This is a genomic window from Acidobacteriota bacterium, assembly GCA_028874215.1.
Classification (GTDB): domain Bacteria; phylum Acidobacteriota; class UBA6911; order RPQK01; family JAJDTT01; genus JAJDTT01.
This window is the reverse complement of the sequence record JAPPLF010000034.1, coordinates 1-57,671: the sequence shown is the minus strand read 5'-3', so window position 1 is coordinate 57,671 and position 57,671 is coordinate 1. Positions and strand designations below refer to the sequence as shown.

Annotated in this window: 49 protein-coding genes and 1 pseudogene (1 of these 50 running past the window's edge); 15 read left to right on the top strand and 35 right to left on the bottom strand. The window is 64.1% G+C overall.

What is annotated here, in order from left to right; translation table 11 throughout:
* The 10 genes from ftsW to OXT71_06775 form a co-directional block, all read right to left on the bottom strand.
* Positions 1 to 92 carry the start of a putative lipid II flippase FtsW gene (ftsW, locus tag OXT71_06820; protein ID MDE2926094.1) on the bottom strand. The gene continues 1,039 nt to the left of window position 1, outside the view, so the window shows 92 of its 1,131 coding nt (coding positions 1–92); the start codon lies at positions 90 to 92; its stop codon lies beyond the left edge, outside the window.
* Complete coding sequence (gene murD, locus OXT71_06815; GenBank protein ID MDE2926093.1) at positions 89 to 1,447, bottom strand: UDP-N-acetylmuramoyl-L-alanine--D-glutamate ligase; 1,359 nt, start codon at positions 1,445 to 1,447, stop codon at positions 89 to 91. The genes ftsW and murD overlap by 4 nt, the downstream gene beginning before the upstream one ends.
* Before the next feature lie 21 nt (positions 1,448 to 1,468).
* Positions 1,469 to 2,581 (bottom strand): phospho-N-acetylmuramoyl-pentapeptide-transferase, encoded by a 1,113-nt coding sequence (mraY, locus tag OXT71_06810; GenBank protein ID MDE2926092.1) that lies wholly within the window; start codon positions 2,579 to 2,581, stop codon positions 1,469 to 1,471.
* Complete coding sequence (locus OXT71_06805; protein ID MDE2926091.1) at positions 2,578 to 4,002, bottom strand: UDP-N-acetylmuramoyl-tripeptide--D-alanyl-D-alanine ligase; 1,425 nt, start codon at positions 4,000 to 4,002, stop codon at positions 2,578 to 2,580. Before OXT71_06805 ends, mraY begins: the two co-directional genes overlap by 4 nt.
* Positions 3,990 to 5,408: a UDP-N-acetylmuramoyl-L-alanyl-D-glutamate--2,6-diaminopimelate ligase gene (locus OXT71_06800; protein MDE2926090.1), complete on the bottom strand. Its 1,419-nt coding sequence runs from the start codon at positions 5,406 to 5,408 to the stop codon at positions 3,990 to 3,992. The genes OXT71_06805 and OXT71_06800 overlap by 13 nt, the downstream gene beginning before the upstream one ends.
* Positions 5,392 to 7,521 (bottom strand): penicillin-binding protein, encoded by a 2,130-nt coding sequence (locus OXT71_06795; GenBank protein MDE2926089.1) that lies wholly within the window; start codon positions 7,519 to 7,521, stop codon positions 5,392 to 5,394. The genes OXT71_06800 and OXT71_06795 overlap by 17 nt, the downstream gene beginning before the upstream one ends.
* Entirely contained in the window at positions 7,518 to 7,916 is a 399-nt protein-coding gene (locus tag OXT71_06790; GenBank protein MDE2926088.1) for a hypothetical protein, read from the bottom strand. Before OXT71_06790 ends, OXT71_06795 begins: the two co-directional genes overlap by 4 nt.
* A gap of 5 nt (positions 7,917 to 7,921) precedes the next feature.
* Positions 7,922 to 8,965 (bottom strand): 16S rRNA (cytosine(1402)-N(4))-methyltransferase RsmH, encoded by a 1,044-nt coding sequence (gene rsmH / locus OXT71_06785; GenBank protein MDE2926087.1) that lies wholly within the window; start codon positions 8,963 to 8,965, stop codon positions 7,922 to 7,924.
* A gap of 2 nt (positions 8,966 to 8,967) precedes the next feature.
* Positions 8,968 to 9,408 carry a division/cell wall cluster transcriptional repressor MraZ gene (locus tag OXT71_06780; protein ID MDE2926086.1) on the bottom strand — a complete coding sequence of 147 codons (441 nt, stop codon included), beginning with the start codon at positions 9,406 to 9,408 and terminating at the stop codon, positions 8,968 to 8,970.
* Between the two features lie 386 nt (positions 9,409 to 9,794).
* Positions 9,795 to 11,498, bottom strand: a complete 1,704-nt coding sequence (locus OXT71_06775; protein ID MDE2926085.1) for a proline--tRNA ligase — start codon at positions 11,496 to 11,498, stop codon at positions 9,795 to 9,797.
* A 73-nt stretch (positions 11,499 to 11,571) separates the two neighbouring features.
* On the opposite strand from OXT71_06775, the gene rpiB reads away from it, so the two are divergent.
* The 4 genes from rpiB (at position 11,572) to OXT71_06755 (ending at position 16,511) form a co-directional block, all read left to right on the top strand.
* A complete protein-coding gene (rpiB, locus tag OXT71_06770) occupies positions 11,572 to 12,009 on the top strand; it encodes a ribose 5-phosphate isomerase B (protein ID MDE2926084.1) in 438 nt (145 codons plus the stop codon).
* Positions 12,010 to 12,165: 156 nt separating this feature from the next.
* A complete protein-coding gene (locus tag OXT71_06765) occupies positions 12,166 to 13,425 on the top strand; it encodes a serine hydroxymethyltransferase (protein ID MDE2926083.1) in 1,260 nt (419 codons plus the stop codon).
* 75 nt (positions 13,426 to 13,500) lie between these two features.
* Positions 13,501 to 15,471 carry an ATP-dependent DNA helicase gene (locus OXT71_06760; protein ID MDE2926082.1) on the top strand — a complete coding sequence of 657 codons (1,971 nt, stop codon included), beginning with the start codon at positions 13,501 to 13,503 and terminating at the stop codon, positions 15,469 to 15,471.
* Positions 15,472 to 15,488: 17 nt separating this feature from the next.
* A complete protein-coding gene (locus tag OXT71_06755) occupies positions 15,489 to 16,511 on the top strand; it encodes a tetratricopeptide repeat protein (protein MDE2926081.1) in 1,023 nt (340 codons plus the stop codon).
* A gap of 127 nt (positions 16,512 to 16,638) precedes the next feature.
* Here the strand turns inward: OXT71_06755 and OXT71_06750 are convergent, their stop codons facing one another.
* Positions 16,639 to 17,340 carry a HEAT repeat domain-containing protein gene (locus tag OXT71_06750; GenBank protein ID MDE2926080.1) on the bottom strand — a complete coding sequence of 234 codons (702 nt, stop codon included), beginning with the start codon at positions 17,338 to 17,340 and terminating at the stop codon, positions 16,639 to 16,641.
* Between the two features lie 101 nt (positions 17,341 to 17,441).
* Here OXT71_06750 and OXT71_06745 point away from each other — a divergent pair, with 101 nt between their 5' ends.
* The 5 genes from OXT71_06745 to OXT71_06725 are packed head-to-tail and all read left to right on the top strand — an operon-like array spanning position 17,442 to position 20,348.
* Positions 17,442 to 18,032 carry a tetratricopeptide repeat protein gene (locus OXT71_06745; GenBank protein MDE2926079.1) on the top strand — a complete coding sequence of 197 codons (591 nt, stop codon included), beginning with the start codon at positions 17,442 to 17,444 and terminating at the stop codon, positions 18,030 to 18,032.
* Between the two features lie 10 nt (positions 18,033 to 18,042).
* Positions 18,043 to 18,321 (top strand): YHS domain-containing protein, encoded by a 279-nt coding sequence (locus tag OXT71_06740; GenBank protein MDE2926078.1) that lies wholly within the window; start codon positions 18,043 to 18,045, stop codon positions 18,319 to 18,321.
* A 39-nt stretch (positions 18,322 to 18,360) separates the two neighbouring features.
* Positions 18,361 to 19,215, top strand: coding sequence for an NAD(+)/NADH kinase (locus OXT71_06735; protein ID MDE2926077.1), 855 nt, complete (start codon positions 18,361 to 18,363; stop codon positions 19,213 to 19,215).
* A gap of 6 nt (positions 19,216 to 19,221) precedes the next feature.
* Positions 19,222 to 19,557 carry a tetratricopeptide repeat protein gene (locus OXT71_06730; protein ID MDE2926076.1) on the top strand — a complete coding sequence of 112 codons (336 nt, stop codon included), beginning with the start codon at positions 19,222 to 19,224 and terminating at the stop codon, positions 19,555 to 19,557.
* On the top strand, positions 19,554 to 20,348 hold the full coding sequence (locus tag OXT71_06725) for a 3-hydroxybutyrate dehydrogenase (GenBank protein ID MDE2926075.1): 795 nt from the start codon (positions 19,554 to 19,556) through the stop codon (positions 20,346 to 20,348). The genes OXT71_06730 and OXT71_06725 overlap by 4 nt, the downstream gene beginning before the upstream one ends.
* 42 nt (positions 20,349 to 20,390) lie before the next feature.
* On the opposite strand, the gene OXT71_06720 is transcribed toward OXT71_06725, so the two are convergent.
* The 4 genes from OXT71_06720 to OXT71_06705 form a co-directional block, all read right to left on the bottom strand.
* Positions 20,391 to 21,437 (bottom strand): Gfo/Idh/MocA family oxidoreductase, encoded by a 1,047-nt coding sequence (locus OXT71_06720; protein ID MDE2926074.1) that lies wholly within the window; start codon positions 21,435 to 21,437, stop codon positions 20,391 to 20,393.
* Positions 21,438 to 21,446: 9 nt separating this feature from the next.
* Positions 21,447 to 22,445, bottom strand: coding sequence for a cyclase family protein (locus OXT71_06715; protein ID MDE2926073.1), 999 nt, complete (start codon positions 22,443 to 22,445; stop codon positions 21,447 to 21,449).
* Positions 22,424 to 23,293 (bottom strand): TIM barrel protein, encoded by an 870-nt coding sequence (locus OXT71_06710; protein MDE2926072.1) that lies wholly within the window; start codon positions 23,291 to 23,293, stop codon positions 22,424 to 22,426. The genes OXT71_06715 and OXT71_06710 overlap by 22 nt, the downstream gene beginning before the upstream one ends.
* An 83-nt stretch (positions 23,294 to 23,376) precedes the next feature.
* Positions 23,377 to 23,874, bottom strand: coding sequence for a hypothetical protein (locus tag OXT71_06705; GenBank protein MDE2926071.1), 498 nt, complete (start codon positions 23,872 to 23,874; stop codon positions 23,377 to 23,379).
* Between the two features lie 127 nt (positions 23,875 to 24,001).
* On the opposite strand from OXT71_06705, the gene OXT71_06700 reads away from it, so the two are divergent.
* A complete protein-coding gene (locus OXT71_06700) occupies positions 24,002 to 24,814 on the top strand; it encodes an SDR family NAD(P)-dependent oxidoreductase (protein ID MDE2926070.1) in 813 nt (270 codons plus the stop codon).
* 43 nt (positions 24,815 to 24,857) lie between these two features.
* On the opposite strand, the gene OXT71_06695 is transcribed toward OXT71_06700, so the two are convergent.
* The 6 genes from OXT71_06695 to OXT71_06670 form a co-directional block, all read right to left on the bottom strand.
* On the bottom strand, positions 24,858 to 26,051 hold the full coding sequence (locus tag OXT71_06695; GenBank protein MDE2926069.1) for a Gfo/Idh/MocA family oxidoreductase: 1,194 nt from the start codon (positions 26,049 to 26,051) through the stop codon (positions 24,858 to 24,860).
* Positions 26,048 to 27,124 carry a tetratricopeptide repeat protein gene (locus OXT71_06690; protein ID MDE2926068.1) on the bottom strand — a complete coding sequence of 359 codons (1,077 nt, stop codon included), beginning with the start codon at positions 27,122 to 27,124 and terminating at the stop codon, positions 26,048 to 26,050. Before OXT71_06690 ends, OXT71_06695 begins: the two co-directional genes overlap by 4 nt.
* Positions 27,125 to 27,132: 8 nt before the next feature.
* Complete coding sequence (locus tag OXT71_06685; GenBank protein ID MDE2926067.1) at positions 27,133 to 27,669, bottom strand: hypothetical protein; 537 nt, start codon at positions 27,667 to 27,669, stop codon at positions 27,133 to 27,135.
* A gap of 95 nt (positions 27,670 to 27,764) precedes the next feature.
* Positions 27,765 to 28,811, bottom strand: a complete 1,047-nt coding sequence (locus OXT71_06680; GenBank protein ID MDE2926066.1) for a Gfo/Idh/MocA family oxidoreductase — start codon at positions 28,809 to 28,811, stop codon at positions 27,765 to 27,767.
* Positions 28,812 to 28,835: 24 nt separating this feature from the next.
* Positions 28,836 to 29,849 (bottom strand): Gfo/Idh/MocA family oxidoreductase, encoded by a 1,014-nt coding sequence (locus OXT71_06675; protein ID MDE2926065.1) that lies wholly within the window; start codon positions 29,847 to 29,849, stop codon positions 28,836 to 28,838.
* 35 nt (positions 29,850 to 29,884) lie between these two features.
* Complete coding sequence (locus OXT71_06670; GenBank protein MDE2926064.1) at positions 29,885 to 31,042, bottom strand: Gfo/Idh/MocA family oxidoreductase; 1,158 nt, start codon at positions 31,040 to 31,042, stop codon at positions 29,885 to 29,887.
* Between the two features lie 222 nt (positions 31,043 to 31,264).
* Between OXT71_06670 and OXT71_06665 the strand changes: the two genes are divergently transcribed.
* Both OXT71_06665 and OXT71_06660 read left to right on the top strand, forming a co-directional pair.
* Positions 31,265 to 32,413 carry a zinc-binding dehydrogenase gene (locus OXT71_06665; GenBank protein ID MDE2926063.1) on the top strand — a complete coding sequence of 383 codons (1,149 nt, stop codon included), beginning with the start codon at positions 31,265 to 31,267 and terminating at the stop codon, positions 32,411 to 32,413.
* A gap of 113 nt (positions 32,414 to 32,526) precedes the next feature.
* Positions 32,527 to 33,714 carry a selenocysteine synthase gene (locus tag OXT71_06660; GenBank protein ID MDE2926062.1) on the top strand — a complete coding sequence of 396 codons (1,188 nt, stop codon included), beginning with the start codon at positions 32,527 to 32,529 and terminating at the stop codon, positions 33,712 to 33,714.
* Positions 33,715 to 33,807: 93 nt separating this feature from the next.
* Here OXT71_06660 and OXT71_06655 read toward each other — a convergent pair whose 3' ends face one another.
* Both OXT71_06655 and OXT71_06650 read right to left on the bottom strand, forming a co-directional pair.
* Positions 33,808 to 35,112: a DUF1552 domain-containing protein gene (locus OXT71_06655; protein MDE2926061.1), complete on the bottom strand. Its 1,305-nt coding sequence runs from the start codon at positions 35,110 to 35,112 to the stop codon at positions 33,808 to 33,810.
* A 142-nt stretch (positions 35,113 to 35,254) separates the two neighbouring features.
* On the bottom strand, positions 35,255 to 38,560 hold the full coding sequence (locus tag OXT71_06650; protein MDE2926060.1) for a DUF1592 domain-containing protein: 3,306 nt from the start codon (positions 38,558 to 38,560) through the stop codon (positions 35,255 to 35,257).
* Between the two features lie 242 nt (positions 38,561 to 38,802).
* Here OXT71_06650 and OXT71_06645 point away from each other — a divergent pair, with 242 nt between their 5' ends.
* Entirely contained in the window at positions 38,803 to 39,717 is a 915-nt protein-coding gene (locus OXT71_06645) for a class I SAM-dependent methyltransferase (GenBank protein MDE2926059.1), read from the top strand.
* A 28-nt stretch (positions 39,718 to 39,745) separates the two neighbouring features.
* Here the strand turns inward: OXT71_06645 and OXT71_06640 are convergent.
* The 12 genes and pseudogenes from OXT71_06640 to OXT71_06585 all read right to left on the bottom strand — a co-directional run bounded on the left by OXT71_06640 (position 39,746) and on the right by OXT71_06585 (position 54,790).
* Positions 39,746 to 40,183, bottom strand: a pseudogene (locus OXT71_06640) (DUF488 domain-containing protein).
* Positions 40,180 to 40,836, bottom strand: coding sequence for a DUF488 domain-containing protein (locus tag OXT71_06635; GenBank protein ID MDE2926058.1), 657 nt, complete (start codon positions 40,834 to 40,836; stop codon positions 40,180 to 40,182). Before OXT71_06635 ends, OXT71_06640 begins: the two are co-directional and overlap by 4 nt.
* The gene (locus OXT71_06630; GenBank protein MDE2926057.1) at positions 40,829 to 41,509 is read right to left on the bottom strand and encodes a hypothetical protein; all 681 of its coding nucleotides are present in this window, start codon (positions 41,507 to 41,509) and stop codon (positions 40,829 to 40,831) included. Before OXT71_06630 ends, OXT71_06635 begins: the two co-directional genes overlap by 8 nt.
* A gap of 20 nt (positions 41,510 to 41,529) precedes the next feature.
* Entirely contained in the window at positions 41,530 to 42,759 is a 1,230-nt protein-coding gene (locus OXT71_06625) for a putative DNA binding domain-containing protein (GenBank protein MDE2926056.1), read from the bottom strand.
* 62 nt (positions 42,760 to 42,821) lie between these two features.
* On the bottom strand, positions 42,822 to 43,214 hold the full coding sequence (locus OXT71_06620; protein MDE2926055.1) for a hypothetical protein: 393 nt from the start codon (positions 43,212 to 43,214) through the stop codon (positions 42,822 to 42,824).
* 268 nt (positions 43,215 to 43,482) lie between these two features.
* Positions 43,483 to 44,793 carry an SAF domain-containing protein gene (locus OXT71_06615; GenBank protein ID MDE2926054.1) on the bottom strand — a complete coding sequence of 437 codons (1,311 nt, stop codon included), beginning with the start codon at positions 44,791 to 44,793 and terminating at the stop codon, positions 43,483 to 43,485.
* A 50-nt stretch (positions 44,794 to 44,843) separates the two neighbouring features.
* On the bottom strand, positions 44,844 to 46,643 hold the full coding sequence (locus OXT71_06610; GenBank protein ID MDE2926053.1) for a hypothetical protein: 1,800 nt from the start codon (positions 46,641 to 46,643) through the stop codon (positions 44,844 to 44,846).
* Between the two features lie 11 nt (positions 46,644 to 46,654).
* Positions 46,655 to 48,724, bottom strand: coding sequence for a hypothetical protein (locus tag OXT71_06605; GenBank protein MDE2926052.1), 2,070 nt, complete (start codon positions 48,722 to 48,724; stop codon positions 46,655 to 46,657).
* Positions 48,725 to 48,815: 91 nt separating this feature from the next.
* Positions 48,816 to 50,036, bottom strand: a complete 1,221-nt coding sequence (locus OXT71_06600; protein ID MDE2926051.1) for an ATP-binding protein — start codon at positions 50,034 to 50,036, stop codon at positions 48,816 to 48,818.
* Positions 50,037 to 50,144: 108 nt separating this feature from the next.
* On the bottom strand, positions 50,145 to 51,389 hold the full coding sequence (locus OXT71_06595; protein ID MDE2926050.1) for a tetratricopeptide repeat protein: 1,245 nt from the start codon (positions 51,387 to 51,389) through the stop codon (positions 50,145 to 50,147).
* 1 nt (position 51,390) lies between these two features.
* The gene (locus OXT71_06590; GenBank protein ID MDE2926049.1) at positions 51,391 to 53,124 is read right to left on the bottom strand and encodes a CRTAC1 family protein; all 1,734 of its coding nucleotides are present in this window, start codon (positions 53,122 to 53,124) and stop codon (positions 51,391 to 51,393) included.
* Between the two features lie 10 nt (positions 53,125 to 53,134).
* On the bottom strand, positions 53,135 to 54,790 hold the full coding sequence (locus OXT71_06585) for a GWxTD domain-containing protein (protein ID MDE2926048.1): 1,656 nt from the start codon (positions 54,788 to 54,790) through the stop codon (positions 53,135 to 53,137).
* Positions 54,791 to 55,056: 266 nt separating this feature from the next.
* Between OXT71_06585 and OXT71_06580 the strand changes: the two genes are divergently transcribed.
* The gene (locus tag OXT71_06580; GenBank protein ID MDE2926047.1) at positions 55,057 to 56,241 is read left to right on the top strand and encodes a hypothetical protein; all 1,185 of its coding nucleotides are present in this window, start codon (positions 55,057 to 55,059) and stop codon (positions 56,239 to 56,241) included.
* Between the two features lie 5 nt (positions 56,242 to 56,246).
* Positions 56,247 to 57,515 (top strand): hypothetical protein, encoded by a 1,269-nt coding sequence (locus OXT71_06575; GenBank protein MDE2926046.1) that lies wholly within the window; start codon positions 56,247 to 56,249, stop codon positions 57,513 to 57,515.
* The last annotated feature ends 156 nt before the right edge of the window (positions 57,516 to 57,671 follow it).

The window sequence follows — 57,671 nt, the reverse complement described above, 5'->3', positions numbered from 1 at the left end:
CCGGAGGCGCTGAAGGCCATGACCAGGCCGAAGCCCACCAGAACCAGGAGGACCAACAGAATCACAGGGTCGTACGTCGTTCGTCGGGTCACTGCCACTCACCTCCGGTCAACCGTGAAACCAGATCCTTGAAGGTTCTGCCCCGTTCCTCATAGTTGCGGAACATGTCGAAACTGGCGCAGGCCGGGGCCAGCAGCACCGCGTCTCCGGGCACCGCCACGACGAATGCCCGGCGAACCGCTTCCTCAAACCCTCCTACCTCGCTCACCGGGGCGGTTCCGCGCAGCCCCTCCACGAGACTGTCCTTGGCCTCTCCCAAAAGGACCAGGTGCCGGACCTTCCTCTTGACCAGCGGCCTCAGCACCCGGAAGTCGGACCCTTTGTTGGTCCCCCCCATGATGGCGACCAGGGGCTGCTCCAGGGCTTCCATGGCTTTGGCGGCCGATTCCACGTTGGTGGCTTTGGAATCGTTGTAGAAGGAGACGCCCTCCAGGTCCCGGATCCATTCCAGGCGGTGCTCCACGCCGGCGAAGCGGCGGCAGGCACGGGCGATCGCTTCGGGTTCGACGCCCACCATGAAGCCGGCGGCCGCGCCGGCCAGAACGTTTTCCAGATTGTGTTCCCCTTTGAGCCGGACCTGGCTCCGGTCCATCACCTGGTGCGGCTCGCCGTCCACCTGAATCCAGATCTTTCCGTCCCGGGAAAAAGCGCCCGCGCACCGTTCCGACCGGCTGAAGAAGAGGGAACGTGCCTCGGCGCCGTCGGCCATGCGCCTGGAATTGGGTTCGTCCCGGTTGAACACGGCGAAATCCGACGCTTCCTGGTTGAGCAGAATGCGGCGCTTCGCCTGCCAGTAGTCTTCGAAGCTCGCGTGACGATCCAGATGGTCCGGAGTTACGTTGAGGACGACGGCCACCCGGCAGTGCAGCGTCCGGGTCGTCTCCAGTTGAAAGGATGAGAGCTCCACGACCCAGACCGTTTCGTCATTGGCGTCCTCCAGCTTCTCCAGCAGGGGGACTCCGATGTTGCCCGCCACGACATGGGGCCGCCGGCCCGCGGCCAGCATCTCGCCGATCAGTGTGGTCGTGGTGGTCTTGCCGTTGGTTCCCGTGACCCCGATGAGCGTGCCCTTCAGGAAACGGCAAGCCAGCTCGATCTCGCTCCAGACCGGTATTCCCCGCTCCCGGGCCCGCACCAGCGGAGGGATCCCGGACGGCACCCCGGGGCTCAATACGATCATGTCGGCTCCGGTGAAATCCGCTTCCCGGTGACGTCCCAGGACCAACCGAACCTTCCCCTGGAGCCTTGCGATCTGGTCATTCAGATCATTCCTCGTGCGAAGATCCGTGACGCTGACGCGGGCCCCCTTCGCAATCAGGAAGTTGGCCGCGGCCAGGCCGGTCCGGGCCAGTCCGACCACCAGGATGTTTCGACCCGACAACTTCATCGCCAAACCCTCGCCCCCCTTCTACCTGATCTTCAGCGTGGTCAGGCTGAAGAGTGCGAACAGCAGGCCCAGCACCCAGAAACGCACCACCACTTTGGGCTCGTCCCAGCCCAGCAGCTCGAAGTGGTGGTGCAGGGGGGCCATTCGCAGAATGCGCTTCCCGGTGGCCTTGAAGTAAAGGACCTGGAAGATGACCGACAGGGCCTCCAGGACGAAGATGCCCCCGATGGACAACAGCAGGAGTTCCTGCTTGATGAGCACCGCCACGGTGGCGATGGCGCCACCCAGAGACATGGACCCGACATCTCCCATGAAGATCTCGGCGGGGTGGGAGTTGTACCAGAGAAACCCCAGGCTGGCTCCCACCATGGCTCCGCAGAAGATGGAGAGCTCGCTGGCGTAGGTGTTCTTGATCAGCCCCAGATAAGTGGCGAAAGTGGCGTGGCTGGTCACGTAAGCCAGAACCGTCAGGGCCGAAGCCGCAATCACCATCAGGCCGCTGGCCAGTCCATCCAGGCCGTCCGTCAGGTTCACGGCGTTGCTGCTTCCCACGATGACCAGAGCCGTGAACACGATCAGGGGAATGAAGGTCGAGACCCCCAGCACCACCAGATCCAGTTCCGGCGTGAAACGCTTGAAGAAGGGGACGCTCAACTGAATGCTGTAGAGCCCCTGGTAGTGGAGCGCCACGAGAGTCAGCCCGATGCCCAGGGCGATCAGCACCTGGAACAGGATTTTGCGCCGCGGCCGCAGGCCGGTCGAGTTCTTCCTGGAGACCTTGAGGTAGTCGTCGGCCAGGCCCACAGCACCGAACAGGATCAGGGAAGCGACGGCGATCCAGACGTAAAGGTTTCCCAGATCAGCCCACAAAAGGGTGGGCAGTACGATGCTGACGACGATGAGCACTCCGCCCATGGTGGGGGTGCCGGCCTTTTGAAGGTGATGTTCGGGACCGTCTTCCCGGATGAACTGACCGATCTGATAGTCCCTGAGCTTGGCGATGAGCCAGGGACCCAGAATCAGGCTCAAGGCCAGAGCCGTGAGGGTGGCGTAGGCGGTGCGAAACGTAATATAGCGGAGTACGTTCAGGACCGAGAACTGGTCGTGAAGAGCGTACAACAGGTGATAGATCAAGAGCCCTTCCCCTTTTCCAGAAGTGCGGCGATGCGTTCCATTCCGACTCCGCGAGACCCCTTGATCAAGAGGAAGTCGCCGCTGCAAATGAAGCCGGCCAAGTACTCTGCCGCCTCTTCCGAAGTCCCGAAGTAGAGGGTCCTGCCGTCTGCCAAACCCGCCTCGCGAGCTCCATCCAGAACCGGCCGGGCTCCCGCGCCCACCGCCGCCAGGAGATGAGGCTCGATGCGGGCCGCCATCCTTCCGACCCGGCGATGCCAGACCGCGCTCTCGGGACCCAACTCCAGCATCTCTCCCAGAGCGACGATCCGGCGGCCGGCGCCGGCCGACTTTCCCACGGCCTCCAACACCATCCGTACGGCTTGCGGGTTCGAGTTGTAGGAGTCGTCCAAGATCCTGATCCGCCGGGAACCGGACATCTCCAACCCCCGGATCTTCCCTCGCATGGGCAGCGGCGACAGGCTGGGAATCGCCCCTTCGATCTGTTCACGGCTCAAACCCAGGGTCCGGGCCGCAGCCACGGCCGCAGCCAGGTTGTAGAGATGATGGCGGCCGACGAAGGACACCCGGCAGGAGGACTCTCCCCATCCGGCCCGGAGGATGAACCGGGTGCTGTTCGAGTCGACCACCCGGACGTCCGTGACCTGGACGTCCGCTTTCCTCTCCAGCGAGAAGGAGACGCTGCGCCCATGGAAGGCGGAAGCAAGGTCCGCCACCCGGCGGTCGTCGGCGTTGTAGACGAAGACCCCCGCCGGCGCCATGTCCTCCAGGATCTCGCCCTTGGCTCGAGCGATCTCGTCGACACTGGAGAAAAATTCGAGATGCACCGGCGCCACATTGGTGATGACGGCGAGATCGGGACGGCAGATCCGGGCCAGACGCCGGATCTCGCCGGCATGGTTCATGCCCAGTTCCAGCACCGCCAGGTCATGCCGTTCCTCCAACAGGAGAAGGGAAAGGGGCACTCCGAAGGCGTTGTTGAAGTTGGCGGGAGACTGAAGAACCTGGTGGCCGGATTCGAGCAGCCGGGTGGTGAAAGTGCGGGTCGTGGTCTTCCCCATGCTGCCGGTCACGCCCACCAGACTCCGGCCCCACCGTCTGCGGAGTTCGGCAGCCAGTTCCTGCAGCGCCAGTGTGGTGTCGGCGACGCGGAGGAAGATCCGGTCTTCATAGGCGCCGGCATCCAGGTTCGGCGTGCGGGAACAAACCCCCACCGCCGCTCCGCGCTCCATGGCGGCCTCCAGGAAATCGTGCCCGTCCAGGCGATCCCCCTTGATGGCGAAGAAGCAATCGCCCGGCTTCACCTGCCGGCTGTCGATGACGACCCGGGGCAGAGGCCGACGCGCCTGCCGACCCAGATCCCGGCCCCAGGTTCGGGCGCCCATGACCTGGGCCGCTTGCCGGAAATCTAGTCCAAACACACCGAATCCCTCACCACTTCCCGATCGTCGAAGGGGATTCGAGTCCCCTGGATTTCCTGATAGGTTTCCTGTCCCTTGCCCGCCACCAGGACCATGTCTCCGGTCCCGGCCAGCTTCACGACGCGGCCGATGGCCTCCCTTCGATCGGCGATGGTTTCGAAGTTGTCCCGTTCGGCAGGGATTCCTGCCCTGATCTGCTGGAGGATGGCCTCCGGATCCTCGCTCCGCGGGTTGTCCGTGGTCAAAATGGTCCAGTCGGACCGGCGGGTGGCGATTTCGCCCATCCGCGGCCGCTTGGACGCGTCCCGGTCTCCACCGCAGCCGAAAACGCAGAGCACCCGGTTCGAGGTCAAGCCCCGGGCCAGGCGCAACACGTTCTCCAGCGCGTCCGGCGTATGAGCGTAGTCCACGACCACCGTGTAGTCCCGGTCCACGTCGACCTTCTCGAAACGGCCGGGGACGCGGTCGAGTCCGGAGATGCCCGCGCAGATCTGCCGGTCTCCGATCCCCAATGCATGGCAGGCCGCCACCGCCGCCATGATGTTGTAGAGGTTGTGGTTTCCCACCAGGGGACTGCTCAAGGCCAGGCGGCGACCCCGGCACTCGAGCTCCACCCGCGTCCCGTCAACCGTGGTCTTCCGCGTGATCGGGCGGACCTGCGCTTCCGGTGTCATGCCGAAGGTCACGGCCTCGCCTTCCGGATCGAGCCGGCGGCTCGCCGGGTCGTCGTGATTGATCACCGACCAGGCCAGACCGGGGTTGTAATCGGACCGGAACAGGAGGCGCTTGCTCTGGAGGTAGTTCTCCCGAGTGTGATGAAAGTCCAGGTGGTCCCGGGTCAGATTCGTGAAGACGGCCACCGGAAAGCGGCAGCCGTAGACCCGGTCCAGGGCGAGGGAATGGGAGGAGACCTCCATCACGCCCCGGCCGCAGCCGGATTCGACTGCCTGGTTCAGAATGGATTGGATGTCCACGGATTCCGGCGTGGTTCGCTCCGAGGCCCAATTCCTGCCGTCGAGACGGGCTCCCAGGGTGCCCATAACGAGAGAAGGTTCCCCTTGGCTCATGATGGAGTGCACCAGGAACGCGGTCGTGGTCTTCCCGTTGGTCCCGGTAATGCCCACCAGCCTCAGCCTGGCCGAAGGCTGTCCGAAGAAACGATCGGAGACGCTGGCCATGAAGCGCCGGATACGGGACACCTGGATCCAGGCAAAGCCGCAATCGTCCGGAGCGGGCCGTTGGGAGGCTACGGCAACCGCGCCCCGTTTCACTGCCTGATCCAGGTAGAGATGTCCGTCGCTTTCGAACCCTTGGATGGCGAAAAAAAGGCTTCCGGTTTCCGCTTGCCGGGAGTCGTAAGCGAGGGACTCGATCTCCGGGTCGCCCGCCTCAGCGACGGCTCTCACGAACGCTCTGACTCCTTCGGCCGAGAGCAAGTTGCTGAGTCTCATAGGTGGAGCTTTCCGTGCCGTCCAAATGGACCTGACACATGGATTCGGGGAAAACCGGAGTCCCGGGTTTGGGATGCTGGGCCACGACCACGCCACTGCCGGTCACTCTCAACCTCAGAGAGAGACTGCCGGCCTTGCGGAGTGCTTCCCGGAGGCTGAGACCGCTCAGGTCCGGGAGCGGAAAGGTCCCGGTTGCCACCGTCACCGATTTACCTCCATCCGAGTCCGGATTCCCGTCTCCCATCAGGCTCGACAATTCCGCGGCCAGTCCATCCCGCGTCCACGGCTCCTCGGCCGGCGACGCCGCCAGGTCCACCCGCCGGTTCGGCCGCTTCTTCTGTTGGCGGGCCAGCCGCTTGTTCGGCTGCGGCAGCCGTCGATCCTGAGGGACATGGAGACTGACCAGAGCCCGTTCCATGATTCGGCGGAAGGCGGGAGCGGCCACCAGTCCGCCATAGTGGTGGACTCGAGGCTCGTCGATGACGACCAGCGCGGCCAGCACGGGATTGGAGAGGGGGGCGATTCCCGCAAACGAGGCTACGAAGCGGGTGCGCGAATAGCTGCCGTCAACGAACTTCTGAGCGGTGCCGGTCTTTCCGCCGGCCGAGTATCCGGTCGGCTGGGCCCTGCGTCCCGTCCCCCGCTCCACGACCATGCCCATGGCGTTCCTGATGGTCCGGACGGTCTCCTCCGACAGCACCCTCTCACGTTCCACCCGGCTCTCTTCCAGTATCCTCCCATCCTCGGAGAGGATGTGCCGGACCAGGCGAGGCTTCACCAGATAGCCTCCGTTTCCGAAAACCGCCAGAGCCCGCACCATCTGAATCGGCGTGACTCCAATCTCCTGTCCGATGGAGAGAGCCCCGATGGAGATTCGGGACCAGCGCTCGGGCGGAACCAGCAGTCCCACCTGTTCGCCCGGCAATTCGATTCCCGTCTTGCTTCCGAACCCGAAACGCCGGATGAAGGAATACAATTTTTCCTCACCCAGTCGAAGTCCCATCTTGATGGTGCCGACATTGCTCGACTTGGCCAGAATCTCCTCGAAGCTGAGGGTGCCGTAGCTCCTCTTGGCTTCCCGGTAGACCTTGCGGCCCAGACGCACCGTTCCGACTCGGCAGTCCACCAGTTCTCCCGACTGGACGAGCCCCTCCTCCAAGGCGGCCGAAAGCGTCACCAGCTTGAAGGTCGACCCTGGCTCATAGATGTCGAGGATGGCGCGGTTTCGTTTTTCCTCGGGGCCGTAACTGGTGTAGTCGTTGGGGTTGTAGGTGGGATGGGAGGCCAGGGCCAGGATTTCGCCGGTGTGAACGTCCATGACGATCGCCGATCCCGACGACGCTTTCCATTCGCGTATCGTATCCCCCAGGATCTGTTCCACCGAGTACTGGATGGACTCGTCCAGATTGAGGACCACGATGTTCCCTCCGGAACCGGTGCCCGAGGCTTCACGGTTGTAGACGTGCCGCCGGCCGTCCACCTTCAGATTGACGCGAGTCTTCTCGCCGCGCATCACTCCGTCGTAGAGGTACTCGACCCCGCCCAGACCTTCGTTTTCCACCCCGACGAAACCCAGGACGTGAGCCGCCAGTTCCCATTGGGGATAGGTTCGCTTCACGTCCCAGTCGACCTGGATGCCCTTGAGCTTCAGCGCGTTGATGGTCGTGACCTGGTGCGGAGGGATCTTTCTGGCCAGATAGGTGAAGCCGGTGTTGGAATCGAGCGTCTCCCGGATCTCCTCCTGGCTCAAAGGCAGGAACGGGGCCAGGGCCGTGGCAGCCTTTCCTGGCTCCGGAACCTGCCCGGGGTGACTCCCGACCGAGCCGCTCTCGACGCTTACGGCCAGCTCCCGGAGATTCCGGTCCAGAATTTCGCCACGTTTGACCCTGACGTAGACGTGACCCTCGCTCTGGGCCTGCGCCAGTTGGCGGAAATGGTCCCGCTTCAAGACCTGGAGGTCCACCAGGCGGACGACCAGGCCCACGACCGAGGCCAGGACGAGCATGTAGAACACAATTACCCGTCTTGGGACCAGGGCTCGGTTGCGGTCTTGGGAATCGGCACTCATTCCGGCGAAACCTCGAAACGGCCGCGGGCCGCGACGACCAGCTCGCGTCCCGGCTCGGAGAGGCGGGATTTTCCTTCGATGATCCTGACCGACCCGTTACTGGAAGCGATGAGACCCAGGCTCGAGGCCCGCCGGTCGATGGTCTCGGGATTGATGAGCGTGGCATGCTCGACGCGGAGCGCGTTGTTGAATTCGCGAAGCTCCGTGTTCTCCTTCCGCAGCCGCGCGGCTTCGTACTGGGATTCCAGGATCCCCATCCGCAGGCCCGCGTAAACGAGGACCAACCCCGCGACTACGCCCACCGCCAACAACCAGCCCAGCATCTGCCAACCATTCGCCCCGGACCTCTCCTGAACCGGACGGTTGCGAAATTGTTGAAAACAGCAATCCACCATCTGCCCTATCCTCTGTTCGCTTCCCTCACCCCGTCACCCCATCGGAATCCTTCCGCCTTCCGGCCGCGCTCCGTGCGGGAACCGGCGGCGCCGCAACCTTCGGACGAGGCGTTCAGCCGTTCAACGGCCCGGAGTTTGGCGCTTCTCGCGCGCGGGTTGGCTCGAATCTCCTGCCCCGATGGCCGGACCGGCCGCCGGGTCAGGACTCGCACGCGGCGGCGCCGGGGGCATCCGCACAGATCCCGGGGAGAAAAACAGATGCACTTCCCCGATTCCCGGGCAAAGGCCCGCTTCACCAATCGATCCTCAAGGCTGTGAAAGGCCAACACCACGAGCCGGCCTCCCGGCCGCAGAAAATCCACGACGCCGGAGAGGAACGCTTCCAGGTTCTTCAATTCCTGGTTGACCTCGATTCGAAGGGCCTGAAAGACCTGGGTTGCGGGGTGGAGACGAGTCCCCCGGGGCCAACCTTTGACTCGCTCCACCACCGCCGCCAACTCCGTGGTCGTTTCGAAACGCTTCCGGTGGCGCTCCTCGACCATCGCCGCCACCACTCTTGCCGCCCCCGTGACCTCGCCGTAGGCCCGCAGAATCTCCACCAGACGCTCGGGAGGCGAATCATTGACCAGGCTCGCCGCGGTAACCGTCTGGGCGCGGTCCATCCGCATGTCCAGGGGTCCCTCTTTCAGGAAGCTGAATCCCCTCTCGGCCACGTCCAACTGGAGTGAGGAAACCCCCACGTCGGCCAGACAGCCGTCGATCCGGCGGATCCGGAGTCTCCGGAGCAACCGGGGAAGATTCCTGAAGTTCTCCCGGTGCAGACTCAGCCTGGCCTTCGATGGCGCGAGGCGCCGGGCCGCCAGCCGGAGCGCATCTTCGTCCAGGTCCAGAACCACCAGGCGTCCCGCTCCCAACCTCTTCAGGATCTCTCGGGAATGACCGCCGAGACCCACCGTGCAATCGACGTAGACGCCTCGCGGCCGGACCTGGAGGTGGTCCAGAACCGTCTTGCACAACACCGGTATGTGGGCCGTATCCGTTCCCGTCATGGTCAAAGCCCCAACTCCGCCAGAGCGATCTCGTCCTCACGCGTATACGGATCAGCTTCGAGCAGACTCTCGAAGCGTTTCCGGTTCCAAAGCTGCAGATAAGTCAACGACCCCATGACCGCCACGCCGTTGGTGATTTCGGCCCGTTCCCGGAGGTGGGGAGGAATCAGGACTCTCCCCTGCCTGTCCATGGAGACCATCTGGCCGTAGTAGTTCGTGTTGCGCAGGAACTTGATCTTCTCGGGCAGCATCTTGGGCGGCTCCAGCAACTTGCTCTCGATCTGCTCCCATTCGCTGAGGGGATAGATCAGGACGGATTCGCCGTTGGTGCTGGTGACATAGAGTTCCGTGCCGTACTTCTCCTCGAAGATCCTGCGATACGCCGCGGGGATCTTGATGCGCCCCTGAGCGTCGATCTTGGTGGGGAAGTTTCCTCTGAACACAGTGACAATCCGGTGTTGTTTAGACCTATTTATCCCTTTTTGAACTGATTTTGGCCACAATATTCCTATCGCCGCCCAAGTGTCAAGAAAATTCCGAATAAAACGACGCCGATTGACCGTGGACCCGGGACTCGAGTGGCGAATTTGTAAGGAGCTTTCCCACCGGCCCGGTCCGGCGGACGCCCGGTAGAAACAAGGAAAGGAACGACGGTTTCCCAACCGCCGATTCTTGGACACCGGCGAACGAAGGGAAACCGGGCGATTGGAAATCGCCCCTCCCATAGGAGCGGCGGTTTCCTAACCGCCGAACTGGAGCGGCGATTTCCAATCGCCCTTCCTTTTTCTTGGACGGCGGGAAGATCGCGGGTCCGGGCTGGGACCGGGAATCAGACCGGGTAAGCCTGGAGCATCTCCACGACGGTGGTTACGGCATCGCCCAGCGGGACTTCCCTCTTGCTGGCGTCCTGGCGGGAAAAGATCTCGACCCGTCCCTGCCGGAGGGCCCGTCCCACGGTGATTCGGATCGGAACCCCGATGAGTTCGGCGTCCTTGAACTTGAAGCCGGGCCGCTCGTTCCGGTCATCCAGGAGACAGTCGACGCCGCGGTCCCAGAGGGTCCGGTAGATCTCGCGGGCGGCCGCGAATTGTTTCCGGTCGTCCGCCCGCACGACCGTGACCACGGCCTGGAACGGCGCCAACGCCCGGGGCCAGACGATACCGAATTCGTCGTGGTACAGCTCCACCGCGGCGGCCATGATCCGCTCGAGGCCGATTCCGTAGCTGCCCATGATCCAGGGCCGCTCCTTACCTTGCCGGTCCAGCACGCGGGCCTTCATGGACTCGCTGTACTTGTATCCCAGCTTGAAGATATGTCCGATTTCCAGCGTCTTCTCGACCTGCAAAGGCTGACCGCAATCCAGACAGGCGTCCCCCTGCTCGACCAAACGCAGATCCTGGAAGCTCGCCTGGAAATCCCGTCCCGGAGTGACATGCAGCAGATGGTAGTCGTCCTGATTGGCGCCGCAGACCAGGTTCCGCCGGCCCTCCAGGCCCCGGTCGGCCACCACCTTGACGAAGTCGGCGCCCACCGGTCCCAGGCTGCCCGCGCCGGCTCCGAACAGGTCCCTGATCTCCTCGGACCGGGCCATTCGGAAGTCGCCGCTGCCGGCCAGCCGGCTCAGCTTCAGATCATTGAGCTGGTGGTCGCCCCGCAGCAACAACAGCCATGGCGTCTCCCCCACCAGGTAGACCAGAGATTTGATCTGCCGGGACCGAGGGACATTCAGAAAGTCGCTCACCTCCTGAATCGTTTTGCGGCCCGGCGTATGCACCTTCCGGGGCGGAAGGTCCACCACCTCGTCTTCCTGCGCCTCCAATGCCGAGACAGCCCGGTCCAGGTTGGAGGCATACCCACAGGCACAGGTGACGACATGGTCCTCTCCGGCATCGGTCCGGACCATGAACTCGTGAGAGACGCTGCCCCCCATGGCTCCCGAGTCCGCCTCGACCACCAGGTACCGGAGGCCGCAGCGATCGAAAATCCTGCGGTAGGCCTGCTCGTGAAGCCGGTAGCTGCGGTCCAATCCTTCGGCGTCGAGGTCGAAGCTGTAGGAATCCTTCATGTGAAAGTGCCGCACCCGCAGCAGACCCGACTTGGGGCGGGGTTCATCCCGGAACTTGAGCTGAATCTGGTACCAGATCTGAGGCAGCGCGCGGTAGGACCTGATTTCGTCGCGAGCGATGGTGGTGAAGATCTCCTCATGAGTCATCCCGAGGCACATGTCCCGGCCGGAACGATCCTTGAGCCGGAACATCTCGTCGCCCATGGCCTCCCAACGGCCCGATTCCCTCCACGGCTCGGCCGGGTGGAGGGCCGGCAGGACGAACTCCTGAGCGCCGATGGCGTCCATCTCATGGCGGATGATGTCCTCGATTTTCCGCAAGGTCCGCCTCGCCAGGGGAAGGAAGGAATAGATGCCCGAACCCAACTGACGGATGAATCCGGCGCGCAGCAGGAGGCGATGGGAGGGCACCTCCGCCTCCGAAGGAGTCTCCTTCAAGGTGGGCGCATAGAACCGGGACCAGCGCATGGGAAGCGCTGTTTCTATCGGTTTGACCGGGTCAAGTCAAGTGAGCTACCATCCATCGGCAGGACCGTCGCGCATGCAGATTTGGATTGGTGCCGATCACGCCGGGGTGGAATTGAAGGAGCAGATCAAGGATCTGCTTGAAGCCGATAATCACGAGGTGACCGACCGGGGGCCCCACTCGAACGACAGCGTCGATTATCCCGACTTCGCGGCGTCCGTGGCCCAGGGGGTCTCTTCCGGCAGCGCCGAGCGCGGCATCCTCGTCTGCGGCACCGGCATCGGCATGGCCATCGCCGCCAACAAGATCTCCGGTGTGCGGGCGGCCGTCTGCCACGACCTGGAAACGGTTCGTCTCAGCCGTCAACACAATCAAGCCAACGTACTGGCTTTGGGCGCTCGGACTCTCGAGCCGAAGCTGGCTCTTTCCATGGTGCGGGAATGGCTCCGGGTCGGTTTTGAAGGTGGCCGCCATGACCGCCGGGTCCGCAAGATTTCCTCGCTGGAGCGCTGACTCCGCCGGCGCTCGACAGTCCGTGGCGAGAGACCCCGCAGATCACCCGCCCGCTGAAGAACCCGCTGGCCAAGGCGCGCCGGGCACGCAAAGCGTCATAATGGTACGACCGGCCAAGGGAACCGTTCCCGGGCCGCAATTGGAGAAATAGCCGCCATGCATCCATCCTTGCACGAGTCAGACCCGGAGGTGGCCGAGGCCATCTTCCAAGAGACCCGCAGGCAGAGCGAGACCCTGGAACTCATCGCCTCCGAGAACTACGTCAGCGAGGCCGTCCTGGAGGCCATGGGATCGGTCTTCACCAACAAGTACGCAGAAGGCTACCCGGGCCGCCGGTACTACGGGGGCTGCGAGCACGTGGACGTGGTGGAGTCGTTGGCCATCGAGAGGGCCAGGCAGCTCTTCGGCGCCGACCATGCCAACGTCCAACCTCACTCGGGGACCCAGGCCAACATCGCCGTCTATCTGGCCGCGCTCGAGCCGGGAGACAAGATTCTGGGCATGAACCTGTCCCACGGCGGCCACCTTTCCCATGGGCATCCCCTCAACTTCTCCGGAAAGTATTTTCGCGTCGCCGCCTACGGCGTCCGCCGCGATACGGAAGAGATCGACTACGACGAGTTGGAGGATCTGGCCAAACGGGAGAAACCCCGAATGATCGTCGCCGGGGCCAGCGCATACAGCCGCACCATCCACTTCGATCGCCTCTCCCGGATCGCTCGAGGCGTCGGAGCATATCTGCTGGCCGACATTGCCCACATTGCGGGTCCGGTGGCCGCCGGCCTGCATCCCAGCCCCGTTCCCTACGCCGATTTCGTCACGACGACGACCCACAAGACCCTGCGCGGCCCCCGAGGCGGGATCGTCCTCTGCCGCGAAGAGCACAAGAAGCGTCTCAACCGGCTGGTTTTTCCCGGCACCCAGGGCGGGCCTCTGGTGCACATCATCGCGGCCAAGGCAGTCTGTCTGAAGGAAGCCCTCAGCCCCGGATTCAAGAGCTACCAGGAACAGGTTCTTTCCAATGCCGGGGCCCTGGCCCGGAGTGTCGCCCAACAGGGGTTCCGGATCGTTTCGGGAGGCACCGACAACCACCTTTTCCTGGTGGACGTCCTGTCTCGAGGCCTGACCGGCAAGCAGGCGGAAGCGACGCTGGAGCGGGCCCGGATCACGGTCAACAAGAACACCATCCCCTTCGACGCCCACCCCCCCCTGGTCACCAGCGGGATCCGCGTCGGGACCCCCACGGTGACCACCTGCGGCATGAAGGAGGCCGAGATGGATCGAATCGGCCGTTGGATCGGCCAGGCTCTTGCGCATTGCGACGACGAGGGTGTCCTGGACGGAATCGGCCGCAAAGTCGTGTCTCTGACCCGGCGTCACGCCTTCTATGCCGGCCGCCTCCGGCAGTCCGCGTGAGCCAGGGCTCCAACCGGGCCCGGCGGGCGCATCCCCGGTTTCGGTGCCCCGTGATACCTTCACCGGGTACGGATCATGGCGTCGAAATTCACGCTTCAGGAGGTGTTCTCCCCGGGAGGGATGCTGGCCGGTGAGCTCCCGGGTTACGAGTTCCGGCCTTCCCAACTGGAACTGGCCCTCTCGGTCCTGGAAGCGATCCGGGAAGGCCATCACCTCTGTGCCGAAGCCGGCACCGGAACCGGCAAGACCCTGGCCTACCTGGTTCCGGCCCTCGCCAGCCGCCGCAAGACCATCATCTCCACGGCGACACGAAATCTTCAGGAACAGCTCTACCTGAAGGACATCCCTTTCATTCGCCGGCACCTGTTCCCCGACCTGAAGGTGACCACCATGAAGGGGCGCCAGAACTATCTCTGCCTTCGCAAGCTGGAACGGCAGACCAGGGCGCCTTCCCTGTCCCAAGATTGGCTCCAGTCCCGGCAGGCCGTATCGGAGTGGGCCCTGGAGACCGAAACCGGGGATCGTTCCGAATTGGAATGGATGTCCGATTCGGATCCCCTCTGGAGAGATCTGGATGCCCGCAGCGAAAACTGCACCGGCCAGAAATGCCCGCACTTCGATGGCTGCTTCATCACGCGAATGCGCCAGAAAGCCCTGGAATCGGACGTCATCATCGTCAACCACGCCCTCTTCTTCGCGCATCTGGCCCTGGAAGTCGATGAACTGGGGAGCATCCTCCCCGGCTTCTCCACGCTGATCCTGGATGAAGCCCACGCGGTCGAGGAGATCGCCTGCACCCACCTGGGAAAGCGAGTCAGCAGCTACCAGGTGGAGGAGCTGGCCCGGGACCTGGCCGCGTCCTACCCCGACACCGATTCAATGAGGACCGTCCGCGACCTGGAGTCCCGCGCCGGGATGTTGTTTTCCGCCCTGCCGGCCGCGGAAGGAACATGGGGTCTCGACTCGGCGAGAGGCGCCGACGGCACGCCGGCCGACTTGCGGGCGCCCGCCCTGCCCGCCTACCGCCAGTTGGCAAGGACCTTGTCGAACCTGCACGACGAATTGAGCCTGCGGGACCCGTCCCACCAGGAACGGGACATGCTGCTGCGCCGGGTGGAGTCGCTGGCGCTTCACCTGGATCGGTTTTTCGACCTGGAAGATCGGGAGAGCGTCCACTGGATGCGGCGGCGGGGCCGCGGCACGTTCCTCAACCTGACTCCCATCGAAGTGGCCTCAACCTTGGACGAGAGGCTCTTCTCCCAGGTCCCCACCGCCGTATTGGTCTCCGCGACTCTCACCGCCAACGGAGACTTCTCGTACGTTCGCACCCGCCTGGGGCTCGGCGACGCCCGCCAACTGGTCACGGAGGGCGAGTTCGACTACTCGAAACAGTCGCTCCTCTACATACCCGAGCGTTTCCCGGAGCCGGCTTCGCCCGGATACGTGATCCGGTTGGTCCGGCAACTGGAAGAAATCCTGGATCTGACCCGGGGACACGCGTTCCTGCTCTTCACCAGCTACCAGCAGCTCAACCGGGTCCACGATCTGCTCAAGGGGCGCCTTCCCTATCCCCTGCTTCGTCAAGGAGACCGTCCGAAATCGCAGTTGCTCCACGAGTTCCGGCATACGCCCCACGCGGTCCTCTGCGCCACCTCCAGCTTCTGGCAGGGAGTGGACGTTCCCGGAGACGCCCTCAGGGCGGTCCTGATCGACAAACTTCCCTTCCAGGTCCCCACCGAACCGGTGGTGGCCGCTCGGCTCAAACGGCTGGAGGAACAGGGGGACAACTCGTTTCTCCGCTACTCGGTTCCGGCGGCGATCATCGCCCTGAGGCAGGGTTTGGGCCGCCTGATCCGGTCCCGGAAAGACCGCGGAATCGTGGGGGTGTTCGACAGCCGAATTCGCACGCGGCGCTACGGTTCTCTCTTCCTCCGCAGCTTGCCAAGCTTTCCCGTCGTCGATAATATTGACCGCATCAGGATCTCAGCCAATGAGTGGTGGCCCGGGGGCCAGGATCGGCCCGATCCGGCGACCGGCCAGCCCTGAATGAGAAAGGCGGACTCATGAAATACTCCACGATCTCCATCGCCGTCGTGATGCTCCTTCTCACCGCACCGAGCCTGGAAGCTCAGGTCGGGCAATTGGAGGGAACCGTCACGGATACCGCAGGCAAACCCGTCGAAGGTGTCGAAATCTCGATTCAAAGCGAGAACACCAGCCGGAAATACAACCTCAAGACCAACAAAAAGGGCAAGTACTACCACGGCGCGGTGAACCTCCAGGCCACTTACACCGTAGTGGCTCGCAAGGCGGGCTTCCGCACCGAGTACGAGTCGGGCGTTCGCGCCAGTTTCGGCGTCGATGACGGCGGCTTCGACCCCAGGGGCGGCGGGAAACGCGGCACGGTCAACTTCACCCTCAAGGAGGGCAAGTCGGGCAAGCTGGCCTTTGAAATGACCAAGGAAGAGCGCGAGCAGTTCATGAAGCAGCAGACCGTGGTCAAGGAAGTTCGCGCCGCCTACAACCGGGGAATCATGGCGTTGAATCTGGGCCAGAATGAGGAAGCGGTCGTTGCGTTCCGGGAATGCGTCACCAAGGATCCCAGGAGGCCGGCCATCTGGGCCAACCTGGGAAATGCCTACCTGAATCTGAAGAAACACAAGGAAGCGATCGATGCGTACAACAAGGCCATCGAGATCGCTCCCGGCAACGCCACCTTCTACCAGAACCTGGGCAACATCTACGCCAACCTGGGCGATTCGTCCAATGCGGAGAAAGCCTTCAAGAAATCGGCCGAACTCAACGCCGCCGTCGATCCGGCCGCCGCAGCCATCAACTACTACAATATGGGTGTCACCTTCATCAACAAGGGGCAGAACAAGCAGGCTTCAGAGGCCCTTAAAAACGCGGTGGTATCCGATCCCACGCACGCCGAAGCCCACTATCAGCTCGGTATCGTCCTGCTGGGAATGAACCAGATCGACGGGGCCATCAACCATCTGGCCGAATACGCCAAGCTCAACCCCAACGGCGAGAACGCGCCGGTGGCCCGCGATCTGGTCAAGCAGTTGAAGGACGGCAACTAGGCGGCGAGGAGCGGAGCGGCGGTTTTCTAACCGGGAACGGCGGTTTCCTAACCGCCGAACTCCCCCGTCCCCCGTCGCCAAGCGACGACCGACGACCGAAGAGCGGACGGTTTCCAATCGCCCCTCCTCAACCCGGAGCGGAAAAATAGCCGGCGGCCCTGCGGCAACCCAGGTTCGCCAGCGTGGAGAGGGCGGCGACGGCCGCCTTTCTGACATCATCCGCGCCGGCCCCGGTCATCCTGTACATCATCTTAAGCACCGTATCCGGAACCTGATGGGCTCGATGCCAATAGGCGACCGACAATTCGGTGACGGCCTGCGCCTGCCGGTCTGAAACCTCCTGCGCGGCCAGGCTCAACAACTCGCCGACCGCACTCTCACTACCCTGCTGAGCCAGCAGGCCCAGCGCCGACAGCACGTTCACTTTACGGTTGTGGGCCGACGGCTCATCGAGATACCGCATGCCATAGACTTGAAGCAATAGAGCGACGGCTTTCTCGTGGCCGATCTCGCCCAGAGTGAGGATGACGGCGGCTTCCAAGGAGCGGTTCCGGCCCTTGCTGAATATGTAGGTGTCCTGCAAAACGGCGAACAACGGGCCAATTGCCGCCGGATCGCCCAACGCACCCAGAGCCAGCGCTGCAAACTCCTTGTCTTGCGCAGACCTGGACCGCAGCAACTCCAGCAACGGATCCAGGAAACGCTTGCAGCGGGTCACACTGACGTGGGGAAGGATCTTGTAGCGTTCGGCTTCGCTGCCGGACCTCAGGATCTCGATACAGGTCGCGACCAATTGATCGCGATCACCGATGTCCTGGCCCCGATACATGGATTAACGGTCCTTGGAGGGGAAGTGCGCCTCGCAAATTCATCGAATCCGTCGAAACTCCGACAGCCCACCGAGAAAATTATGATAACATACGCGCCCCAATGCAGAAAAAGCCGCGGGTGGCGGCCGCGACCGGCGTCGTGATAGGGTTCATCCTCGGTTTCTTCGCCGCTCGAACTCAGCAAGAGGCAACCGTCCCCGAGCCGGCGCCCCAGGCGCAGGCAGACTCCTCCGCTCTGCCATCCGATCATCCCCCGCCGGAAGTGCTGGAGCAGTTGGCCCGGCTCCAGGATCACGCCAGGGACCATCCCGAAGACACGGAAGTGCGAATTCGCCTGGGCAATTCGTACTACGACATGAAGCGCTGGGACGCGGCCGCCGCCTGGTATACGGAGGCCCTGGAATTGGACCCCGGCAACGTCAGCGTCCGCACCGACCTGGGAACGGCCCAGCTCTACCAGGGACAGGTGGAATCGGCCATCGAGTCCTATCGGAAGTCCCTGTCGCTGGATCCGAATCATCCCCAGACCCTGCAGAATCTGGGCATCGCGCACTACTTTTCCGGTGAGCTCGAAACGGCGATCCGGATCTGGCAGAGACTCTTGGCGGCCCATCCGGCGCATGCCGACAAAGAGAAGATCGAGGAATTTATCAACAACGCTCGCGAACGCCTGAATCAAGAGCAGTCCTGAGGATGGACGGTTGTTGTTCCGGATTCTGATCCTTCTGCTTCTCCTCCTGGTGGTGCGGGCACTCATCGCGCGCCTTTTCGGAGCGGGCCGAAACGCGTCGAGAAAACGTGCCCGGGACGGTTCCAGCAGAGTCCGCGCCACGGTCCGGGGCCGGATGGTGAAGGATCCGCAATGCGGAATCTACGTCGCTACCGACTTGGCGGTCCGAACCCGCAGGAAGAACATGGACCTCTACTTCTGCTCCGCGGAATGCCGGGACAAGTTCCTTCGGGGAGGCCGGGATCGGTAGACACCCGGACGAATCCGTTTCCTGGGGAGAACAACGACTTTGAGAGTAGGGGTCGTTTCCAAACCGCACCGCACCGAGTTCGCCCGCAACCTGGAGCAGATCCTGCTTTGGCTGCGGCGGCGAGGGTGCGAGACGCTGGTGGAGGAGAGTGTCCTGGAGAACTTCCAACTCTCGGGATACCCGGGTGTCAGCCGGGAAGAGATGCCATCGCGGGTCGACGCCATCATCGTCTTCGGAGGCGACGGCACCATCCTCTCGGTGGCCCGCGCCATCGGCGACAACACCGCGCCCATCCTGGCAGTGAACCTGGGTTCCCTGGGATTCCTCACCGAGGTCACTCTCGACGAGCTCTATGAAGCTCTGGAAAGGCTGCTGAAGGGCCAACACCGGATCGACGAGAGACGGCTTCTCGACGCCACCCTGAAGCGGGGCAACGGGTCCGGCGCCAGCTTTCACGCGCTGAACGACGTGGTCATCACCAAGGGCGCCCTGGCCCGAATCATCCAGCTCGATGCCTACATCGGCGAGGACTTCATGGCCACGTTTCTGGCCGACGGCCTCATCATCGCCACTCCGACCGGATCCACCGCGTATTCCCTCGCCGCCGGAGGCCCCATCGTGCTGCCTTCCCTGGCCTGCACCGTGGTGACTCCCATCTGTCCCCACACCCTGACCAACCGCCCCCTGGTCTTTCCTCCGGAGAGCGAGATCCGCATCATTCTGACTTCGGGCGAAGACGTCATGCTGACCGTCGATGGCCAGCAGGGAGTGGAACTCGCCGAAGGTGACCAGATCGTCTGCACCTGCTCCCGTCGTCGAATCGAATTGATCAAACCCCACAACAAGAGCTTTTTCGACGTCTTGAGAGAAAAGCTCAAATGGGCGCAGAGGTAGGAACTCATGTCTGCTCCATCCCGGTTGGAAAGGCTCCGGCAATTGGCGGCGCAGGGCTCCGGCGATCCATTCCCGCTCTATGGGCTGGCCATGGAGTACAAGCGGCTGGGCAGGATCGAGGAAGCCGTCCGGGCTTTCGGCCGGTTGTTGGAGCTCCACCCTCGGTACGTCCCGGCCTACTACCAGTTCGGAACGGCTCTCGTCCTGTCGGGAGGAATCGAGCAGGCTCGGGAGACCCTCGCGCGGGGCATCCGGATCGCCGAAACCCAGGGAAACCAGCATGCGCGGGAAGAACTGGTCCGGGCGCTGGAGGAACTGGAGCAAGAGGAAACCGGACCATGAATGACTCGACGGTGAATTTGGAGGGACGAGTTGCTCTGGTGACCGGCGCGGGCAACGGCATCGGACGCGAGGTGGCGTTCACCCTGGCTTCGGCAGGCGCCGCCGTCTGCTGCGTGGACCTGGAGCGAGACGCCGTGGAATCCGTGGCGGCTTCCATCCGGCAGCAGGGCGGCAGGGCGCTGGCACTGATCGCGGACGTGGCCGCGGAAGACGATGTGGAACGGGTCCACGAAGACTGCACAAGTGCGCTGGGGACGGTTCAGATTCTGGTCAACAACGCCGGCGTGCAATACCTCAGTCCGGTGGAGGAGTTCCCCATTCCGGAGTGGGACCGGCTCAACGGCATCCTGCTGCGGGGACCCTTTCTCTACATCCGGCGCTTCGTACCCGGGATGGCGTCCCAGGGGTGGGGACGGATCGTCAACCTCACCTCCATTCACGCCGTGGTGGCCTCGCCCTACAAAACGGCCTACGTGAGCGCCAAGCACGGCCTGCTGGGACTCACCCGCACCGTGGCCCTGGAAGTGGCCACCCGGGGCATCACGGTCAATGCCGTCTCACCCGGTTATACGAGGACGCGCCTGGTGGAGAACCAGATCGAGAAGCAGGCCGAGCTTCACGGGCTCTCGCGGCAACAGGTTCTGGAGAAGGTCATGTTCGGGCCCATCCCCCAAAAGGAGCTGGTGGAACCGGAAGAGCTGGCCCAGGCCATTCTTTTTCTCTGCTCCGAATCGGCTCGCCACATCACCGGGAACAACCTGATGGTGGACGCGGGCTGGACCGTGGCCTGAAAGCACGCCGCCAATTCCCGGCAGGATTCGGGTCAGACTGGATCAGGTCAGGAACCGGTCCCAGGTTTCCATTCGCGGTTCGGGCGGCAGCGAGACCGACCGGCCCGTCTTCAACGAAAGGGCAACGGCTTCCAGGAACTGCATGTAGAGCAGTCCTTCCTGGAAAGACGGCGCCACCGGCGTCCTTTGCAGGATGGCGCGGATGAACTGGGAGTCGGTGTCCTGCACCCGCTGTTCCTCACTGGGGACGGGAATCGTCTTGAACTCCGTGCCGGTTCCCGTGAGCCCCCGAATCTCCTCCGCAAAAAGCTGGTAGACGAGAGCGCCCCGGTCCCCGTAGATCTCGATCCGGCTTCCGGGCGATCCGGCGGCCCAATTGGAGAAGTGGTAAGTGGCGGTGGCGCCGCACTCGAGCCGGGCCGCCACCGCCACGGAGTCGGGCACTCCCATATCGGCGGAACCCCCATGGCGGTGCGACTGAGCCAGCGCCGCCACCTGGACCGTGGGCCCCAACCACCGATTGGCCACCTCGTTCCACATTCCCAGAGTCATGGTGTTGATTCCCGAGACCTGCGGGTCCCAACGGTAGCTCCGGTAACTGTTGGGATCGGTGTCCACGCTCATCCCGGTAATCCGGACCTCGCGGATGGTCCCCACGTATTCCTCTTCGTGGAGGAGACGGATCATGGCCCGGTCGCCCTTGAGACCGGGCAGCGGCGGGTACAGGGCCGTCACCAGGCGTGAGGACCGCGCCGCCTCCAACATTTTCTGCGCCTCATCCAGATTCCGGGCCATTCGGGCCTGGCAGAGGACATGCTTCCCGGCGTTCAGGGCCTCGACGGTGGCCGGCAGGTGCAGCACCGGCGGCGTGGCGATGATGACCGCATCCACCTCGGCCGAGTGGATCACATCCCGCCACCGGGAGACGGTGGCGCGGACGCCGAACCGGCCGGCCACCTCCCGGGCCTTTTCGGGATCGCGGGACCAGATCAGCTTCAGGTCCACGTCCGGGATCTTCTGAAGCGCAGGCAGGTGCCGATTCACCGCCACCCAGCCGGCTCCAATCAAGCCCACTCTCACTCTCTGCATGGCAGACTCCTAGAATGTCGCGATGGGATTCAACGGAGAGCCGGTCCCTCCCGGAACCGGAAGCGGAGCCGCCGTCAGCAGAAACTCCCAGCGCCCCTGTCTCTCGGCCTCGTTCCCCAGCGCCTCAAGGTCGCAATTGTCGAAGATGGGGACTCCCATGGAAACGAGCAGCAACTGATGGACCGGCTGGCCAGCGCCCTCGATCCGCGACGGGAGGACGTCCGACGCGGCGTCGCTGCCCACCAGGGCGACGTCCCGCTGCCGCAACCACTTGACGCAGGACGCGTGAAGCCCCGCGGAGCTGCTCCCCACGTCCCAGGGCCCCTTCTCGTCGCGCCGAGCCCAGCGGCCGGTCCGGATGAAGACCGCGTCGCCACTGGCCACTTCAACCCCGGCCTGCCGTTCCCAGGACTCCAGATCCTCGGGATAGATGGCCGTTTTCGGTTCCAGATAGGGCACCTTCTTGAGCCTCGGAATGTCCATCAGAATTCCACGGGTGAAGATGCCGTTCTTCAGCTCCAGGATCCCCAGCTTGCCGGCCCCCGCCTCGGTCACTTCCGACTCCGGAAAGCCGTTGTAGAGCTTTCCCCCATGCATCAGGTGACAGAGAGCATCGATGTGGGTGTGAGCGTATCCGTGATAGCGGACGGAGAAGACGTCGCTGGCAAAAGGAGGCGTCATCTTCATCTCTTGCACGAAGGGATAGGGGTTGTCGACGGCCTCGGCCATCTCCGCGTTCCGGGCCAGCGACACGGAGACCCCTTCCCGGACCAATTGGGCCGCTGCCCGCCGTTTGGCGGGGGTGATCAGGTTCACCGCACCCATCTCGTCCCCCTCGCCCCACCGGCCCCAGTTCGAGAGTTCCGTCATCCAGCGCTCGATGTCCGCGGCCGTCATTCGATGGCGGTCCGCCTCCTGCTCGCCCCCGCAGGCCAGATGCACTCCGGCGGAAAAAAGGCCAAGGCACAACAGAAGGATTCCTGAACTCACATTCGTCGATCTTCCCATTCCACTTCTCCTCCGGACCGGGTGTCCCTGAAACGCCCGCCGAGTGATTCCAGGTAGACCCGGCTCCGGTCGAGGTTCTCCCAGATTCGTTCGTCCGGCCGGACCTCGAAATGGGCCGGCCCCTTGTATCCATGCCGTGCCAAAACCGAAATCTGAGCCTCCCAGTCGATCTCTCCAGCCTCGATCGAGATCTGGAGCTCCCCTGCATGGAACTGCTTCAGGTGGACCATCGACAAATTGGCGGCGTCCAGGCTCCGGACGACCCCGGCCGGATCGGGCCGGTCGGAAGCGAACAACAGATTGACCGGATCGTAGCAGAGGCGGAGATGGTCCGAACGGCTTCCCAGCAGGCGGCGGGCCTCGCCCATCACCCGGGTGAAGCTGGTCCAAGGCTGCCGGGCATGCTCCAGCGAAAGCCAGCCTCCGGCGTCCGCCAGCGGTTCGGCGAGCCGGGCCACCTCATGGGCGGCCTGCGGTTCCCTGTCCCGCAACATTTCGCCGGTCGTCTCCAGGTCGACCAGCCGCAGGTGGGGACGAAAGCGGCCCGAGAGCGCCCGCGCGCCCTCCACTCCCGTTTGGAACAACGGGTCTTCAACGACTCCGCCGGGACCCAGGAACGGAAACGCGAGGGCCAGATCGAACTGGATTTCGGGGAAACGGTCCGCCAAGCGTCCGAGGGCGGGCACCTTGGGCACAAAGCCGTCCGGTTCCTCGAAAGAACCGAGGCAGGTCTGCCTCAATTCAACGGCGAGGTAACCTCGATCCAACGCCTGGCCCAGCAGGTCCTCCAGCCCGGATCCCTGTTCCAACTGCCATTGCCAGCAGTTGCTCACGATGCCGGGAATCATGCCCGGAGAACCCGCGGCCCTTCTCACGTCGACCCGGACCCCGCCTCGCTCTCCCCGTCACGCGGGATGATGACGAAGACCGCCTATTGCAAGGCTCCGGCAAGGTAGAGATTGCCAAAGTGCCAGATCAACGTGGTTTTGCCTTCCAGCTTGCCGTGGCCCGGCGCCAGGTCGAAGGAGACGTGGTGAGCGGTTCCCTCCGAATCGGAGAAGCTGGAATCCAGCGAGATCACCTTGGACTTGTCCGGAGCCATGCCGCGGGCCGGCTTGCCCGGATAGAGCGCCAGGGTCCAATCGCCGGCGTTCCTGATGGCGCCGATGGTGTAGTCGCCCGCCTGAATCATGGTGGAACCGGAAGCTGTGCCGCCGGAGAGGGAAAGGACGGCGCGGGTGGGGACGAAGTCCCCGACCTGGACCTTCTTTACATGCTCCATGTTGGCCGGCACGGTGTAGTAGGTGACGCTGGCCTCGACCTTGTTCGGAAGCGTGGCCTTCACCATCTTGTTGAGGTGGGGATGGGAAAGAAGCGTCGCGGACGCCCCCAGAAACAATGCGATTGCCGGCAAGTACCGAATCTTCACGGCGTCCCTCCTTTGTGGATTAATTTCGGATTCAGACCAGAATAGTACGTCCTTTCCGGGACTGCGGCAAGCTGGAGGCCTGGCGGACCGGGCGCCGTAGTAGACTGTGCGGCAGGGAGGCATGGAGATGGGCGAATTGAAGGGCAAGGTGGCCATCATCACCGGAGCCGGCCGTCTCAGGAGCATCGGTTTCGAAACCGCCATGGCCCTGGCCCGTTTGGGGGCCGACATCGCGGTCACCGGCACCGGCCGCGACCCGGAAACCTTTCCACCCGATGAGCGGAGACTGGGGTGGCGGGATGTGGAGAGCACCGCGGAGCGGGTACGCGGACTGGGCAGAAAAGCCCTCCCCGTCGTGACGGACGTGACCCGGGTGGCAGATGTGGACAGGATGGTCGCACGCACCCTGGAGGAGTTCGGCCGGGTGGACATCCTGATCAACAACGCGGCCATGCCGATCGGCCCCGACCGCGTCCCCACCGGCGAATTGGACCCGGACGTCTTCCAGAGGGTGCTGGACGTCAAGGTCCGGGGCACCTACCTTTGCGCCCGGGCGGTGATCCCCTCTTTGATCCGGCAGGGGGACGGGGGGAAGATCGTGAATGTGGCCTCTTCGGCCGGCAAGCGGGGAGCCGCCGAAGCCCTGGCCTACTGCGCCGCCAATTTCGCCCAGGTCGGCATGACCCAGTCCCTGGCGCAGGAACTGGGCCCCCACCGGGTCAACGTCAACTGCATCTGCCCCGCCGCCGTGGACACGTCACGCATGGACCGGTTCGGCCGGGGAGAAGAGTGGGAAAAGATGGGAGAGTCGCACCCCATCGGACGCACCGGGACCCGGGAGGAAGTGGGGGCGTTCATCGCCTATCTCTGCACCGGGGCGGCCTCCTGGATCCATGGCCAGTCCATCAACATCGACGGTGGAATGGTCATGGAGCACTGAGGGTTCGGAGAGAGAAGAGGAATGAGAGACGAGAGACGCCGGATCAAGTCTCTTCCCAGCGTTCCGTGATCCGGCCCGACTCGGGATCCTTCAAGATGAGCTTCAGGCGTCCATCCGGCATTCGCTCCCGCTTTACAACGAGACTCCCTCCCAGCGTCTCGGCCACCGCGCCGCCGGCCGGCGCCTCGCGAATTCCACGCCAGGGATCCGGATCAACGGGCTCCCACCGTTTGGACTCGGCGGAGCGATAGCAGGCGTCGATGACTGCATTGACCACGTAGCCGTCATAGAAGGTCTCCCGCGGGGAGCGTCCAGCCTCCATGGACCGGAACATGTCATCGAACATGCGGCCGAATCCCAGTTGCTCCACCTCATCGCCCACGGGAAATGTCCACCCGGCCTCGGCCTCCGCCTTCTCCGCCACGTAGCCGGCCCCTCCCTTCGAGGAGTAGACCTCGAACCCGGTCCTGAGGAAGTGGTTGAGCCAGATGGTGCCCTCGGTTCCCGAGACTTCGTCTCTCAGGTCCATGCCCCCGCGAAAGGTCCAGCTCACCTCGAACTGACCCAGCGCCCCGCCGTCGAAACGGATGAGCGTCACCGAGTTGTCCTCGCTCTCCACCGGATGGACCAGGGTATCGGCCCAACACAAGACCTCCCTGGGGTAGACCTCCTTGCCCACGAAACTGCGGATGATCTCGATGCAGTGGCAGCCCAGGTCGACGATGGCGCCCCCGCCGGTCCGGGAATGGTCCCAGAACCAGGCGCTGTGGGGCCCCGAGTGGGCCTCCCGGGAACGGACCCAGAGAATCCGGCCCAGGGCGCCCGACCGCACCGTTTCCACGGCCTTCAACGTCTTGGGGGTGTAGACCAGGTCTTCCAGATACCCGGCAAACACGCCCGCCGCCTCCACCGTCTCCAGTATGCGCCGGGCTTCGGCACCAGTCCGGGCCAGTGGCTTGGTGCACAGGACCGCCTTGCCCGCGCGGGCGGCCAGCTCCACCGCTTTCAGGTGCAGGTCATTGGGAAGCCCAACCACCACGACCTGGGTTTGGGAATCTCCCACGGCTTCCTCCAGGTCCGCCGTCCAACGGGGAATGCCCCACCGGCGCGCGAATTCCCGGGCCCGCTCCAGCCGCCGGGAATAGACCGTCAGAACCTGTTCCCGGCCCCTGCGTTGCAGCGCCTCCGTATAGAACCCGCCGATGAGGCCGGTCCCCAGCATGGTGATGCCGGTCATCGTCTCGATTCGCCTCCTTCGGCCTCCCGTTTTTCGCCGGCATGAGGTTGCACCGGTCTGGCGGCAAGAGCCCTGGCCCGCTGCAGCAGGCCGTTCAACCGGGCCGCATCCGGCCAATCCGGATGATAGTGGAGAAACTCGGCCAGCTCTCCAGCGGTCGCCGCATAGTCCTTCCGATACCAATAGATGTCGGCCAGGATCAACTGGGGTCCGGAATGGTGCCGGGGGGCGAGCTGCTTCGCCCGATTGAGGTGTTCGACCGCCTTTTCGTGACGCCCCAGTTGATAATAGGTCGTTCCCAACTGAGCGTGGGCCAGTGGGTCCTTTTCCTTCATCCGGACGGCCCGAAGGTTCATGCCCAGCGCCTTGTTCGTCTGGTTCAACTCCAGCAGGACCGCGCCCAGATTGACCACGGGCGGATAGGACTCTGGAGAGTGTTTGAGGGCCTGGCGGAAACAATGCTCGGCCCGGGGGAAATCCCGGGAGACGTAAGCGATGGTCCCCAGGCGGTTCCAGGCCTCCGCGTATCTGGAATCGATCGCGACCGCCTTCTCCAATTCCTTGACCGCTTCGGCCGACTCTCCTTTCTCCAGTTTCTTCAACGCCTTCCGGTACGCCTTCACGGCCTTCGAGTCCACCGACAAACGCGTCGCCGTGACCGTGGCCATGGGCTCGGCCAATGCGGTAGGTTCGAACACGAAAGTGGCCTCGATTCGTCCTTTTTTGTCGGCAAAGGTGGGCCCGACGTCCACGGTACGCTTCATCTCGCCCATCCCCGGAACCAGGATCGCCATCTTGTAGGAGGACTGGGGGAGCTTCTTGATCCGGAACCGACCATTCCAGCCGGCGAGGGCCCTTCGCCGTAATGGGAACCGCACCGCCTCCAGGATCACAACGGGGGCGCTTCCACGGAAAGATCCTCCGTCCGGCAGCACGATCCGGCCCCGGAGCTCGTACGGACCCTCGCGAGCGGTCTTCTTGGATGCAGCCTGTAACGTTGAAGGGACCAGACCGGAGAGAACCAGCAATGCGATGGCTGGGAGTCTGCGCCGTAGAAATGATCGTAGCGCCAAGGAACCCCCTACCTGATGATCCGGGCCATCACCAGAGCCGCCAGAAGTCCACCGGCGAGGAGGTCCGCAAAGACCAGGACGATATACCCGGTGGAGAAATGCCACCAGTTCCAGTTCGGGAGATGGCACAGGACTCCGGCAGTCAAGAGCAGGAGAACCACGAATCCCACCCGTCCCCAATAGCCGCCAATTCCGGCCCTGCCCAGCAGCAGGGAGATCAGGAACGCTCCCAGGACCTGGATGCCCATTTGGGTGAACAGGGGCCGGACCATGGATGTCATTCCTCCGGGATGAAAGACGACGAAGGCAAACGGACCCCGCGCCCTTTTCTCCGCGGCTTCTTCGTCCTGCCCGCCCGGATAGATGTAGATGCCGGACTGGGACGCATTCTGCGTGAGGACCGAAGCGACGGCGTCCTCGTCCCGGAATTCTCCGAAGACCCCCTGGTGAAAGGGGAGGATCGCCCAGTAGAGGACTCCCCAGACGAACAGCACGCCCCCGCCGGCCAGAGCAGCCTTGATCACCGCCCGATTGATTCGGCTCATGGTTCGTTTCTCCTTTCAGAAATGAACCGGCGAGAGTCTCTGGAGCCTGGGAGCCTGCGCGGCATTCCGGCCCTGCGAATCGGGGAATGCGCCGGCTACGACTCGAGAGTTTGCGTCCGTCCCGTCTCCGCCGCCCGGTAGAGGCCGAAGATGGTCCTGAGCACGCTCAGACTCTCTTCGGCGCTCTTTCCCGAGTCTCCCGAGCCCTGGGCACAGTCCACCGCGGCCTGGATGATCCCCAGATAAAAGTTCGTCCCCCGGCTGTACGAGAAGGTCTGGATCCCCTGAGGCATCCCCTCGAGGGTCAAGTACCATTCCAGCGGCTGCTGCGCCGTCAGGTCGAACCGGAGCCAGCCCTTCTCGCCCCAGATGGCGATGTGACTGTGGTATCCGCGGTCCAGGTAGTAACCCGAGTGCATGGTGCCCACCATGCCGCTTCTGTAGAGGAGGCTGAGCACGGCGGCATCCTCGATATCCACCGGCTGGCCCCCAACGTTGCTGGTGAAGCCCGCCACCTTGTGCACTCGATCTTCGGTGATGTACTGGACCAGGTCGAGCCAGTGGATTCCCAGCCAGATCAGGTGTCCCCCGCCGGAAAGGGCCTTCTTGGAGACCCAGGAATTTTGCGTCCTGGGCCGGGTCAAACGGGTCTGGTCCGCCACCATGTAGACATCGGCGCTGAAGAGCTTTCCCAGCTTTCCGGACTGAACCAGTTCCCGAGCCTTCTGGACCGGAGGAGTGAACCGATTGGCCATGGCCAGCATCAGGCACAGGTTCCTGGACGTCGCCAGATCCGCCAACTTCCGGAAGTCCTCGATTCGGACACAGGATGGCTTCTCGCACACCACGTGGGCGCCGGACTCCAGGGCGGCCTGGATCCGCTTGGGCGCCATGTGCGCCTCCGTGGTCACCAACACCAGTTGCGGCTTCTCGGCGGAGAGCATTCTCCGGTAGTTCCGGTAGGTCTTGAGCTCCGGATAGCGCTCCTTGAGGATCTCCCCGGCGTCTTTGAAATGGCGTCCGGTGGAGTCGGCGATGGCCACCTGCTTCACTCCCCGGCAGGTGGCGAACGACCTCATGTAGTGGCTCAGGTGGGGTCCCCTGTGCTTGGTGATGATGCCGACGCGGATGTCTTCGGACATGGCGAAATCTCCTCTGGGTGTCCTCTATTTCAGTTGGATGGCCCGGCCGCTCCGGGACGAGGCATAGACCGCCTCCACGACCCGCTGGGCGGCCACTCCGTCCTGGATGGTGATGGCCGGATCGCGGTCTTCGGCCAGGGCCTCCGCGAACTCGGTTAGAACCTGAACGTGGGTGCTCTCTTCGAACTCGAACCTCTCCTCACCCTGACGGGTGGACAACAACAATCGTCCCCGGGAAAACTTCTCATGCAGCGGCGAGGACTGGAGGATGCCCTCCGTTCCCACGATCTCGATCATGGAGTTGCGGTCCTCGTCCGGGTCCCCACTGCTCCAGTGGGCGGTGACGACGGCCTGGGCGCCGTTCGCCATGCGCAGCAGGGAACTGGCCGTATCTTCCACGGCATAGTCGCCCGACAGCACGTCGGTGAAGGCGGCGACCTCGATCACTTCGCCCAGGAAGAAGCGCAGCAGGTCGATGGCGTGAGACGCATTGTCCATGTAGGGACCGCCTCCGCTCAACGCCGGGTCCTGGCGCCACGCCTCCGGGTTGGCCAGGCTCCGGCCTGAGAAATTGACACGCGCCGAGGTGACCTGCCCGATGGCGTCCGCTTCCAGGAGCTCCTTCAGCTTGCGATGCCTGGCGTTGAAGCGCTGGTAGTAGCAGGTCATGAAGGTGATCGCCGCCCGCCGGCAGGCTTCCTCCATTGCCTCGCCTTCGGCAACGTTCAGCGCCAGCGGCTTCTCGCACAGGACGTGGCGTCCCGCGGAGGCGGCGGCCAGCGTATCCGGCAGATGACGGGCCACGGGAGTCGCCACGTAGACGGCCTCGACTTCGGAATCGGCCAGCAGATCCTCCAGCTTGTCGTAGCCGCGCCTGGCGCCGTGCAGGCGGGCGAATTCCCGGGCTCCCTGGAGGGTCGTCCGGGTCACCGCCGCCAGCTCGCTGTGGGGACATTCCCGCATGGCCGGCGCCATCACCCGGTGCGCGATATCTCCGGCGCCTATGATGCCCCACCCGACTTTGGGGATCTCCGGCATCGTCCTCTTCTCCTGGACCTCCTGAATCACGGCTATCAGGAATAGGCCACCGTCCGGCTGGCCTCTTCACGAGCCGCATCGTAGGCGGCGAAGACCACCCTCAGTGAATTCAAGCTCTCCCGGGTGGTGATGGGAAACGGGCCCAGCCCGCGAGCGGCATTCACCGCCTCTTCCATCATCAGCGTGTAGGTATTCGGTTCCTGGGGGTAGTAGTACGATCGGACCTTGCCCGGGGCGTCCGGGTGCGTGGAGTACCAGGTCATGGGGGGACCGGCGGCCAGGTCGAACTGGAGCCAGCCCAACGAGCCCCAGAACTTGACCAGGGTGCTGTATCCCTGGGGCAGATAGTAACCCGTGTTCAGGGTTCCCACCGTTCCCTGACCCATCCGGTAGGCCAGGACGGCCGAATCCTCCAGGTCGACCGGCTGGTCGCCGACCTTCTCGGCGAATCCGGCAACCTCGGTGATGGTGTCTCCGGCGATGTAATGGGCCAGGTCCAGGTAATGGATTCCGTGGTAGATGAGCTTGCCGCCGCCGGCCCGCTCGCGGGACGCCACCCATCGGGTCCAGTAGGAAGGCTTGGTCAGACGGGTGTGGTCCGCCACCAGGTGAATCGACGTCCCATAGAGCTTCCCCAGCAAGCCCGATTCCACCAGCTCCCTCGCCTTTCGGGCTGCGGGATTGGTCCGGTTCGTGAGGCCCAGCATCAGCTCCAGATTCTTGGATTCGGCCAGGCGGGCCACCTTTTCGAAATCGGACAGGCGCACGCAGCCCGGCTTGTCCGTCAGCACGTGGGCTCCCCCCTCAAGGACCGCCTCCACGACGGGGGGCGTGTGTACCGGCTCCAGGGCCATCAGCACCAATTGGGGACGAACCTCTCCGATCATCCGGCGGTAATCCTTGAAGGTCTGAAATTCGGAGGCCCGGGGTCCCAGGTACTCGCGGCCCTTCTCGAAGAATTCGCCCGACTCGTCGGCGGCGGCCACCATCTCGACACCGTCCAGGACGCCCAGGGTCCGGGTGAACCAGCTCAGGTGCTGGCCTCCCGGCTCCGTAATGATCCCGACGCGCACGGACTCCGCAGAGGACTCCGCCAGGGCTGTTCCGGACCGGAGGCTCCGGGCGGCCTCCAATCCCAGCAATCCTCCGCCGGTGGTGAAGGCGGTCTCCTTGAGAAACTGTCTGCGATCCATTCCTCGATTCCTTTCCGTTGACAGCCCGTGGCAAAAGTCGTCACGGACTGTTAAGCGCCTCACGCCGAATCCACGGATCCGAAAGTTCGCAGTAAAGCGTACCAGCCCCCGGCGAAAGTCGCCACGGCCGCAAACCGATCCCGGCCGGGCGTTCTTCCGCACGTCATTCGGGGAGACGGTCAATTGCCGGCCGTCTCCGGCGGCGACATAATGGCGCTTGAAATGACCCGGATTCAGGTGGCGACCTATGACGGTCCCGGGACTTCTCCGCGTATCCGCACCGTACCGAGGCCGGCGACGCCCCGCAAGGCGGCGCTCATCCGGATCGAGGCTTGCGGCGTCTGCGGCACCGACCTGCACATATTGAAGGGTCATTGGCCCAAACCTCTCCCCTGGCCCCTGACCCTGGGCCACGAATTGGCGGGCGTGATCGAGGAGATCGGTCCGGAACTCGATTCGGATTTCATGGGAGAGCCATTGGAAACGGGCGCCCGGGTCATGCTCCCGCCGCTGATGCCTTGCGGCGAGTGCTACTACTGCGTCCACTATCCGGCCCAGGCCAACAAGTGTCTCCAACCCACCTACTACGGCCGCTACATCCCCTTCGAGAAGCCCCCCCATCTCTGGGGCGGATGGGCCGAGATGGTCTACGTCGACCTGGAGATGTTTCCCGCCACCAAGATCTACCGCCTGCCCGAGGGGTTGTCGTCGTTGCGGGGCACTCTCTCGGAGCCTCTCGCGTGTTGCGTCCGGGCCCTGAACCGGGCCGTCTCGGCGGGCGGATTTCGCTCGGGCGACACGGTGGTCATCCAGGGATCGGGTCCCATCGGCCTGCTCTGCCTGGTGGCCGCTCAGGAGATGGGAGCCGGACGGGTGGTGGTGGTCGGCGCGCCCGAGAATCCGCGTCTGGCCCTCTGCCGCCGCTTCGGAGCCGCCGGCACCGTGTCGTTGGAAGAACACCCGGAGCCTCGATCCCGAATCGAAGCCGTTCGCCGGCTGGCGGGAAGATTCGGAGCCGATCTGGTGGTGGAGGCCAGCGGGCACCCGTCGGCGGGCCCGGAAGGGATCGAGATGCTCCGGGACGGGGGCACCTACGTCGAGATGGGTCAGTTCACCGACGCCGGCTCCATCGAGACCAACTGGCACCGCATCTGCTCCAAGGACATCACCATACTGGGGAGCTGGGCCTTCACGGCCAACGACATTCCGCTGGGCATCCGGATGTTGGAACGGTGCCTGGACCGCTATCCGTGGGACCGGATGCAGGTCCTCTTCCCGTTCAGCCGGGAGGGGATCATGGCGGCCACCGAAGCCGCGTCCGGGATGCGATGCGTCAAGGCCACCATCGTTCCCGGTTTGGCGGCGGCGTAGAGTCTTCGCCGGTTCCCCCTCCCCCTCCGATCCGGCTTGCCAGCATGCACGGCGGCGGCGTAATCTCAGGCTGACGTCATTCCCATGAACCCGCCTTTGGAGGAGACCGGCCCATGTTCAACCGGAGATGGTTCCTGACCCTATTGTCGACCTCGCCCTTCCTGGCCAATTTCCGCCCGTTGTTCGGCAGATTGAACAATCGAGACTATTTTGCAGAACTCGGCGTCCGTCCCATCATCAACGCGGCGGGAACCTCCACGGCCCTTTCGGGCAGCTTGATGCGGCCCGAAGTGATGCATGCCTGGGAATACGCCACCCGGAAATTCGTCAACCTGGACGAACTCCACGACGCCGTGGGCGAGCGGATCGCTTCCCTGGTCGGCTCGGAGGCCGCCCTGGTCAGCGCCGGGGCCGCCTCGGCCCTGACGCTGGGCACGGCCGCCTGCATGACCGGGAAAAACCAGGAGTTCATCCGCCGCCTCCCGGACACCTCCGGAATGCGCGACGAGGTCATCATCCAGAAGTCGCATCGATTCGTCTACGACCACGCCGTGCGAAACTGCGGGGTCCGGATGGTGGAGGTGGAGACGGCGGAAGAACTGGAGGCAGCAGCCGGTTCACAGACGGTCATGATGCTGTTTCTCAACCTGGCCGACGAGAAGGGCCAGATTCAGGCGGCCGAGTTCGCCGGGCTGGGCAGGAAGCTCGGAATTCCCACCTTCATCGATTGCGCGGCCGACGTCCCACCCGTGGAGAATCTCGGCAAGTTCATCCGCATGGGGTTCGACCTGGTCACCTTCTCCGGGGGCAAGGCGATGCGCGGTCCTCAGAGCACCGGGCTTTTGCTGGGGCGCAAGGACCTGATCGCAGCCGCCAGGCTCAACGGGTTGCCCCATGCCGACAGCATCGGCCGGGGCATGAAGGTCAACAAGGAAGAGATGCTGGCCATGATGGTGGCGGTGGAGACCTACCTCGAGCTCGATCACGAGAAGGACTGGAAAGAGTGGGACCGGCGGGTCGAAACCATCGCCAGGAGCGTCGAGAAGATACCGGGAACCCGGACCCGGAGGTTCGTCCCCCCCATCGCCAACCATTCGCCTCAACTGCACATCGGATGGGACCGGTCCCGGGTCCCGGTCCACCGGGACCAGGTCGTCGAACAGCTCCGCGACGGGGAGCCCTCCATCATTGCCCGTCCCTGGGAGAAAGAGGAACTGGAAGTCCTGGTGTGGACCCTGCAGCCGGGAGAGGCGAAGATCGTGGCCCGGCGAATCGCCGAGATCCTGAAAGCGGCGGTCTGAGAGGAGTGGGACCCGGAAGAGAGGTCCCTTTGCGGGTTTCCCTGGAACTTTCGGACATCCAGCCGGTGATGGATCGGGAGAGAACCCGACGGTTCAGATCTCCGTCAGACGCTGGTCCGAGTCGCCGAAGTGCTCCAGGTGGACGTCGAACTTGTCGAGCAACGACAAGTAGAGGCTGCACATCTTCCGGTTGGGCCGCTCCCGGTAGTCCAGGATCCGTCCCCCCTGAATCTGGCCGCCACCTCCGCCCAGGAGCACCACCGGCAACTGAGTGGCGTCGTGCCGGCCTGTGAGCATGCTGGAGCAGTACATGAGCACCGAGTTGTCCAGCGCCGTCCGCTCTCCCTCCTGGATCTGGTCCAGCTTCCGGGCGATGTAGCCGTACTGCTCCAGGAAGAATTGATTCACCCGCAGCCATTTTTCGTTGTTGCGGTGAGACAGCTCGTGGTGGCCCACGTCGACGCCAAGGTGGCGAAACAAGAGGTAGCTGTGGTCGTTGTTGAGCTTGAGGGTGCAGACGCGGGTGGCGTCGGTCTGAAATCCCAGCACCACGATGTCGCACATGAGCCGCATGTGCTCTTCCAGATCCTGAGGAATGCCGTCGGGAGGACGCGGCACGTTGGGCTTGTCCAGGGTCGGCCGCCAACCCTGCAACTCGCCCTTGTTGCCGGACCGCTCGATGCGCTGCTCCACCTCGCGCACCGAATTGAGGTACTCGTCCAACTTGTACTGGTCCCGCGAGCTGATGGACCGCCGGAAGGAGTGGGCCTCTTCCAGAACGGCATCCAGCACGCTCCGGTCTCCGCGCTCGACTTCGTCCTTGAACAAGCGGTCGAAGGCCAGGGCCGGATAGAGTTCCAGAGGCGTGGGCGCCGTGGGCGAGCTCCAGGAGATGTGGGAGCTGTAGAGCATGGAGTAGTTCTTGTGGATTCCCGGATTGGACCGCTCGCAACCCAGGACCAGGCTCGATACCTTCGTCGACCGTCCATAGCGCTGGGCGATGACCTGATCCACGCTGGTCCCGGAGCGGATTCCCCCTCCCGACTCCAATGGCGCTCCCGAAAGGAGGTTGCCGGTCTGGGAACTGTGGATGTTCCCCTTGAGGGCTTCTTCGTTGTAGAGGCCCTGGACGAAGGTCAGCTTCTCGCGGAAATCGTTCAGCGGCTCCAGCACCCGGCCCAGCCGCATTTCGGATCCTTCTCCCTCGGCCCACCAATGCTTGGTGTGAAAGCCGTTGCCGGAGAACAGGACGGCGAAGCGCAGCGGCGCCTGGTTTCCGCCGTTGACGGCCGCCTTGGTTGCGGCGCCCCAAACGGGCAGCGACTCCATCCAGGGCAACGCCATGGTGACGCCGACCCCACGCAGGAAAGTCCGACGAGAATGTTGCTGAATCTTCATGATGCGCCTCACTGGTCCAGGTCCAAGGGTCTTGGCCGCGATTTTAGCACAGGAACCCGCGAAAAATCGCCGCCGCGGAATACGACCGGCGACTCATCCCGCGGAGCGGAATTCACCTTCCGGCCGGGGCTCCAATCCCCCCTCATTCCAGGTTTCCCGCTCCCGCCGAGCGGGCCAGTTGCAGCTCCCGGCCCCGGATCTCCCGGAACTGCCGGCTCCGGACGATCATGTCGACGGCGACCGAGAAACGGTAATCGTTTTCCGCCATCCGGTCCCGTATTTCGTTCAGGAGCGGCTGATCCGAGAGTTGGACCTCGCGGCCCACGGCGTAACCCAGAAGCTTGCGGTAGAACTGGCCGAAAATGGCGTCCCGCCGTTTCCGGACCAGGTAGTCCCTGAGTCCGGACAAGCCGTCGATCTCGGTCCCGTCCGGCAGGGTGGTCCGAGTATCGATGACGCGCCCTCCCAGATCGTGCTGGCGGCGGCGCCCGATGGCGTCATACCCCTCCAGGGCGAAACCGAAGGGATCGATCTTCAGGTGACAGCCGGAACACTGGGGGTCGCTGCTGTGCCGCGCCACGAGCTCCCGCACGGTCAGACCGTCGGTGGCGATCTCATCCGGGGGCAACTGGGGCACGTCTTGGGGCGGCCGGGGAAGCTTCTCCCCCAAGAGGACCTCGCTGACCCAGTTGCCCCGCAGAATCGGGCTGGTCCGCGAGGCGCCGGACTGCCGGGCCAGGGTCGTGGCGAAGCCCAGGATTCCGCCGCGGCCCTGCGATCGGACCCCTTCCACCCGGCGCCAGTTCTCCCCCTCCACGCCCTCGACTCCGTAGAAGCGGGCCAGCCGCTGGTTCAGGAAGGTGTGATCCGAATCCAGCAGAGTCAGCAGCGAGGCGTCGCGCCGAAACAGGTCGGTGAAGAACCGGATCGACTCCTCGTACATGTCCGTCCTCAGATCGTCGAACTCGGGAAAGTGTTTCTCGCTCTTCTCGTCCAGGGTGTCGAATTCGTGGATGTGCAGCCACTGGCAGGCGAACTCGGTGGCCAGGCGCCGCACTCGCGGGTTTTTGAGCAGGCGCCGGGCCTGTTGGGACAGGACCTCGGGGTCTTGCAGGCGCCCGGCGGCAGCCAGAGATCGGAGTTCCCCATCCGGAAGCGACGACCAGAGGAAATAGCTCAGCCGGTTGGCCAACTCCCAATCGGAGACCGGACCGCCGGGACCGGCGGGCGCCTCTTCCAACCGGTACAGGAAGGGCGCCGAGACCAGCATGCGGGCCAGCGTCAACCGGAACGCCTCCTCGTGGTCCATCTCTTCGTGGCGAAGCCGGCGATAGAGGCCGCGCAACCGGTCCTTCTCATCGCCGCTCAGGGGACGCCGATAGGCCCGGGGGGCAAAATCGACCAGGGCGTCGAGCTGGACCGGCTCGTCCCGGAGGAGACGCTTACGGAAGTCGGCGGCATCCCGGTCGTAGAGACGGCGCAGCGGAAGCACGGCCTCGTACTGAGTCCGGTCCTCCAGACCGTTCCCCTGGAACGCCTCCTCCAGCAGGTCCAGGGCCAACACCCGCTGGAACGCGCTGTGGCTGACGTAGTGCAGCTCGTCCCAGAGCCGGTCGAGCCGCGCTTCCTCCTCCGGTTCCAGCATGAGCCGTGCCAGGTGGTCGTCCTCCCGGTAGAAGAGGTTGATGGTGAGAACCTCGTCCACGGGTACGATCTGGTTGTAGCAGAGGGTGGCCGGAAACAGTTTCCGGTGTTCGTCGAACGCCGCTTCCATGCTGGCCCGTATGGGACTCTCGGAAGCGATGAGGATGGGCTTCAAGAAGGAGACGGCCCGGCTCTCCGAGAAGACCTGCGTGACCCTCGAGAAGGTGACCATGACCTGGCTGGGAAGGAGACTGGTATCTGCCGCCGCGGCGCCGGGCGCCAGGTCGACCTGAACGCTGCCCATTTTTCCGGTCTGCTCCTCCAGCACGGCGGTGGTGACGAAGTCGTAGCCGGCAGCGAGACGGCCCGGAATGCGGATCTGAATCACCGAGGGCGCCTGGACACAGAGCGAGTCGGCGTCGACGGCCCGCCCGTCCGGATGCCTGCCGAAGAGTCCCGGGTCCAGCCCCCATTCGGAGGTGTCGTCCGCGGCCCCTCCATCCAAGGCTTGGGCGAGCCTTTTCACGTCCCGCAGCAGAATGTCGGGCCGCCCGTGCGCCGCCAGGCGCGGCCGTTGCCAAACCACGTAATCGTGATCGTTCCCGTCACCGGCATCCCCCACCACCAGCGAAAAGACCAAGTCCTCGGGCTTGCGGCCGTCGGCGAATTGCGGCACCGAAAAACAGACCCGTTTTTGAGTGACCAGAGGATCGACCGGCTCCATCCAGCGGGAGGGGCCCCCTTTCCGTCCGATGAGACCCACGGGGCCGAAGGTCCAGAGGCCTCGCTGCCAATCCCTGATCCGGCTCGCCAGCGACGGGACGTCCTCCAACCCGGCACTCTGCCAAGCCGCCCGGAGATGGTCCAGCAGGAGAGTGGTCTTACGGTCCGCGAGATGAGTCCAAAGCAGATTCAGATACTTGGCGCTCAGACCACGTTCGCGGGCTACGGTCCGGACGCTCTTCCGGCCGCTTCGCAGGGCGTCCCGTTCCGAGAGAGTGGCGGACAAGTATTTCTCCAGAGGCAACCGTCCGGCCGATCCGATGCGGGTGTCGCTGTGGACGGCGAGGTTGCCGACGGCCGAACCGACTCCGAAGTCGGCCGTCTCCACGTACTCTCCGTAGAGACCGCGGATCCGGCCCAGCACCTCGTCGGTCCAGTCGCGCCGTGTGCTATGGGGCGAGAAACGGAACCCGTCCGGCACCAGCACCGCGTGACCGGCGATCTCCTTCCCGGCGTCCAGGTACTTGCCCAGGAGCGCCGGCGACATGACCAGCGCATTCCCGGTGTTGGTGAACCCCTCGCCGGCCGCACTGTCGGTGGGGAACTCCCGGGCCGGGTCCAGATCGATGCCGGTCAGGTCGCGGACGGTGTAGGTGTACTCGGCGTTGTTGAGCCGTCGCAGGACGACGGGACCCGGATCACCGGCGTTGGCCAATGACTCGGCCTGGAGGTAACGGTCCACCCAGTCCCTGAGATGCTGCTTCTCTCCGGGCGCCGGCTGCTTGGCGAACCCGGGGGGCATCTCGCCGTTGTCCAGCATCTCGATGACCTTGAGCCAGGACTTGGTGCCGCCCCTCACGTCGGCCAGGTTCGCGAACTGCTCCAGGTCCAGCTCGCCCACCTGCTTCTCGGTGGAGTGGCACGACAGGCAGTACTGTTGCGTCAGAGGCCGGATACGGTCCCGGTATTCGACCGCCAGCTCCCGGAACACATCGCCGCCGGTCTCGGCGGCGGGGGTCGCCGCCGCAGAACTCCAGAGGACCAGCAAAGACACCCACGCAAAACGTCGAAAGAACGGCATAATTCCCTTGCCTTCCCGGAATCCGGGGACCCCCGGCGTCATGTTCGGACGGTCCGGCTCCGCGGCCACCGGACTGTGGTTTAGAAGTTTACTGCAACGACGGCTGGTTGTAACCCGTCCTTCGACGCCGCTTCACGCCGTGAGATTCCCGCCTGCCGCCCTGACCAACGATGTGCCGGCCCAGCTCAACCAGGATACAATGGCGCCGTAGCGATCCAGGCCGAGCCGGACGAAAGGAAGCCGTGGCCGCACCAACCGACGAACATGACAGCACCGGCGCCAGCCGCACCGCCGAACTCGCGGCGGTGAGCCGCGCCCGGCACCTGCTCCGGCACCGGAAACCCCATATCTTCGAAGATCCGTTCGCCATCCACCTGTTGGGAAAGCGGTGGCGAAGAATCGTAGCGTCGCGTCTCCTCGACTGGGTGCTGGCGACGATCGTCATGAACAAACTGGTGCCCATCAGCATCCAGCAGTTGACCCGCGCCCGGTTCGCCGAAGAAACGCTCGAGACGGCGGCCGAAAACGGCGCGACCCAGTACGTGATCCTGGGCTCCGGCTTCGATTCCTTCGCCTTCCGCCGGCCGGACCTGGATCTGACCGTATTCGAAGTCGACCGGGCGGAGATGATTCGCCTGAAGGTGGAACGGCTGGCCGCCGCGAATCTGGAGATTCCCGCTCGTTTGCGTCTGGTTCCCTTCGACTTCGAGAGAGGCGACCTCCGAAGCGCGCTGACTGCCGCCGGGTTCGATCTCGGCGCACGCTCCTTCTTCAACTGGATGGGAGTCACCTACTACCTCACCCGGGCGTCCATTCTCGAGAATCTGGATCGGCTGGCGGAGATCGCAAGTTCGGGATCGGAGATCGTCTTCGATTACCTGATCGCGGCCGAGTGCGTGCCGCCGGAAGACCGCGATCTCTTTTCCCGGCTGATGGCGTTCGTGGAGAAACGGGGCGAACCCATGATTTCGCGCTTCGACCCGGCCCGCGTGGGCGCCATCCTGAACCCGCGCGACCTTTGGGAGATCGTCGGCAACGACTCGCCGGCGGATCACCACCGCAAGTATCTGGAAGGACGAACCGATCTTCCGCCTCTGGCCCCCATCACCTGGTGCCTTCACCTGAGAAGGAGCGCCGCCGGCCCGAAGCCGGCGTGAGAAGGGGAAGAAATTCCTCGCCCTCCGGCTATCGCAAGTGGGCGATCTCGATTCCGCCCCAATGTTGGTTCAGGTACTCCGCCACCAGCCGGCGATGGCAATGGTGCGGTCGGTCCTCGCTGCACAGGAGGCAACCGTCGCTCAGCACATCCTTCGGCGTCGTCGCTTCGATTCGCCGCTGGCGCATCAGTGCGATGAAACGCCTCTCAAAAGTGCCCCAGCGAATGGTCTTTTTTCGATACGCACCCAACAGCTCCCTGGTGGGGGCGAGGCTGGGCAGATGGACTTAGTCCGTCCCGCAAATTTCGCCGAGGAAGTAGGTCAGGTCGTTTTTCTTGGCGAAGCCGGCGAGTTGGGAGGTATTGTGGATCCGCACGTCTACGATCCGCCGGGCACCCGACTTGCGCAACAGGTGAAAGAAACGCTTGGCGGGTTTTCTGGTGAATCCGATGGTGGACAACTTCATTGCATTGACTCCGCGAAAGTGGCGGCCAGACTCTTGTCCCTGAAGCCAATGCGCCTCACTTGGCGTTCAACGGCCTCGGCGATCATCACATCCCTGTGAGGTTCAGTCTGGCGAATCAGAGGGCCCTCACGCGGAAGTACGAGTTTGATCAGACGAGTCATCGCTTGGTCGTGCGACTCCAGGCTGCCGTCAGCATGAATGTGGTCGACCTCGACGCTCCGATTGTCGAGTTTGCAGGCGACGAGCAGCGTCCGGTGGCATTCGAGCGGCTCTTTCTCCGCGCACATAAGTGCTATGCGGTGTCTGGCGGCTCCGTCAACGACGCGTGCAAGTCCACGTTTGAACTTCCCGGTTGCGGCGACTCGATCGAAAACGATACGTCCCTCTTCGTCGTAACACTCGAAGTTGTCGGACCGGCCGCCCAATTCTCGTCCCAAATATACGTATCGGAACCCTTTTTCCTTGAGGGCGGCGGCGAACGGTTCCCGATTGAATTGCGGATTGAAGCGGCTGTACGGTGCCGAGCGGACGTCAGCCAAGGCATCTATCCGGTGTTGCCGCAATAGCTCGACGAAGCCCTCGATCTCGTGGTTGGAATGGCCGATGGTGAAGACCTTGCCGTGAATCTGGTGCATCGGGCTGCTGTCAATCAACCTCGAAAATGGTCGCGACCAGCTTGTAGCAGGAGTCCTGGTACGGCTCTTCCAGACTGATCGTGATGTAGCATTCTCCGAGTTCATAGGTGCCGTCCAATTTCGAAAGATACTTTCTCTCGTACCTGGGATCGGTGACCCAGAGCGCGTATTGCGTCTCCGCGTGCCGGAAACGACCCTGAACCCGCCGCTTGTTGTTTCCGAAGGCCTCGCCGGGCCGGCACACGACAAGCTGCAGACGGTCAATACGGATAAGTCGTAACGAATCGGTAACTGGAGCGATCGCCGAGACCGGGATCTTGTCGTTCCGGCCCTTGAACGTACTGTATCCGTCGACCCAGAGTGGGGCGGTAGTATCTACGAACGTTGGTAAATCGATCGGCGTAAGGCGGCCCGCTTTCTCCCAGTAGCACTTGGGATCGAGCAACCAGTTCTCAGTCTGATGGTCCTGCGGGCGATGTTCCAGCACCGGAATATCGATAATGTCCAAAACCTGCGGATCGCTGCCGTCAACGTACTGCCGCTCGTACTCGGACACCCCCTGACTCTCGCGATCGCTCACCGGTCGAACCCAGGCGCCGACTCTGCGGCCCCCGATCCACTCCCGGCCGGCGACGCACCGTTCCGCCAGCTTCCGAGAGTTCGCCAGGCACACGACCCGTTTCACAGGCATAGCGGATCCCGTCCAGCCGGTTACGGGGCTGCCCAGATCACGAGCTGCAGCTCACTGTCGTCTATCAGCCGGTACTCCGGGAGGCGACCGGACAGCTTCTCGCATTCTTGCATGATGATGGGCACGCCGTCTCCCCGCCGGTCCATTAGATTCACACGGCCAAGGCCGGTAGGCGCCGGACAGCGCGCCAGCAGTGAGACGATCAGCTCGTTCCGGCTGGCTTGGCGCAAATGCAGGCTGTCAGGAGTGAGAGTGTTCGCCAGAGCGCCCGGGACATGGAGTTCAAGGCGATCCCCGAAGAGGTGCAGCCGCACGCGCGCGCCCGCCACCGAGTAGTCCCGGTGCGCCACCGCGTTAACCAACGCCTCGAACACCGCCCGATCGCTGAACTGCGGGCGATCCACACGCGCGGTCGCTTTGCTTGCACGCACGAGCATGTTCCGGCGCACGAAATGCAGCGCCTCGGCGACCTGAACGTCGAGCGACCCGCCGATATCCCGGGCGTCAGTCTGATAGTCGATGTCGGTGCGCTCCCCGGCGTAGCTGACCGCTTGCACGTATGCGTGAGGCAACCACGTTCGTGGTTCGCGCGTGCACAGCAGGACACCGGCGAGCGTGATCCGCGCCCGCCCCTCATCGTCGTCGGCCACGAGGCGAAGCTTTCGCGCCGCGGTCTCTGTGACGCCGTCCTCATCGGGTTCTCCCCGAAGGAATCGGCGCGTCAGCGCATAGTCCAGATCGCCCGTCGCGGTCCCCGGCACAATGGACTCGTCGAACCGGATCATTCGAGTCTGGCTACGTTCCTGAAAGAGTCGAGCCAGAACCTCCGGAGCCATTTCCCGCTTCGAACTGCCGATCCGGCGGAAATATCCGCCCGGACTCTTGTGTACGAACAGGCTACGGGGAATGTCCAGGCGAACGACCGGAACCAACTGACCATTCCGGGCCGGCAACTCCAACTTTCGGATATCGGCATTGAGCGCCGGCTTCACGGAGTCCTTGCAGATTTCCTGCGCCCAGCCTTCGACGGCATCCAGATCCTGGAGCGGAATACCAAGAATCTCCTGGGTCTCGTCGTCTACACCCAGGACCACGGTGCCGCCTCTGGCGTTGGCCAGGGCGGCCAACTCGTCTGCCATGGGATTGCGCTTCGGTTCCGATACGCGGCCGACAGCCACTACTACACGCTTGAACTCCAGAGTCGAGTCCTCGCCGAGCCGGATTCGTCTGACAAGTTCGGCGTTGGTCATTCCATTTCCCAATCTATTAACTAATCGGTGGAGCGGGAGCCGGTGTGTCCAGCAACGGCCGGTCAATCCAGCGCTTCCGGCGGTGGCTCCTGTCGCGGCCCGATCTGTCGGCGCAACGCCTTGATGTCCTCGTGCGCAACAGCCAACTGGGCTTGCAATTCCTGCAACCCGGCCTGGAGCCGGGCCACCCAATGAGGTTCCCCGGCCGGCAATTCCGGGGTCCCGTCCACCTCCTGGATCGTCTCCTGGCGATGCCCTCTCGGCGGCCCGACGTAAAATTCAAGTTCCAGCGCCCGGCAGATTTCTGCCAGGCGTTCGCTTCCGGGTTCCCGGCCGCGGAGGACCGATCGGATGGCGTTCTGGGGCAGCCCCGCGTCCACGGCTGCCCGGTAGGCGTTGGTCCCGCGGCGTTCCAATTCCCGGCGAATGACGGCTGTGATCTCCGAAATCTGCATTCCGTGATGATACCGAGAGACGTTTTCACTATCAATAGTAAAATACTACTCCTATTTGTCCATTTATCGACAATCCCCAATATCGTGAATCTGTCGGAGGCGACCATGGTCATCCCATTGCCGGTGTTGTACCGGTACCCGGTAGGGAGGGGATTTCATACACACCGATATCGAGCCGGCGTGATCAAGCCGGGAATTTGCGTGTTGCCGATCAAGGGAAACGTTCCAATCCCGTAGCGACGACGACCAGGATCGGGTGTCGGTCCACTCAAGTCTCCGCCAGGGTCTGCTCCATGGCCCGGCGCAGCCGCACAGCCTCCAGATCCGGATCGATCTCCACGTCGGACCAGCTCAGGGAGCGGCCCGCCGGAACATCGCGGCGCAACCGGACGCCGTGGGTGAGGCCGATGGGCAGACCGTGCGACGCCACGCTGTCGGCGGCGGTCATGAGCCTTCCCCACACGGTGTAGCCGCCCTCGCCGTCCAGGACCTCCCCCTGCCGGAGGTCCCGCTTGGCCACCGCCACCACGTCCCCCGCGAAACGGGTCGGGCAGCCGGTGGGCTCGCCGCGCAACACGGCGGAGAGAATGGAGATGCCCAGCTCCAGCCCGATCAGGTGAAAGGGCTTGTAGTGGGCGGCATAACCACCCGACTCATTGGTACTCAGGCCGTATTGCGAGAAGCAAGCGGCGGTGTAATCGTTGGGCGCCTCGACCACGACGTAGACTCCCCAGCGCAAATCCCTTTCCACGGCGCTGCCGTCCCGGTTCAGAGATGAGACCACCTCCACCTGGCCCCGGTGGTGCAGTCGGCCGCCGGCTTCCCGGGGACAGAGCGCCTGGGCGAGCTCGTCCACTCCACAGGGCGGAAAGGTCAGCCCGCCGGGAGCCGGAGTCAGCCCCGTGGCATTGGCCACCGCCGCCATCTCGATGGCCGACTTGGTCCCGTCCAGGAACGAATTGAACATCCGGGGATTCATCCGGGCGGCCCGGGCCGCCTCGGCGGTGATTCCGTAATGGTCCCAGACCGTCTCCGGAGTCGACGCGTGGTAGGAGGGCAGATACCGGGTCCCTTTGCCGGCGGCGGCCACCCGGAAACCGCAGGCTCGAGCCCAGTCCACCATTTCGCAGATCAGAGCCGGCTGGTCGCCGTAAGCCATGGAATAGACCACTCCCGAGGCGGCCGCTTCCCGGGCCAGCTCCAGGCCGGCCAGCACGTCGGCCTCGACATTGACCATGACGACGTGCTTCCCCGCCCGAATGGCGCTGCGGGCGTGGGCGAGTCCGGCCAGAGGCTGTCCGGTGGCTTCCACCACCACATCGACGTCATCGGCGGCGGCCAGCTCCAGGCCGTCGCGGACGATGCGTGTGCGGTCCACCAACTCCCGGTCCCAGCCTGCGGCCAGACAGGTCCGGCGCGCCCGGTCCGGGTCGAGATCCGCAATGACCGGAACCACCAGACCGCGGGTCGACGGCACTTGGGACAGGAACATGGAACCGAACTTGCCGGCGCCGATGAGACCCGCACGCACCGGCCCCCGGCTTTCGAGCCGCCTTTGAAGCAGTTGGTGCAGATTCATGGCCGCTCCCTTGCCGTGCCGCCCGGCAGGAGCCGGGACGGGACCGCGAATTACGGAGAGCCGGACTCCGTGTGGAGGCTGCGGTCGCCGCCGTAGGAGACGCCCTCGTCGTTGGCCACCACCAGACGATAGTGGTAACCGGTCTCGGGTTTCAGGCCCCGGATCTCCTGAAAGACGGTGCGGGGGCTGACCTGCTGCCCGGCATACTGCTCGGGCGTCCTGGAGCCGTAACCCGGGTTGTTCCCGTATTCGAAGTAATACCGGGAACGGAGTCCCATGGCGTTGAGCCGGCCCTGGACCTTGACCTCGCGGGTTCCGACGCGAAGAGCCTGCCCGGTTCGCGCGCGGGGCTTGCGGCTTTCGGGAACGGTGAAGGCGCGGTCCTCGCCGTAGACGGTTCCTTCCGCGCTGGACGCCACCAGCCGGTAGTGGACCGTCGCGCCCGGCGTCAGACCCTCCAGGTCGGTGTTCACGTAATAGAGGCCGTCATCCGGAAGCATCCGGGCGCCGCTGCCAAAGACCTCGATCTCACCCAGTCCCCAGTGCTCGTCCCGGTAGCCGGAGAGCAGCCGGAACTTCAGATAGCGGGCCTTTGCCGCGAGGCCCGTTTCCAGAGTGAAGGCGAAGTTGGGTCCGTGTTCGGCTTCTTCCGGCAGGGTCAGGGTCGCTACCGTCTCATACTGCCGGTCGTCTTCGGACGCCAAAACCTCCAGTTCCTTACCCGGCCACTCCGGATTCTGATGGATCTGGATGGTCTTCACTGTGACCTCGCGGTCCAGTTCGAAGAGGAACTCCTGAGGCTGATCCGGCCGGCTCCCGCTGCGCCAGGTGCGGCCCGGTCCGTGCCGCCATCCGTCGGTGAGCTGGGCCGGAGCGTCGGGCGCCCCTTCCGGCCAGCGAATCAATTTGCCGCCGTTGGACGGATAGACCAGGGAATGATTCCGGTAGACGAGCCGAAAGTCGTCGAAGTCCAGAGAGCCCGTAGGGGGATTGTCGATGTCCACCGTGGCCGCCAGGTGAAAGAAGTCGCAATTAACGTGGGCCTGGGCCTGATCGATGGACCAGTAGGCGTAGCGGGCGGCGCTCTCTCCCTGGAGCGTGGGATTGTTCCCCCCATAGGTCCATTGCGCGGAATCGTTCAGCAACCGGTAATCGACCAGGTTCCAGCGTCCGTCGAGCAGTTGATCGGTGAGGGTATAACCCGTGTAGGCCCAGTTGGCGCGGCGCCATCCCGGCTGGTGCCCGAGCTCGATGTTGCTCTGGCTCTGCGTCCACCACAAGACTTCGGAGCCGTTGGGCCGCCAATCGTTTCCCCTGGCCCAGAGGCTCACGCGTGCCCCCCGGAGATCCGGATCGCCCCCACCCAGCCAGGCGCGGGACGTGTCCTCTCCCGCACCCAGGGATCCGGTCCAGAGGTACTTGGTCAGATGGAGGGTGCCGATCCCGTCGTCGTGATTGCGATCGTGGCGGCTCGGCTCCGAGAACCGGACGAATCCGCCCTCGGCGCCTCCCGCCTCGATGCTCTCGGCCGTCAGCCAACTGGCCCATCCTCCGAGGCCCTGGTCCCAGGTCTCGTGATAGTAGGCGCCGAGCCGCGGCGGCACCGGCGTCTCCCCGGTGCGCGATCCGTACTCGGTCGAAAGGCCGTACTCGAAGTAGTAGGTGGAGTAGCGTCCGTGCGGGTGGATGCTGCCGTTGACGGTCATCGCCGTCGTGCCCAGGGCGCTCGCGGACCCCGTGGCCACGTCGGGAAGCGGGGCCGGCGTGTCTCCCGGACCGCCGCTCTCCAGGGAGCATGCGCCGAGCATCAGTGACAGGAGCAGTAATTTGAAAAGGCCGATCGGATTCATGGTTCCAGACATCACTGCAGTTTAATGGCCCGGATGCGGTTGTTGTAGTGATCGCTCACCAGCAGGCATCCCTCTACCAGCGCCAAGCCGGTAGGATGGTTGAAACGGCAGCGGGAGGCCGGACCCCCGTCTCCCGATTCTCCGCCTTCACCGGTGCCGGCCAGCACGCGCACGCCCCGTTCCCGGGTCGAGACCAGCACCCGGTGGTTGCCCGTGTCCGCGATGTAGAGATTGCCCTCCCGGTCCACGGCCACTCCACGTGGAGAGTCGAGAGGAGCGCCATCCGCCCGGGCGCCGTCGGGAGCCCGCCCCCGCCGTCCCGTCCCGACCACGGTCCGCATTCGCCCGTCGACGTCGACGCGGCGGACGGCGTGGTTTCCGGTATCGGCGAAATAGAGGTTCCCCTGCCGGTCCAGGGCCAGGGCCGACGGTCCTGATATCGAAGCTTCGCGAGCCGGTCCCCCGTCTCCACCGAATCCCGGCCTCCCGGTGCCGGCCACGGTGGTGATGACCCCGGTGGCGGGATCGACCCGGCGAATTCGCCCCACCGAGTCTCCGAGGTAGACCTCGCCCCGGGGCGACGCGGCCACCGAGAGGGGGGCCGTCACCGCGGCGGAGACGGAGGGCCCTCCGTCTCCCGAGTCGTAGCTCATGCCGGTTCCCACATGGGTCGCAATCGAGCCCGAAGAATCGACCCTCCGGATTCGGTTGTAGCGGGTGTCGGCAATGTAGATCTCGCCTTCCGGCCCCCGGGCCACGTCGTGAGGGTTGCCCAGATAGGCGTCGACGGCTGCCCCGCCGTCCCCGCCGTAGAAGCGCACGCCGTTCCCGGCGACGGTCCGGATCCGCCAGGTCTCCAGGTCGATGGCCCGGATGCGCTGACCCCAGAGGTCGGCGAAATAAACGGTGCCTTCGGGTCCCGCCGCGATGCCGTTGGGACCCGTGATGAAGGCGCTCGTCGCCACACCGCCATCTCTCACCGACGAGCCCCCCAGCACCGTGGAGACGACGCCGGTCCTCCCGTCCACCCTTCTCAGCCGCCCGCTGCAATCGCCCCAGAAGGTGGTGCCGTCGGGATCGGCCCAGAGACCGGACTCGCAGGAATTGATCCGGCTGTCGGGACCGGCATCACCGTCCTCGCCGAACCCGGGAATCCCGGTACCCACCACGGTTTGGACGATGCCCGTGGCCGCGTCCACCCGGCGCACGCGGAAACCGTATTTCTCGGCCACATACAGATTGTCCCGGGCGTCGATGAAGATGGCGTCGGGCATGATGATGCAGGCGGCGGAGGCCGGGCCTCCGTCGCCGATGGAGGATCGGAGGGAGCCGCAGTCCACGCCCACGGGATAGGGGTTGCCCAGCACGGTGGTCAGAATGCCCCGGCGGTCCACCTTGCGGATCCGGTCGTTGCTGTTGTCGCAGATGTAGAGGTTGTCTCGGGAATCGACCGCCAGGTGCTCGCAGTGATAGAGCGCCGCCTCCAACGCCGGGATCCCGTCGCCGTTGTATCCCCCGACGCCGATGCCGGCGTAACGGCGGATGATGCCCTGGGTATCCACCTTCCGCACCGTGGACGAGGGTTCGTCGGCGATGTAGAGATTGCCCTGCGAGTCCTTGGCCATGCCGGAGGAGATGTCCAGTTGCGCCTCCGTCGCCGGGCCTCCGTCCCCTTCCCGGCCCCGGACCCCGCACCCGGCCACGGTAGTGATGACGCCGGTGGCGGCATCGATGCGGCGGATCCGGTAGTTCCCCAGATCGCTCAGGTAGAGATTCCCTTCCGGGTCCCTCCAGAGGTCATGGGGAGAATCGAAACGGGCGTGCCTGGCAGGTCCTCCATCTCCGGCAAACCCCTGGACTCCGTCGCCGGCGAAGGTGTGCAGCATTCCCTGGCCGTCGATCCTCCAGATCCGCTGGCCGTGGTAGTCCACCACCAGGAGATCTCCCCGGGGGTCGCGCACCACTCCCATGGGCCAACCCGCGTCGGTGGAGGCGGCCTCGGTTCCCGACTGCCAGCCCACCCCGGCGATGGTGGCCACGTGACCGCGGGGGAGGTTTCGGAGAAACGTTCTCAATGACATGGTATCGCCTCGTGAAACCCGGCCATTCTAACCGGCGCGGAAGCTCCTTTCTTCATTGTGCGATAACCACGACTTGATCATCGAAGAGTGGTTACAAGTCAGCGAAGGGGCATGTGGTTACGTCCGAGCCCAAAGGCAAACGAACGTCACCGGGATGAACGAGGTATCCCGACAGCGCCGCCTCCTTCAGGTCCTTCCGGAAAGTCTTGATGGAACCAGCCATTGCCCGGCGCGGCGTGGCGGACAGCTTTACCTCCAACGGCACCATCTGCCCCCCGGTCTCGACCACGAAGTCGATCTCCGTCCCGGCCATCGTCCTCCAAAAGTAGATCCGCGGCTCGATCCCTCGATGCGTCAGCGTTCGGACGATCTCGGACAACACCGCCGTCTCCAGGATAGCGCCGCCCATGGGACCCGAGGCGGCGTGTTCGGGGTCCCTGAGACCCACGAGGTGACAGAGTGTCCCCGTGTCGGTGAAATACACTTTCGGGCGCTTGACGAGGCGTTTCCCGACGTTGGCGAAGTAGGGGCGCAGCACCGTGACCTGGTAGCTGGCTTCAAGCACCGAGAGCCAGGCCTTGACGGTATTGACGGCGACGCCCAGGTCTCGTGCGACATCCGTCAGGTTCAAGAGTTGAGCGCTTCTGGCCGCCAGAACCCGGACAAAACTCTGATACCGGGTCAGGTCGCCTACCTGCCGGAGGGTGCGAACGTCCCGCTCGAGATAGGTCTGGATATAGCTGGAATGCCAGAGGGACACGTCCCTTTCAGGCTGGGACACGAGTTCCGGGTACCCGCCCCGAATAAAGTTTTTCCAGAGTCCTCCAAATGCGTAAGCCGGCATTGAAGCCGGGTGCCCGCTACGTTCCCAGGGAAGAAGCAGCCGCGGCCGTCCTTCGGCTTCACGTCTGGAGAGAGGCAACAACCGAAGCATGGCCGCGCGGCCCGCCAACGACTCGGTCACCTTCTCCATGAGCAACAGGTTCTGCGAGCCGGTGAGCAGGTACTGCCCCGTCCGATGCCTGTTCGCATCGATCTTCTCCTTGATGTATGGAAGCAGCCCGGGAACGTACTGCACCTCATCGAAAATCGCCGGCGGCCGGCAGGTTTCCAAGAAACTGCGCGGATCATGCAGCGCGGACGCCTGAACGTCCGGAGGCTCCAGGGAGACGTACCGGCAGCGGCCTCCGAAGAGCCTCTGCAGGATCGTTGTCTTGCCGGACTGGCGCGGTCCGGTCAGAACGACGGCGGGAAACTGGGAGAACGCCTTCCTGAGCACCGGTTCCAGAGAACGCTCAATGTAGTTTTGCATCCTGGGACTGGATCGTTGTCGATGGAAAAGCGGGAAATGACCGTCTTTATATCGACATTATGCATTTCAAATGCACAATGTCAACTCAACGTTAGAATCCGACGGGGTTCACGGACCGGCTGCGCCGCGGAGCTGGTTGGCCCGTTCGTCGTGGTGACGCGCTTTTTCGGCGGCGCCGCGGGCCTGGTAGACCGCCTTCATGAGGAGGTGGTGATTCGGATTCCTGTCGTCCAGTTCCAGGGTCCGCCGGCCCAGCTCCTCGGCCTCCTCCAGTCGCTGCTGGTAAATGCGGCAGAAGGCCAGAAAGAAGGGGCCGGCCGCGAAATCGGCATCGATCCGGATCATCTTCTGCGAGAATTCCTCGGCCCCGGCGACGTTTCCCCGCTGGAGCTCCAGCTCGGCCAGGCTGGCCAGAATCAGGAGGCGCCCGGGACAGAGCTCGAGCCCGCGATTCAAGTGCTGGCGGGCCAAGCCGTACTTCTTCTCCTGCTTTTCCATCAAGCCCAGCAAGAGGTACCCCTGGCAGTCTCCGCCCACTTTTTCCAGATATGTCAGGAGATGGGTCCTGGCCTCCGTCCAGTCTCCTTGTCCGTAGGCCAGCGTTCCCCGGCCGAGCCCGGTCAGGGCCGTTCCCGGCGTGAGCTCCTCCGCCTTCTCGTAGGCCTTGAGGGCGTCCTCCTTACGGCCCAGCTCCAGAAAGACGTCTCCCAGGTCGGCAAAGACCTCGGCCGAGGACTTGGGGGAATCGGCCATGAGACTCAGCGATTTCAGGCGCCCCTGCAGATGGCCGACCCGCCGATGGTGCTCCAGCACCTTCTTCCCTTCCCGTTCCTTCCCCTGGCGAATCAGGGCGGACCCCAGGCTGAAGAGGGCCCCCTGATGGTCCGGCTGGCGGGCCAACACCTGGCGGAATCGCTCCGAGGCCCGGGCCGCATCCCCGGCCTTGAAATCCAGCCGCCCCAGGTGGAAAAGCGCGTTCGGATCATCGGGCTTGAGGGAGAGAGTCCTCTCGAAGTGTCCGCGAGCCTTTTCGTCCTGATGCAAGTGGAAATAGGCGATCCCGAAGCCCAGCTCCAACTCCCACCCGTGGACTCCCAGCTCCCTGGCACTTCGAAAACTGTCGAGAGCCTTGGAATAGTCCCGCAGGATGGTGTGGCAGACGCCTGCCTGGTAATGGGCTTGCGGGTTGGGATCGGGTCCCCGGAGCGACGCTTCCAGGTCGGCCAGAGCCCCCACGTAGTCTTCGCTGACCGCAATCTTCCGGAGAGCCCGTTCCAGCAACGGATCAGGCCGAGGGGGAATCCCCTGGAGGAGAAAAAGCACCCCCCAGGCGGCCGGGAGGATGAAATTCACGTCAGCTCGACTCCTTGACCGGCAGGATACGGTCCACATTCACGGGGGCCGGCACCGTTTGCCGCCTGCCGCAGGGCCAGAGGACTTCGATGGAATCGATCTTGACCGCGGCGCCCAGTCCGAAATGGACCCGCAGATCGCTCTGGCTCAGGTAGCTGCTTCCGGCCCGGACTTCCTGGCTGAGCCGGCGGCCTCCCGCCTCAAGCCGCACCTTGGCGCCCACCCCGTCCCGATTGCAGTGAGTCCCCTCGAGCCGCAGTTGCAGCCAGTGGTGATTCCCCGCCGACCGATTCTCCAGCAGGTCCGCCTTCTGATTGTTGTTGGTCACCAGCAGGTCCAGACGGCCGTCGTTGTTGTAGTCGGCCACGGCCGAACCTCGAGACACGTTCCTGCGCGAGAAATAAGGCCCGGACCTCGCCGAGACGGCATCGAACCGGCCGTCGCCCCGGTTTCGAAAGAGCTGGTTGGGCTGGGCATATTCCAGGCTGGGATTGATGGTGTTGATGTTGTCGAACACGTGACCGTTGGCCACGAAGAGGTCGAGCAGCCCGTCGTTGTCGTAATCCAGGAAATTGGCGCCGAACCCCAGCGGCAGGAAGCTCTCCTGGGAGAGCCCGGCCTGGAGCGTATGGTCCGTGAGGATCCCCTGGCCGTTGTTCCAGTACAGGTCGTTGGTCTGGAGCGAGAAGTTGGTCACGAAGATGCTGTAGAGTCCGTTCCCGGCCAGATCGCCGGCGTCCACGCCCATCCCCGATTGCGCCATGCCCATCCCGTTGAAGGCGCCTCCGGACAGCAACGAGACGTCCTCGAAGACGCCGTTGCCCCCATTCCGGAAGACATAGTTGGCCGTGGTGTCGTTGGCCACGTAGAGATCCAGATCGCCGTCCCCCTCCAGATCCAGCCAGAGCACGCCCAGGCTCTTGGAATATTGAGCCTCCTCCGTCACGCCGGCCTTCTCGTTCGCTTGCTCAAAGGTTCCGTCGCCCCGGTTGCGGTAGAGCGTATTGGGAACACCGTCGTAGCTGTGGGGAAAACAGTAGATAAGGAGCTCTCCCGAATAGCAGCGGCGGTGAGTGTCGAAGGTGAACCTCAGATAGTTGCCGACGTAAAGATCCAGCCAGCCGTCCTGGTCGTAGTCTCCGAAGGCGGCGCTGGTGCTCCAGAGAGGGTCGGCCACGCCGGCGGCAGCCGAGACATCGGTAAAGGTGCCGTCCCCATTGTTGCGGTAAAGAACGTTGGGCCCCAGGTTGGTGACGTAGAGGTCCACGTCCCCGTCGTTGTCGTAGTCGGCGAAGACACAGCCCATGCCATAGGAGGGATCGCCGACCCGGGCCTGCTCCGTCACGTCGCTGAAGCTTCCGTCCCCGTTGTTGCGAAAGAGCCGGTTCGTTCCCGGCGGCGCCGAAGGAGACGAGGGAGTGGGGCCGCTGTTGACCAGGTAGACGTCCATCCAGCCGTCGCCATCGTAGTCCAGGAAGCCTCCCCCGGAACCCATGGTCTCGACCAGGTACTTTTCCGGAGACGCGCCGCTGCTGTGGATGAAGGAGAGGCCGGCCTCACCGCTCACGTCCCGAAAAGAGGGTGCGGAATCGGACGCGGCGCCGGCGTGCAGGCTGAGCGGGCGCGCCAGGGCGAAAACGAACAAAAAGAGCTTCAACCAACGCTGAAGGGGACCCTCGAACGTACTCGGGAACACCGGACGGAGCCCGGCACGGATGAGGGATTTGTGGAGCAAACCGGATCTCTCAATCGCCCCGGATCTCGAAGTTGGCGCGCTTGGAGGCCTCCTGGCCACTGATCCGGTCACGGAGCTGCATCATGACCTGGTAACGTCCCGGCTCCACCCCCTCCAGGGGCATGGTATGCATCAAGATCACCCGGTCTTCCATCTGCAGCAGCCTGGGTTCCTCCGACCGGATCTGTTCGCGTCCCTTCATGATCACGAACTCGGCGTCCAGCGCCGGTTGGCGCGTCGCCTGATCCAGAGCCACTTCATAGGCCTCCGAGTAGAGGCTGAGGAAGGCCCCGGGAGAGAATTCCTGGGAGACGTTGGGATAGACCTTGATTCCGCTGGGCGTCACGAAGGGGTCGGAGAGGGTCTGCTCCGGAGCAGAAGAGGCGAATCCGTCGGCCACCACCAGGGTGCTGCTGGTGAGGGATCCCATCTGGGTCTTGGACAGGTGGACCGACGACACTTCGATGGCGACCCGCTTGCTCGATTCTTCCTGCAGGATCACCGTCAGCTTGTACCGGCCCGGCCTGAGGGGCAACTGTTTCTGGTAGAGGAAGTTGGTGCCCGCCTTCAATCCCTTCGATTTGGAAGTGTCGGCAGCGATCAGATCCTCGAACTCGTAGACCACATTGCCGGTGAGGGTCTGGGCCTTCCCATAAACCTGGATGGTCGCCCGGGTGACATTCTTAAGATCGGCGTCGTAAGTCAGTTCGTGGGCCGGCACCCGGACGGTGAGGGGGACCAGGAAGGCGTCCTCACCCACCCGATAGTTCCCGATGACCATCTCCAGGGGAATGGGGTCGTACAGGAGGCGCGTTTCCACGTCGCCCCGGAGATGCTCGAATTCGACCTTGGGAGGCTTGTTGAGAAGGAAGTAGTTGCGCACCCGGTCGAACGGCTGGGCCCCCCGCATGAAGGTCCCGTCGTTGAGCCCGATGTTGCGCATGGCCAGATCCGCAAGCATCGTACCGTCGCGGGTGACGCCTCCGAACATCTCCTCGACGGTCGGGCTGGATCCGACCTGCCACAAGGCGTCCTTCTCGGAAGGCCTGAGCGCGATCTTGTACTCGCCCGTCTTGCTGGCGTCGACGAACTCGATCTCGATGCCGCTGCCCACCCCCGGGATGTAGTTGTAGAACCAGCGTTCGAAGGCATAGACGTTGGTCCAGCCGCCCCCTTCCTCCAGAACTCTCCGCTGGTAGAGGCCTCCGTGGTGACTCTCTTTCTGGCTGGGCGGACCGTAGGTGATGTAGATGCGGCCGCGATCCGTATACCAGCCTTCGACGCCCGAGTAGAAGTGGTCGTTGGCGTAGGCGATCCGCCGGTAGTGCTCCTCTTTGAATTCGTTGAGGGCGGATCGCGGATCCGGGTCCCGGCGGCGCCAGAACTGCTCGATGAAGGCGTCCCGTTCGGCGTCGGTGCTCAGGTTGTTGAAGACCTTTTTCTCTTCATCCGTGATGATGTAGACGACGTCCTCCGTCAACCACTTCTTGAAGTAGTCCTGCTGCTCCTCCACCCGCTGGCGCTGGTCGCGCTTCTTGGCCTCCTTCTCCCGTTTCCTTTCCTCCTTGGTCTTCCTGTCCTTGGATCCCAGTACGGGAGCGGGAGAAATCGCCACCAAAAGGAAAGCGACACCCAGAGTCTTGAGTAGAGAGTAAAGGATTCGCATAGTCCCCTGTCCTGTTCCTGGAATAAGCAAATTATATCACAGCAATCCGCCGGGATTTCCAAGGTCGGGCCGGCGAAGAGCAGATCCGTTCGTCCCCTCCCGATCTCACTCCCCGCGCCTCGTTTCTCACTTCTCCTCCAGGCTGTTACAATTCGGCCTCCCGCTTGTTCTTGGAACAATTCAGGACATCCGAAGGAGTAGATCCGATTATGGCTGGTCGGGTGAGGCGACGGTTGCACGGCGCTCTTCAACCAATTGCCGGATCCGTGCGAGCCGTCCCCTGGTTGCTGTGCCTGTGGCTTCCGGTTCAAGCCGCGGGCGCCGGAATCCGCGACATCACCTGGACCCCCGGGAAACCGCTGCCCTGGCCGACCAAGGGACAGGCGCAGGCCGTGTTGGGCGACGTTATCGTGGCGGCGGGAGCTCCGGGTTATCCGGGATGGAACCCAACCAGGAACTCGCGAGATCGGGGCAGGCACAACAGCGTATGGCTTTTCGACACCCGTACCAACAACTATGGGACTCTGCCTGACGCGCCGGTGGGCCTGAGCTGGCCTCAGGGCGTGGCGGTGGGAAACGACTTCTACCTCCTGACGGGAACCGTTCGCTGGCCCCAGGACCGCGTGGACATCACGACGGATCGCATGTTCCGGCTGTCCAGCAGGTCCGGAGAATGGCGGTGGCGTGAGATGCCGTCGCTGATCACCGGGCGCTTTCTCGCGGCCGCAGTCTCCTCCGGAACATCCATCGTCGTGCTGGGCGGGCAGGCCTCCTTCGGAGCGTCCCCCTTCACCGGAGACCATCCGGGCGTCTACATCAACTCGGTGGAGATCTTCGATACGGCCGAACCCGGGCGCGGATGGAGGGAAATCCCCCCCATTCCCGGCTTCGGCCGCGAGTCTTTGGCCGCCGTGGCCATCGGCGAGAAGGTGTACGTGTTCGGAGGCTTCTACGTCAACTACGCCGAGGGGGGAGACGATTTCCACCCGCATCGCCGGCACGGCGGAGATGCGTACGTCCTGAACCTTCGCTCCCTGCGCTGGCGGAGGCTTCCCGACCTGCCCTTTCCCGCCGGAGGCTGGGAAGCGGCCGTGCACCGGGACCGGTACGTCATCATCGCCGGGGGGATGAGAGACTATCCCGTGGACCATCCCTACGCCCACGCGGACCGGATCCCCGACCGGCCCGCTCCCAACTTCGAGGTGATGGTCTTCGACACTGAAGAGGAGGTCTACCGGATCCTTCCCACCAAGCTGCCTCCCTACCGGCCCCCTCCCGAGATGAGGCACAAGGCTCTGGACGTCGACTGGATCGATTTCTCCCGGGGAGTCTATCGGCTGGCCGCCGAGCTGAGCCTGGTGCGGGGCAAGCTGTACCTGGCGGGAGGCGAAGTGATCAGTCCGGCCAACGTCACCGACGAGGTCCTGGTGGGGACCATCATCGAGGAATGAGCGCCATGGCCCACCGTAGACGGCTACCGGCAGCCGACCACAGGCACCGGACGGTCCTGCCCCTGCCTCTGCTCCTGCTGGCACTCTGCGCGGGCTGCAGTGAGGGCGGCGAAGAGGTGCCGGAGATCCTCGACATCAGCTGGGAAATGGGCCCCTCCATTCCCTGGCCCACCAAGGGTCAGGCCCAGGCGTCCATCGGCGACCTGATCCTGGCCGCCGGGTCACCCGGTTTTCCAGGCTGGGAGCCGACGAGCCAGCGCTCCACGGGCAAGGGATGGCAGATCCGGGACCGGGGAAGGCACGTCTCGGGCTGGATCCTGGACACCCGGACCGAGGAGTACGGCTTGTTGCCCGAGTTGCCCGTGGGCATCAAGTGGCCTCAGGGCGCTGCCGTGGGGGAGGACTTCTATGTCTTTACCGGGTGGGTGATCTGGCCCGAGGAGCAGAACGAAAACACCAGCAATCGAATGTTCCGCCTCTCCGGCGCCGGGGACCGGAAACAGTGGGAGGAACTTCCGTCCCTCCGGGTGGGACGGTTTCTGCCGGGCGCCGCCGTCAGCGGCACCACCATCGTGGTGATCGGGGGACAGGCCACTTTCGGCGCCGTACCTTTCATGGGTGATCACCCCGGCGCCTACGTCAACTCGGTGGAGGCCTTCGACACGGCCGATCCCGGCGCCGGATGGCGGGACCTGCCGCCGCTGCCGGGCATGGCCCGCGAGTCACCCGCCACGACCGCCGTCGGCGACAACATCTACGTCTTCGGCGGGGACTACGTCAACTACGCGGAATCCAGGAACGGCCGGTTCGAGGGACACCTGCGCCATTGCGCGGACGGATACGTCCTCAATCTCAAAACCTTGCGTTGGCAGAGACTTCCGGATCTTCCCTTTCCGGTGCACGGCATGGAAGCCGTCGCCTACCGGGACCGGTTCATCATCATGGCCGGCGGCATCAAGGACTATCCGGTGGACCATCCGTATCGGTACAAGGACCGGATCCCCACGGTGCGCTCCCCCAACTTCGATGTCCTGGTGTTCGACACCGTGGAGAAGACCTACCGGACCCTTCCTTCCAAGATTCCTCCATTCCCGGTCCACCCGGAGCGGGAGCAACAGATCAGAGAGGCCACCGGCATCGACCTCTCGAAGGGAGTCTACCGGCTGGCGGCGGAACTGAGCCGGGTCGACAAGACCCTCTACCTCTGCGGCGGTGAGGTCATCAGCCCCCACAACGTCACCGAAGAAGTGGTCATCGGCACCATCATCGAGTGAGCGGAGCGGCGGTTTCCTAACCGCCGATTCTTGAGCGCCGGGAGACGCGAACAGGACCGGGCGATTAGGGAAAGGCACCAAAGGAGCGGCGGTTTCCTAACCGGAACTTCACTGCCCCTCAAGCCCTAGCAAATCATTGAAATAGCGCCGGTTACG

Coding starts and splice junctions, on each gene's coding strand:
- murD (MDE2926093.1), bottom strand. CDS start 1,447: ATGAAGTTGTCGGGTCGAAACATCCTGGTGGTCGGACTGGCCCGGACC.
- OXT71_06795 (MDE2926089.1), bottom strand. CDS start 7,521: ATGAGTGCCGATTCCCAAGACCGCAACCGAGCCCTGGTCCCAAGACGG.
- OXT71_06790 (MDE2926088.1), bottom strand. CDS start 7,916: ATGGTGGATTGCTGTTTTCAACAATTTCGCAACCGTCCGGTTCAGGAG.
- rsmH (MDE2926087.1), bottom strand. CDS start 8,965: ATGACGGGAACGGATACGGCCCACATACCGGTGTTGTGCAAGACGGTT.
- OXT71_06775 (MDE2926085.1), bottom strand. CDS start 11,498: ATGCGCTGGTCCCGGTTCTATGCGCCCACCTTGAAGGAGACTCCTTCG.
- rpiB (MDE2926084.1), top strand. CDS start 11,572: ATGCAGATTTGGATTGGTGCCGATCACGCCGGGGTGGAATTGAAGGAG.
- OXT71_06765 (MDE2926083.1), top strand. CDS start 12,166: ATGCATCCATCCTTGCACGAGTCAGACCCGGAGGTGGCCGAGGCCATC.
- OXT71_06760 (MDE2926082.1), top strand. CDS start 13,501: ATGGCGTCGAAATTCACGCTTCAGGAGGTGTTCTCCCCGGGAGGGATG.
- OXT71_06755 (MDE2926081.1), top strand. CDS start 15,489: ATGAAATACTCCACGATCTCCATCGCCGTCGTGATGCTCCTTCTCACC.
- OXT71_06750 (MDE2926080.1), bottom strand. CDS start 17,340: ATGTATCGGGGCCAGGACATCGGTGATCGCGATCAATTGGTCGCGACC.
- OXT71_06745 (MDE2926079.1), top strand. CDS start 17,442: ATGCAGAAAAAGCCGCGGGTGGCGGCCGCGACCGGCGTCGTGATAGGG.
- OXT71_06730 (MDE2926076.1), top strand. CDS start 19,222: ATGTCTGCTCCATCCCGGTTGGAAAGGCTCCGGCAATTGGCGGCGCAG.
- OXT71_06725 (MDE2926075.1), top strand. CDS start 19,554: ATGAATGACTCGACGGTGAATTTGGAGGGACGAGTTGCTCTGGTGACC.
- OXT71_06720 (MDE2926074.1), bottom strand. CDS start 21,437: ATGCAGAGAGTGAGAGTGGGCTTGATTGGAGCCGGCTGGGTGGCGGTG.
- OXT71_06715 (MDE2926073.1), bottom strand. CDS start 22,445: ATGGGAAGATCGACGAATGTGAGTTCAGGAATCCTTCTGTTGTGCCTT.
- OXT71_06710 (MDE2926072.1), bottom strand. CDS start 23,293: ATGATTCCCGGCATCGTGAGCAACTGCTGGCAATGGCAGTTGGAACAG.
- OXT71_06700 (MDE2926070.1), top strand. CDS start 24,002: ATGGGCGAATTGAAGGGCAAGGTGGCCATCATCACCGGAGCCGGCCGT.
- OXT71_06695 (MDE2926069.1), bottom strand. CDS start 26,051: ATGACCGGCATCACCATGCTGGGGACCGGCCTCATCGGCGGGTTCTAT.
- OXT71_06685 (MDE2926067.1), bottom strand. CDS start 27,669: ATGAGCCGAATCAATCGGGCGGTGATCAAGGCTGCTCTGGCCGGCGGG.
- OXT71_06680 (MDE2926066.1), bottom strand. CDS start 28,811: ATGTCCGAAGACATCCGCGTCGGCATCATCACCAAGCACAGGGGACCC.
- OXT71_06675 (MDE2926065.1), bottom strand. CDS start 29,849: ATGCCGGAGATCCCCAAAGTCGGGTGGGGCATCATAGGCGCCGGAGAT.
- OXT71_06670 (MDE2926064.1), bottom strand. CDS start 31,042: ATGGATCGCAGACAGTTTCTCAAGGAGACCGCCTTCACCACCGGCGGA.
- OXT71_06665 (MDE2926063.1), top strand. CDS start 31,265: ATGACCCGGATTCAGGTGGCGACCTATGACGGTCCCGGGACTTCTCCG.
- OXT71_06660 (MDE2926062.1), top strand. CDS start 32,527: ATGTTCAACCGGAGATGGTTCCTGACCCTATTGTCGACCTCGCCCTTC.
- OXT71_06655 (MDE2926061.1), bottom strand. CDS start 35,112: ATGAAGATTCAGCAACATTCTCGTCGGACTTTCCTGCGTGGGGTCGGC.
- OXT71_06650 (MDE2926060.1), bottom strand. CDS start 38,560: ATGCCGTTCTTTCGACGTTTTGCGTGGGTGTCTTTGCTGGTCCTCTGG.
- OXT71_06630 (MDE2926057.1), bottom strand. CDS start 41,509: ATGCCTGTGAAACGGGTCGTGTGCCTGGCGAACTCTCGGAAGCTGGCG.
- OXT71_06625 (MDE2926056.1), bottom strand. CDS start 42,759: ATGACCAACGCCGAACTTGTCAGACGAATCCGGCTCGGCGAGGACTCG.
- OXT71_06620 (MDE2926055.1), bottom strand. CDS start 43,214: ATGCAGATTTCGGAGATCACAGCCGTCATTCGCCGGGAATTGGAACGC.
- OXT71_06615 (MDE2926054.1), bottom strand. CDS start 44,793: ATGAATCTGCACCAACTGCTTCAAAGGCGGCTCGAAAGCCGGGGGCCG.
- OXT71_06610 (MDE2926053.1), bottom strand. CDS start 46,643: ATGAATCCGATCGGCCTTTTCAAATTACTGCTCCTGTCACTGATGCTC.
- OXT71_06605 (MDE2926052.1), bottom strand. CDS start 48,724: ATGTCATTGAGAACGTTTCTCCGAAACCTCCCCCGCGGTCACGTGGCC.
- OXT71_06600 (MDE2926051.1), bottom strand. CDS start 50,036: ATGCAAAACTACATTGAGCGTTCTCTGGAACCGGTGCTCAGGAAGGCG.
- OXT71_06585 (MDE2926048.1), bottom strand. CDS start 54,790: ATGCGAATCCTTTACTCTCTACTCAAGACTCTGGGTGTCGCTTTCCTT.
- OXT71_06575 (MDE2926046.1), top strand. CDS start 56,247: ATGGCCCACCGTAGACGGCTACCGGCAGCCGACCACAGGCACCGGACG.